This window comes from Arthrobacter sp. GW822-FHT05G07 (assembly GCF_058799755.1).
Genome location: NZ_JBXALT010000016.1, coordinates 57,312 through 99,441, shown reverse-complemented (window position 1 = coordinate 99,441; position 42,130 = coordinate 57,312). Strand labels below are relative to the sequence as shown.

38 protein-coding genes and 1 pseudogene are annotated in these 42,130 nt (G+C 61.7%); 9 read left to right on the top strand and 30 right to left on the bottom strand.

What is annotated here, in order from left to right; genetic code table 11:
• Together AC1RJY_RS22760 and AC1RJY_RS22755 are read left to right on the top strand one after the other, a co-directional pair.
• Window positions 1–198, top strand: a pseudogene (locus AC1RJY_RS22760) (lipoyl synthase); the annotation flags it as partial.
• Between the two features lie 95 nt (window positions 199–293).
• On the top strand, window positions 294–1,055 hold the full coding sequence (locus AC1RJY_RS22755; protein WP_014921379.1) for a DUF4191 domain-containing protein: 762 nt from the start codon (window positions 294–296) through the stop codon (window positions 1,053–1,055).
• Window positions 1,056–1,142: 87 nt separating this feature from the next.
• Here the strand turns inward: AC1RJY_RS22755 and AC1RJY_RS22750 are convergent, their stop codons facing one another.
• On the bottom strand, window positions 1,143–1,580 hold the full coding sequence (locus AC1RJY_RS22750; protein ID WP_011774449.1) for an RDD family protein: 438 nt from the start codon (window positions 1,578–1,580) through the stop codon (window positions 1,143–1,145).
• A gap of 312 nt (window positions 1,581–1,892) precedes the next feature.
• Here AC1RJY_RS22750 and glnA (AC1RJY_RS22745) point away from each other — a divergent pair, with 312 nt between their 5' ends.
• Entirely contained in the window at window positions 1,893–3,317 is a 1,425-nt protein-coding gene (gene glnA / locus AC1RJY_RS22745) for a type I glutamate--ammonia ligase (RefSeq protein WP_011774448.1), read from the top strand.
• A 70-nt stretch (window positions 3,318–3,387) separates the two neighbouring features.
• Here the strand turns inward: glnA (AC1RJY_RS22745) and AC1RJY_RS22740 are convergent, their stop codons facing one another.
• From AC1RJY_RS22740 to AC1RJY_RS22730, 3 genes are all read right to left on the bottom strand, one after another.
• On the bottom strand, window positions 3,388–3,738 hold the full coding sequence (locus AC1RJY_RS22740; protein ID WP_011774442.1) for a hypothetical protein: 351 nt from the start codon (window positions 3,736–3,738) through the stop codon (window positions 3,388–3,390).
• 101 nt (window positions 3,739–3,839) lie between these two features.
• On the bottom strand, window positions 3,840–4,055 hold the full coding sequence (locus AC1RJY_RS22735) for a hypothetical protein (protein ID WP_043806551.1): 216 nt from the start codon (window positions 4,053–4,055) through the stop codon (window positions 3,840–3,842).
• Between the two features lie 32 nt (window positions 4,056–4,087).
• The gene (locus AC1RJY_RS22730; RefSeq protein ID WP_498603596.1) at window positions 4,088–4,702 is read right to left on the bottom strand and encodes a GNAT family N-acetyltransferase; all 615 of its coding nucleotides are present in this window, start codon (window positions 4,700–4,702) and stop codon (window positions 4,088–4,090) included.
• Window positions 4,703–4,764: 62 nt separating this feature from the next.
• Here AC1RJY_RS22730 and AC1RJY_RS22725 point away from each other — a divergent pair, with 62 nt between their 5' ends.
• Window positions 4,765–6,255 carry an arylsulfatase gene (locus AC1RJY_RS22725; RefSeq protein ID WP_014921375.1) on the top strand — a complete coding sequence of 497 codons (1,491 nt, stop codon included), beginning with the start codon at window positions 4,765–4,767 and terminating at the stop codon, window positions 6,253–6,255.
• Here AC1RJY_RS22725 and AC1RJY_RS22720 read toward each other — a convergent pair.
• A complete protein-coding gene (locus AC1RJY_RS22720) occupies window positions 6,243–9,254 on the bottom strand; it encodes a bifunctional [glutamine synthetase] adenylyltransferase/[glutamine synthetase]-adenylyl-L-tyrosine phosphorylase (protein ID WP_498603595.1) in 3,012 nt (1,003 codons plus the stop codon). The two genes, AC1RJY_RS22725 and AC1RJY_RS22720, sit on opposite strands and share 13 nt — an antisense overlap.
• 9 nt (window positions 9,255–9,263) lie before the next feature.
• The gene (gene glnA / locus AC1RJY_RS22715) at window positions 9,264–10,604 is read right to left on the bottom strand and encodes a type I glutamate--ammonia ligase (protein WP_011774437.1); all 1,341 of its coding nucleotides are present in this window, start codon (window positions 10,602–10,604) and stop codon (window positions 9,264–9,266) included.
• A gap of 190 nt (window positions 10,605–10,794) precedes the next feature.
• Between glnA (AC1RJY_RS22715) and panB the strand changes: the two genes are divergently transcribed.
• Complete coding sequence (gene panB, locus AC1RJY_RS22710; RefSeq protein WP_498603594.1) at window positions 10,795–11,700, top strand: 3-methyl-2-oxobutanoate hydroxymethyltransferase; 906 nt, start codon at window positions 10,795–10,797, stop codon at window positions 11,698–11,700.
• 9 nt (window positions 11,701–11,709) lie between these two features.
• On the opposite strand, the gene AC1RJY_RS22705 is transcribed toward panB, so the two are convergent.
• Entirely contained in the window at window positions 11,710–11,874 is a 165-nt protein-coding gene (locus AC1RJY_RS22705; RefSeq protein ID WP_011774435.1) for an SPOR domain-containing protein, read from the bottom strand.
• 108 nt (window positions 11,875–11,982) lie between these two features.
• Here AC1RJY_RS22705 and map point away from each other — a divergent pair, with 108 nt between their 5' ends.
• The 3 genes from map (at window position 11,983) to AC1RJY_RS22690 (ending at window position 14,524) form a co-directional block, all read left to right on the top strand.
• Window positions 11,983–12,861 (top strand): type I methionyl aminopeptidase, encoded by an 879-nt coding sequence (gene map / locus AC1RJY_RS22700; RefSeq protein ID WP_014921373.1) that lies wholly within the window; start codon window positions 11,983–11,985, stop codon window positions 12,859–12,861.
• A gap of 72 nt (window positions 12,862–12,933) precedes the next feature.
• Window positions 12,934–13,737, top strand: a complete 804-nt coding sequence (ppgK, locus tag AC1RJY_RS22695; RefSeq protein ID WP_043470023.1) for a polyphosphate--glucose phosphotransferase — start codon at window positions 12,934–12,936, stop codon at window positions 13,735–13,737.
• A 7-nt stretch (window positions 13,738–13,744) separates the two neighbouring features.
• Complete coding sequence (locus AC1RJY_RS22690; protein ID WP_052295494.1) at window positions 13,745–14,524, top strand: SDR family oxidoreductase; 780 nt, start codon at window positions 13,745–13,747, stop codon at window positions 14,522–14,524.
• Window positions 14,525–14,585: 61 nt separating this feature from the next.
• Here the strand turns inward: AC1RJY_RS22690 and nrdR are convergent, their stop codons facing one another.
• The 3 genes from nrdR to AC1RJY_RS22675 form a co-directional block, all read right to left on the bottom strand.
• Window positions 14,586–15,086 (bottom strand): transcriptional regulator NrdR, encoded by a 501-nt coding sequence (gene nrdR, locus AC1RJY_RS22685; protein WP_011774431.1) that lies wholly within the window; start codon window positions 15,084–15,086, stop codon window positions 14,586–14,588.
• Window positions 15,087–15,260: 174 nt separating this feature from the next.
• Entirely contained in the window at window positions 15,261–16,625 is a 1,365-nt protein-coding gene (gene hisD, locus AC1RJY_RS22680; RefSeq protein WP_210064208.1) for a histidinol dehydrogenase, read from the bottom strand.
• 4 nt (window positions 16,626–16,629) lie between these two features.
• Entirely contained in the window at window positions 16,630–17,163 is a 534-nt protein-coding gene (locus tag AC1RJY_RS22675; protein ID WP_014921369.1) for a hypothetical protein, read from the bottom strand.
• Between the two features lie 113 nt (window positions 17,164–17,276).
• Here AC1RJY_RS22675 and AC1RJY_RS22670 point away from each other — a divergent pair, with 113 nt between their 5' ends.
• Entirely contained in the window at window positions 17,277–17,777 is a 501-nt protein-coding gene (locus tag AC1RJY_RS22670) for a flavin reductase family protein (RefSeq protein ID WP_011774428.1), read from the top strand.
• Window positions 17,778–17,792: 15 nt separating this feature from the next.
• On the opposite strand, the gene dnaE is transcribed toward AC1RJY_RS22670, so the two are convergent.
• The 20 genes from dnaE to rsmH form a co-directional block, all read right to left on the bottom strand.
• Complete coding sequence (gene dnaE, locus AC1RJY_RS22665) at window positions 17,793–21,350, bottom strand: DNA polymerase III subunit alpha (protein ID WP_043470021.1); 3,558 nt, start codon at window positions 21,348–21,350, stop codon at window positions 17,793–17,795.
• A gap of 57 nt (window positions 21,351–21,407) precedes the next feature.
• Entirely contained in the window at window positions 21,408–22,334 is a 927-nt protein-coding gene (locus AC1RJY_RS22660; protein ID WP_210064209.1) for an RluA family pseudouridine synthase, read from the bottom strand.
• Entirely contained in the window at window positions 22,327–22,935 is a 609-nt protein-coding gene (gene lspA, locus AC1RJY_RS22655) for a signal peptidase II (RefSeq protein ID WP_011774425.1), read from the bottom strand. The genes AC1RJY_RS22660 and lspA overlap by 8 nt, the downstream gene beginning before the upstream one ends.
• A 130-nt stretch (window positions 22,936–23,065) precedes the next feature.
• Window positions 23,066–23,764 carry a DivIVA domain-containing protein gene (locus AC1RJY_RS22650; protein WP_011774424.1) on the bottom strand — a complete coding sequence of 233 codons (699 nt, stop codon included), beginning with the start codon at window positions 23,762–23,764 and terminating at the stop codon, window positions 23,066–23,068.
• A gap of 156 nt (window positions 23,765–23,920) precedes the next feature.
• Window positions 23,921–24,208 carry a YggT family protein gene (locus AC1RJY_RS22645; RefSeq protein WP_011774423.1) on the bottom strand — a complete coding sequence of 96 codons (288 nt, stop codon included), beginning with the start codon at window positions 24,206–24,208 and terminating at the stop codon, window positions 23,921–23,923.
• A 107-nt stretch (window positions 24,209–24,315) separates the two neighbouring features.
• On the bottom strand, window positions 24,316–24,852 hold the full coding sequence (locus tag AC1RJY_RS22640) for a cell division protein SepF (protein ID WP_011774422.1): 537 nt from the start codon (window positions 24,850–24,852) through the stop codon (window positions 24,316–24,318).
• 86 nt (window positions 24,853–24,938) lie between these two features.
• Window positions 24,939–25,697 carry a YggS family pyridoxal phosphate-dependent enzyme gene (locus AC1RJY_RS22635; protein ID WP_498603590.1) on the bottom strand — a complete coding sequence of 253 codons (759 nt, stop codon included), beginning with the start codon at window positions 25,695–25,697 and terminating at the stop codon, window positions 24,939–24,941.
• The gene (locus tag AC1RJY_RS22630) at window positions 25,690–26,430 is read right to left on the bottom strand and encodes a purine nucleoside phosphorylase YfiH/LACC1 family protein (protein ID WP_014921367.1); all 741 of its coding nucleotides are present in this window, start codon (window positions 26,428–26,430) and stop codon (window positions 25,690–25,692) included. Before AC1RJY_RS22630 ends, AC1RJY_RS22635 begins: the two co-directional genes overlap by 8 nt.
• A gap of 25 nt (window positions 26,431–26,455) precedes the next feature.
• Window positions 26,456–27,676 (bottom strand): cell division protein FtsZ, encoded by a 1,221-nt coding sequence (gene ftsZ, locus AC1RJY_RS22625; RefSeq protein WP_011774419.1) that lies wholly within the window; start codon window positions 27,674–27,676, stop codon window positions 26,456–26,458.
• 216 nt (window positions 27,677–27,892) lie between these two features.
• Complete coding sequence (locus AC1RJY_RS22620) at window positions 27,893–28,813, bottom strand: cell division protein FtsQ/DivIB (RefSeq protein WP_011774418.1); 921 nt, start codon at window positions 28,811–28,813, stop codon at window positions 27,893–27,895.
• Window positions 28,806–30,176 carry a UDP-N-acetylmuramate--L-alanine ligase gene (gene murC / locus AC1RJY_RS22615; protein ID WP_498603588.1) on the bottom strand — a complete coding sequence of 457 codons (1,371 nt, stop codon included), beginning with the start codon at window positions 30,174–30,176 and terminating at the stop codon, window positions 28,806–28,808. Before murC ends, AC1RJY_RS22620 begins: the two co-directional genes overlap by 8 nt.
• Complete coding sequence (gene murG, locus AC1RJY_RS22610; protein ID WP_011774416.1) at window positions 30,173–31,291, bottom strand: undecaprenyldiphospho-muramoylpentapeptide beta-N-acetylglucosaminyltransferase; 1,119 nt, start codon at window positions 31,289–31,291, stop codon at window positions 30,173–30,175. The genes murC and murG overlap by 4 nt, the downstream gene beginning before the upstream one ends.
• A 6-nt stretch (window positions 31,292–31,297) precedes the next feature.
• Window positions 31,298–32,599 (bottom strand): putative lipid II flippase FtsW, encoded by a 1,302-nt coding sequence (gene ftsW, locus AC1RJY_RS22605; protein ID WP_011774415.1) that lies wholly within the window; start codon window positions 32,597–32,599, stop codon window positions 31,298–31,300.
• Between the two features lie 2 nt (window positions 32,600–32,601).
• Window positions 32,602–34,191 (bottom strand): UDP-N-acetylmuramoyl-L-alanine--D-glutamate ligase, encoded by a 1,590-nt coding sequence (murD, locus tag AC1RJY_RS22600; protein WP_498603585.1) that lies wholly within the window; start codon window positions 34,189–34,191, stop codon window positions 32,602–32,604.
• On the bottom strand, window positions 34,173–35,282 hold the full coding sequence (gene mraY, locus AC1RJY_RS22595; RefSeq protein ID WP_011774413.1) for a phospho-N-acetylmuramoyl-pentapeptide-transferase: 1,110 nt from the start codon (window positions 35,280–35,282) through the stop codon (window positions 34,173–34,175). The genes murD and mraY overlap by 19 nt, the downstream gene beginning before the upstream one ends.
• On the bottom strand, window positions 35,279–36,769 hold the full coding sequence (locus tag AC1RJY_RS22590; RefSeq protein ID WP_498603583.1) for a UDP-N-acetylmuramoyl-tripeptide--D-alanyl-D-alanine ligase: 1,491 nt from the start codon (window positions 36,767–36,769) through the stop codon (window positions 35,279–35,281). The genes mraY and AC1RJY_RS22590 overlap by 4 nt, the downstream gene beginning before the upstream one ends.
• Window positions 36,770–36,775: 6 nt before the next feature.
• A complete protein-coding gene (locus AC1RJY_RS22585; protein ID WP_498603581.1) occupies window positions 36,776–38,422 on the bottom strand; it encodes a UDP-N-acetylmuramoyl-L-alanyl-D-glutamate--2,6-diaminopimelate ligase in 1,647 nt (548 codons plus the stop codon).
• A 102-nt stretch (window positions 38,423–38,524) separates the two neighbouring features.
• Window positions 38,525–40,321 (bottom strand): peptidoglycan D,D-transpeptidase FtsI family protein, encoded by a 1,797-nt coding sequence (locus AC1RJY_RS22580; protein ID WP_210064213.1) that lies wholly within the window; start codon window positions 40,319–40,321, stop codon window positions 38,525–38,527.
• 42 nt (window positions 40,322–40,363) lie between these two features.
• Window positions 40,364–41,032, bottom strand: coding sequence for a cell division protein FtsL (gene ftsL / locus AC1RJY_RS22575; RefSeq protein WP_011774409.1), 669 nt, complete (start codon window positions 41,030–41,032; stop codon window positions 40,364–40,366).
• Complete coding sequence (gene rsmH, locus AC1RJY_RS22570; RefSeq protein WP_051024932.1) at window positions 41,029–42,027, bottom strand: 16S rRNA (cytosine(1402)-N(4))-methyltransferase RsmH; 999 nt, start codon at window positions 42,025–42,027, stop codon at window positions 41,029–41,031. Before rsmH ends, ftsL begins: the two co-directional genes overlap by 4 nt.
• Window positions 42,028–42,130 lie beyond the last annotated feature (103 nt).

Here is a 42,130-nt window from a genome sequence, read left to right as displayed (position 1 = left end):
CTCCAGCACGAGGCCGAAGAAATCGGGTTCCTCGGTGTCATGTCCGGGCCGTTGGTGCGGTCCTCGTACCGGGCCGGGCGCCTGTGGGCCACCGCGATGCGGAAGAAGGGCTGGGAAATCCCGGCCGCCCTGGCCCACATCGAGTCCTCCGGCACCACCCGCCAGGAAGCCTCCACCATCCTCGCCGCCCACGGCTAGCACTGAGCAGGACCGCAATCAGTACAGAAGGACCGGATGCCCGCTACGTAACGGCGTCCGGTCCTTCTGCGTACATCACGTAGAATTAAGGCACTATGGCGAACTCCCCTGATTCCAGCAATTCGACCCCCTCGGCCGACGCACCCAAGCGTGGGCTGTTCCAGCGCAAGCCCAAGGAAGCCAAGGCCAAGAAGCCGAGCCAGCTGAAGCAGATCGCTGAAGTCTTCAAGATGACCCGGCGAAATGATCCGCAGGTTGTCTGGATCATGGTGCTGGCATTCCTTGCAGTGGTTGCCGTGGCCTTCCTCATCGGCTTCCTGCTGGAGAACTGGGTCACCGGCCTGATCATTGGTATCCCGCTGGGTCTTCTTGCGGCCGTCTTCATTCTTTCCCGCCGGGCTGAGAAGGCTGCCTTTGCGCAGATTGAAAACCAGCCTGGCGCTTCCGGCGCGGCGCTGGGTACTCTTCGCCGCGGTTGGGTCACCCAGGATCAGCCTGTTGCCGTCAACCCCCGCACCCAAGACGCTGTGTTCATGGCCATTGGTCGCCCCGGCGTCGTCCTCGTCAGTGAAGGTCCCACCCACCGGGTCAAGCCCTTGGTAGACGCAGAGCGCAAGCGCCTCGCGCGTATTCTGCCCAATGTCACCATCCACGTCTTGGAATCCGGCCGCGGCGAAGGCCAGGTGCCACTGAACAAACTTGCCAAGACCATGGGCAAGCTAAAGAACGAACTCACCAAAGTAGAGGTCAACGCAGTTTCCAAGCGCATCAACTCCCTTGGTAACCGTCTGCCCATCCCCAAGGGCATTGACCCCTACAAGGCCCGTCCGGACCGCAAGGCCGCCCGCGGACGCTGATCCCACATCAAAAAACCGCCCCTGTCTTCTGATGTAGAGACAGGGGCGGTTTTTGTTTAAATCGCACTAAGAACAAGTCATGGGGTGCTACATCCTGATGAGGATGGTGTTCATCGCTTTGTCGTGCAGGCCTCGCTGATCGGGATCGAAGACCACTGCCGGGATGACCAGGCAGAGCAGGAGAGTCCGCACCACGGCGGCCAACGGTCCTGCGGGACCGCCACCCAATCGAACCACGTGGATGCCGGCCATCCTGTGACCGATGCTGTAACCCAACGTTCCGATCAGGAGGATCTGCTCCACGGCAAATATGGCCAACGTTGCCCACGGGTTTCCCCCGAAGGCAAAATTGCTGATCACCAGGGCGATCGTCCAGTCCACCATGATGCCCAGAATGCGCCGTCCGGCTCGCGCCATGGAACCCGGGCCGGATTCGGGCAACCCGAGCCGTTCACCAGGATATTTGGAGATTCCGGATGTGTCCGGGCCGCTCAGCCAGGAGCCTATGTCTTTTCGATCTACCACACTCCAAGCCTAACGGCTGGCATGCTTGGTGACCGACCGCGAGACCTCTGATGATGGACGCCTACCGCCCGGGTGTTCGCCCAGCGGACCGGCGTGGACCGGACACAGGAAAGCCGACTACCGTTTACACGACAGATGATTCTGTAACCTGCCGGAAACAATACTGACACCCCCGGGAAATCCCATCTCCCTAAGGTGGTATGAGTTGCCAGCCACCATGGCACGGGGAACTTTTTGTGTCTCCCGACCCTTGGTATGGGCTGCACCACGCGGCCTTCCGGGCCTGTTACTTGATATGCATAAGGAGCATAGATGTTCAAGACTGCGGACGAAGTCCTCAAGTTCATCAAAGACGAAGACGTCAAATTCGTCGATATCCGCTTCACCGACCTTCCTGGTGTCCAGCAGCACTTCAACGTGCCGGCCAAGAGTGTCGACCTCGATTTCTTCGTCCACGGCCAGCTCTTCGACGGATCTTCAATCCGCGGCTTCCAGGGCATCGCCGAGTCCGACATGCAGCTCATCCCGGATGTGACCTCGGCTTTCATCGACACCTTCCGCATTGAGAAGACGCTCGCACTGAACTTCTCCATCGTGAACCCCCGCACCGGTGACCCGTACCACCGCGATCCCCGCGGCGTGGCAGAGAAGGCTGAAGCGTACCTGGCATCCACAGGCATCGCCGACACCGCGTTCTTCGCTCCCGAAGCCGAATTCTTCGTCTTCGACAACATCCAGTACGAGTCCTCCCCGCAGGGCAGCTTCTACAAGATCGACTCTGAAGAAGCACACTGGAACACCGGGCGCAAGGAAGAGGGCGGAAACCTCGGCTACAAGACCCCCGTCAAGGGCGGTTACTTCCCGGTCTCCCCCACCGACAAGCAGGCCGACCTTCGCGACGCCATGTGCATCGAGCTGGACAAGGCCGGCCTTGAGGTCGAGCGCTCCCACCACGAAGTTGGATCCGCCGGCCAGGCTGAGATCAACTACAAGTTCACCACGCTGACCGCGGCTGCTGATGACCTGCAGAAGTTCAAGTACATCATCAAGAACACCGCAGATGCTTGGGGCAAGTCCGTCACGTTCATGCCGAAGCCCGTCTTCGGTGACAACGGCTCGGGCATGCACTGCCACCAGTCGCTGTGGAGCAACGGCGATCCGCTGTTCTATGACGAGAAGGGCTACGCGGGCCTTTCCGACACCGCTCGCTGGTACATCGGTGGCCTGCTGAAGCACTCTTCCGCAGTCCTGGCCTTCACCAACCCGACGGTTAACTCCTACCGCCGCCTGGTCAAGGGCTTCGAAGCTCCGGTGAACATGGTCTACTCGCAGGGCAACCGCTCCGCTGGTATCCGTATCCCGATCACGGGCACCAACCCGAAGGCCAAGCGCATTGAGTTCCGCGCGCCGGACCCCTCATCCAACCCGTACCTGGCGTTCGCTGCACAGCTGATGGCCGGCATCGACGGTATCCGCAACCGCATTGAGCCCCCGGCTCCCATCGACAAGGACCTCTACGAGCTCCCGGCCGAGGAAGCCAAGGACATCCCCAAGGCTCCGGGCACCCTGGAAGAAGCACTTGAGGCCCTGCGCGAGGACAACGAGTTCCTCCAGGCCGGCGGCGTCTTCACCCAGGACCTCATCGATACTTGGATTGACTACAAGTACGAGAATGAGATCCGCCCGCTGTCACTGCGCCCGAACCCCTACGAGTTCGAGCTCTACTACGGCGTCTAATACCACCACGTAACAAAGAGGCCAGCCTCAGTCTGTACGGACTGAGACTGGCCTTCTTTGTGGGTTCGGACTACTCGGACTTGCCTTGGTCGCGATCCCTGAGATTCTTGGTGATGTCGTCCAGCTTCTCCTTAACGAAACTGGCTGCTTCCGAAAGCCCCTTTTCCGCGCTGCCCAGCGGGTCCAACTGAAGATACACGTTCTTATCGATGGGCAGGTCGTATTCGTCTTTCAGATGAGTACCACCGGCAACTCCGTCGAGGGACAGGTACACAAGGGCTTCAGTCCTTGCGATGCCCGCGATCGTGCCGAAGACGACGGTGAAATCATTGGGCTGAAAGCTCACAGAATGGCCTACGTGACGCCGATCCAGCTCTCCGGCGGGAATGGCCTTCTCCGACGGATTTCCGTTGTATTCCATGTACTTCCCCTATGCGTTGAGAACAGATACACAAGAAGTCTATAAGGATACTTAGCGTGCGGGGGGCGATTGCGGCGGCGCACCCCTGAGCGAACGGCGCGTTACTGCTTTCCGTACTTTTTGTGCACTGCCTGCTTGCTCACCCCGAGGCAGAGCGCGATCGCTTCCCACGACAAGCCTGATTGCCGGGCGGCGCGCACCAGCGAAGCCTCGGCTCGGCCCACTTCCTTCTGCAACTCCGCAACGGCGTAAAGCGCCTCAGCCGGGCCCATGCCGTCCATTGATCCCACTAACGTTTTCATCCGGTCCACCTCCATGCCGTCAACCATAGTTGACGGTATAGTGAGCGTCAACTGTCATTGACGTCACTAGGTTCAGCGGGCGCTGAGACCTCCGGCAAGAAAGCCTTGTACATGGTCCGCTGTGGACCCGCGCTACCACCCAGGTAACGCCCCACGTCCTTGAATCCGGCTTTCGAGTACGCCACCAACCCTGCCGGATTACGCTCGTTGACAGAAAGCACGACGCCGGCCTGCCCGCCTCCCAGCCTGGCCGTCACCTTTCGCGCTTCCTCCACTGCGGCCCGCGCAGCCAGGGTGCCGAGGCCCCGCCCTTGGCTTCTTGTGTCGATCAGGAATCCCCTCAACAACCACACCGACTCGTCGTCAGGCCAGCCCGCGAGCGTGGCCGCGCCGGACTGGAGGGTCAGCACACCAACAGCAACTCCTCCTGACTCAATGACGTACGGGAGGCGAGACTCTTCTTCCAGGGAAATGAGCATCATACGCAGCGGATCCCCGACGAAGTCCCGCTGCTTTGCTTCCACAGCCAACTCCGCAACTGCCCCGAGCTGAATGGCGCGAGCGTCGTCGTCGAGCATTTTGAGGGGAATCAGCCAGACATCGCCTTGCCCACTGCGATCACTCTCGATCGAAAACGCGCCATCCGAGTCATATTCAAGCATTCGCAGAAGTTCTCCTATTAGGGTTGTCTCAACCGTTTCCGACGACCAAGGGACCACTTCCGATGAGCAAGCCCAACGTCATTCTCATTTGCGTCGATGAGTGGAGGGGCGACTGCTTGTCCTCGGACGGCCACCCCTATGTGGAGACACCGCACCTGGACGACCTTGCCCGAAACGGTGTCCGGTTCTCCAAGGGCTATTCTGCTACACCGTCATGCGTACCTGCCCGCGCGGCATTGTTTACCGGCCAATCACAGGAAAGGCATGGCCGCGTCGGGTACAACGACGGTGTACCTTTTCATGCCGTCCATCCAGTGACGCTGCAAGGCGAATTCAGGAAAGGCGGCTATCACACCCAGGCCATCGGAAAGATGCACGTGTGGCCGGAACGCTCCAGGCTCGACTTTGATGACGTTGTCCTGCACGACGGATACCTTCACCATGCCAGGCAGGAACACCATCAGAACTTCGCCATGTTTGATGACTACGTGCCGTGGCTCCGACGACAACCCGGGATGGGTCCGGACGCCGAGTATTTTGATCACGGCGTCAATTGCAATTCGATTGTCGCCCGTCCTTGGGACAAAGCGGAGAATCTGCATCCCACGCATTGGATCGGCACGCAGGCCATCGAATGGATGCACCGGCGCGATCCTGTAAAGCCCTTCTTCCTCTACCTTTCCTTCCACCGCCCGCACCCACCGTACGATCCGCCGTCGTGGGCCTTCGAACAGTACCTCAACATACCGGCGTATGAACCGGTGGAAGGTAACTGGGAACAGCACTGGGACGAGCATCGGCAGGACGGAAACTACCAAGCCAGCTACGGCAGGATCCCTGACCACGTTGTCCACAGAGCCAGGGCGGGCTACTACGGGCTGATGGCCCAGATCGACCTGCAGGTCAACCGGATCAAGGAGTCACTGGCCGACTTCGGCCTGCATGACAACACCGTGATCGCCTTCACCAGCGACCACGGCGAAATGATGGGTGATCACCATATGTTCCGCAAGGCGGTCCCTTACGAAGGATCCGCCCGGGTACCGTTCATCATCGCCAATTCCCCGTCCGCTCAGCAGGCCGCACGCGGAACGGTGGTGGACCACGTGGTGGAACTCAGGGACATCATGCCCACGCTGTTGGACCTCGCCGGGTTGCCCATCCCGGATTCCGTGGACGGAGAATCACTGGCAAGCATCGTCCGGGGCGAGAGCACCGGAGCCGTCAGGGATGTCCTTCACGGCGAACACGTGTACTGGGGCCAGAACCTGCACTGGTTGACCGATGGCCACCACAAATACATTTGGGGTTCCGGTGAAGGGACTGAAGAACTGTTCAATCTCGACGCCGATCCCCAGGAGAGGAAAAACCTCGCCCAAGCGCCTGCTTACCTCGGTGAACTGCTGTCATGGCGCCAACGAATGGTGGAGACACTTAAGGACCGCGAGGAGGGATACGTCATTGACGGCGCGTTGACGCCAGGAGCCGCGGTGGTCGCCATGCTGCGGCATGCCCGGGAAAAAGCCTCCGCCGCCACGCCTCAGTTGCCGTAGAACTCTTTCTCAAAAACGCCCCTGGCGCGACGACTAAGCCTCAGATAGTCCTCTTCGAAGTGGCCCGCGTTCCCGGGTTCGTATCCGCACCAGCGTGCCACGGCCTCGAGGTCCTTGCGCGATGATGGCAAAAGATCCGATGCCCGTCCCGTCACAATGACATTCGCGGAACGAATGCGGCTGGCGAGTCTCCACGCTTCCCGCAGGAGCTGGGCGTCGTCTTCAGCGATAAGTTCCAGCTTTTCCGCAGCAGCCAGGGCGTCCAGAGTGGACGAAGTCCGCAGCTCCGGGTGCTTGCCTGCATGCTGGAGTTGAAGCAACTGAACCAGCCATTCGACGTCGCTCAGGCCGCCTCGGCCAAGCTTGACGTGCCTGGCGGGATCGGCGCCACGAGGCAGACGCTCGGACTCCACCCTGGCCTTGATACGGCGGATCTCCCGGACGTCCTGCTCCGCGAGTTGCTCGGGGTACCGGATGGGATCGATGAGGCGTACGAAGTCGTCGGCAAGATCGTCCGAGCCTGCCATCGGGCGGGCCCGCAGCAGTGCCTGCGCCTCCCAAATCAGGGACCACCGTCGGTAGTACTCCGCATAGGAGTCCAGAGACCGCACCATGGCACCGTTCTTGCCCTCGGGCCGCAGGTCGGCATCCACCATGAGCACTCGTTCGGCCATGATCGCGGGCTTGAGCGGCTGGGTGAGGAAGCTGGAAAGCTTGGCGACGATCGCCGTCGCCTGTTCCTGGGCCTCAGCATCAGTGAACCCGGGACGGGCACGGTGCACGTAGATGACGTCCGCGTCCGAGCCGTAGCCGATCTCGCGGCCACCCTGCCGGCCCATCGCCACCACCAGGACATCGGTTTTCAAAGGATCAGTCGCCGCGATGACGGACTCCGCTACATGCAACGCCCCTAGAACGGCCGCCCGGTCCGTCTCGGCCAAGGCCAGTCCCACGGCATCCTGGTCCAGCAACCCGGCGCTATCCGCGACCGCGGTGCGCAGGATTTCGCGACGCCGGATCAACCGGATCAGCCTCATGGCACTCTCGGGATCCTCATGGCGGGAAAGCTTGGACCGGATTTCCTGCCACTGGGCTTCAAAAGGAATCGGTGCCAGTTCTTTGTCGCTGCCCAACCAGGCAACGGACTCCGGCGATACTTCCAACAGGTCCGAAATCAGGCGGGAATTAGCCAGCACCTGGCAGAGTCGCTCGGCTGCCGCTTGGGAATCCCGGAGCAGGCCCAAATACCAGTGGGTGGTTCCAAGGGCTTCGCTGACCCTACGGAAGGCGAGCAGTCCGGCGTCGGGATCAACGCCCTCGGCGAGCCACCCCAGGAGGATCGGCAGGAGCTGCCGCTGCAGTGCCGCACGCCGGCTGACGCCCGCGGTGAGTGCTTCGATGTGCCGCATGGCACCTTGGGGGTCCACGTAACCAAGCGCTGCAAGACGACCTTGGGCTGCCTCCGGGCTGAGCTTCGCGTCCTCGCTGCTCAGCTTTGCCGCGGTGTTGAGCAGCGGCCTGTAGAAGATCCGCTCGTGCAGTTCGCGGACGGCCTTCTTGGTTTTTTGCCAGGTGGCCATCAGCTGGTCGGGATGGGGTCGCTCCAGCGCAAACGGACCCAGGACGGCCTTTGCAAGGAAGCGCTGGGCATCCTCGGTGACAGGCATGAGGTGGGTTCGACGCAGTTGGAACAGCTGAATTCTGTGTTCCAGGAGACGCAAATAGCGGTAGGCATTGTCGAAGGCCGCTGCGTCAGTCCGGCCGATGTAACCACCGGCAGACAACGCCGCAATAGCAGACGTGGTGTCACGGCACCGAAGTGACTCGTCAGACTTTCCGTGTACCAATTGCAGCAACTGCACCGTGAATTCAACATCGCGGAGGCCACCGCGCCCCAGCTTGATTTGACGCTGTTCTTCGGCTGCCGGAATGTAGTCGGTCACCCTGCGGCGCATGGCCTGGACCGACTCCACAAAGCCCTCACGTCCTGCGGATGCCCAGACCAGCGGTTCCACGGCCTTCTCGTAGCGCTGACCGAGTTCCTGGTCGCCGGCAATGGTCCGCGCCTTCAGCAGTGCTTGGAACTCCCAACTTTCGGCCCACCGGGCGTAATAGCTCAAGTGCGAGGGAAGGGTGCGAACCAGCGGCCCGGACTTTCCTTCCGGACGAAGATTGGCGTCGACTTCCCACAGGCCTGGTTCCGGCGCAGAAGAGGAGATCGCCCTGGAGATACCGGACGCGAGGGCGGTGCCTATAGTGGACGCGCGTGCGTCGTCCACCTCCCCTGCCTCGATGACATAGATGACATCGACGTCGGAAATGTAGTTCAGCTCCCGGGCGCCGCACTTACCCATGCCAATGACGGCAAGCCCGATGTCTGCGATCTCGGCTGCGTCGAACTGGGCTGCAGCTTCCGCCCGGGATACCGCGAGGGCGGCCTCAATGGCAGCACCGGCGAGATCTGCCAACTCGGCACCAACTGCAGGCATGAAGTCCGTTGGTGATGCCGCGCAGATGTCCTTGATAGCAAGCTCCGTCAAACCGCGGCGGTACGCGCTCCGCAAGGCTGCGTATGCCGGCAGGCCGGTTATCCCGGCCACCGGGCGCTGGGCGCCGGGCTCGGCTTTCACGGAGCGCAGCAGCATCGCCCGGAGCTCTTCATAGGATGCTTGGAGCGGCTCCGGACTGACCCGGACATTGAAGACATCCAGATGCTCCGGCCGGCGCATGAGAAACTCCCCCAGCGCCTCCGAGGCACCCAGGAGCCGATACATAGGCTCGCTGGTGTCCTGATCAGCCGCAGCCAGCTTCTTTAGCCCCGGATTCTTCTCAATCAGCCTGACCAGGGACTGGAGAGCGGTATCCGGGCTGGCCGACAAGGACAGCCCGGCGAACAAGGCGTCCTCGTCGATCCCCTCAAGTTCCGGGGCAGCAAGAAACCGTTCGCCCTTTTCGAGGTCACTGAATCCGGCTGAGATGAGCCGACGCGCGAGGCTCATTGGCCCTGCCTAGAGAATGCCGAGGTTGCGCTGCAACTCGTACGGGGTGACCTGAAGGCGGTAGTCCTGCCATTCTGCACGCTTGTTGCGCAGGAAGTGCTCGAACACCTGCTCCCCCAGAATCTGGGCCACCAGTTCGGATTCCTCCATGGCGCGAATGGCATCGTGGAGGCTGGCCGGCAACGGCGCATGCCCCATGGCCCTGCGCTCCGCAGTGGTCAGCGACCAGACGTCGTCTTCGGCTGCAGCCGGAAGTTCATAGCCTTCCTCAATACCCTTCAAGCCGGCACCGAGAAGTACGGCGTAGGCCAGGTAGGGGTTGGTTGCGCTGTCGATGCCCCGGTATTCGATGCGTGCGGACTGGCCCTTGCCGGGCTTGTACAGCGGAACGCGCACCAATGCCGAGCGGTTGTTGTGGCCCCAGCTCAAGTAGCTCGGTGCCTCGCCGCCGCCCCAAAGGCGCTTGTAGGAATTCACGAACTGGTTGGTGACCGCCGTGAACTCCGGGGCGTGCTTCAGGATTCCGGCAATGAACTGGCGCGCCGTCTTGGACAGCTGGAACTCGGCTCCGGCTTCGAAGAACGCGTTGGTGTCGCCTTCGAAGAGCGAGAAGTGGGTGTGCATGCCGGAACCGGGGTGGTCCGTGAACGGCTTGGGCATGAAGGTGGCGTACGTGCCCTGCTGAAGGGCGACTTCCTTGATGACCGTGCGGAACGTCATGATGTTATCCGCGGTCTGGAGGGCATCCGCATAACGGAGGTCAATCTCGTTCTGGCCCGGACCGCCCTCGTGGTGGCTGAACTCCACGGAGATGCCCACGGACTCGAGCATGGTGACGGCGGTACGGCGGAAGTCCTGCGCTACGCCGCCCGGTACGTGGTCAAAGTAGCCGCCCTCGTCCACGGGAACAGGAGCACCGTCAGGGCCCAACTCCTTGGACTTCAACAGGTAGAACTCAATCTCGGGGTGGGTGTAGCAGGTGAAACCCATGTCGGCGGCCTTGGCAAGGGTCCTCTTGAGGACGTTGCGGGGGTCCGCCGCAGAGGGCTCACCGTCGGGAGTGAGGACGTCGCAAAACATCCGCGATGTCTGCTCGGTCTCGCCACGCCACGGCAGGATCTGGAAGGTGGAGGGGTCCGGCTGCGCGAGCATGTCCGACTCGAACACGCGGGCGAGGCCCTCAATGGCGGAACCGTCAAAGCCAAGGCCCTCTTCAAAGGCGCCCTCAACTTCGGCGGGCGCAAGCGCCACCGATTTAAGCGAACCCACGACGTCGGTGAACCACAAGCGTACGAAGCGCACGTCACGCTCTTCGATCGTCCGCAGAACGAACTCTTGCTGGCGGTCCATAGGGCCTCTTTTCCGGTTCAGTGTCCATGCCGCTGGTTTCAAGGGATAGAAGCCACGGCAGCTCAGCCTTCACTCTACTAAGAGTTCCGTGCTAATGCCGCAGCGGAAGCTCCGCGTAACACAGCGTTTACATAAGGTGACGCCCAGCACACTGGTGGCAGCCTCCGTCGGCACCGCTTAGGCTCTATCCATGGCCCCGAGCAACCTTCCTGAGTCCACCACGCCCTCCGAAGTTCCCGCACCCTACGGCACCGGTCCAGCAGCAGCGGCGCAAGCGGCATCAGCAGCCGGCAGGAAGCCGATCAGCAGGGTCCGGATTCACCACCTGCAGCAGGCCAAGGACAACGGCGAACACTTCGCCATGCTGACGGCATATGAGCAGTACACCGCTGAAATCTTTGACCAGGCGGGAATCGAAGTCCTCCTGGTGGGCGACTCGGCTTCCAACAACGTGTACGGCAACGAGACGAGCCTTCCCGTCACCGTGGACGAGCTCCTTCCCCTCACACGTGCCGTGAGCCGGTCGGCGAAGCGTGCGCTGATCGTGGCGGACCTGCCTTTCGGCAGCTACGAGGTTTCCCCCGGGCAGGCAGTGGCCACCGGAGTACGGTTCCTGAAAGAAGGACTGGCGCACGCGGTCAAGATTGAGGGAACCGCCTACTACGCGGACACTGTGAGGGCCATGGTCCAGGCAGGCATTCCCGTCATGGCTCACATCGGATTCACACCGCAAAGCGAGCACTCCCTTGGCGGCTACCGCGTCCAAGGCCGCGGCGATGACGCCCAGCGGCTCGTGGACGACGCCGTCGCGTTGCAGGACGCAGGCGCCTTCAGCGTCCTCATGGAAATGGTGCCTGCCGAGACAGCAGCCGCCGTCGACGCCGCACTGCGGGTGCCCACCGTCGGTATCGGCGCTGGCAAGACCACCACCGGCCAGGTTCTCGTATGGCAGGACATGGCAGGTTTGCGGGGCGGCAAAATGGCCAAGTTCGTCAAGCAGTACGCAGACCTTCGCACCACGCTGAGCGATGCCGCTGCCGCCTATGGTGAGGATGTCCGGTCCGGCCAGTTCCCCGGACCGGAGCATTCCTTCTAGGCATCCTGGCTAGTCGTCATCCTGGGCATCCCAGGCATCATTGCGTGCTTTGACCTTTTCCAAGGCGTGCTCGGCTTCTTCCCTGGTTTTATAAGGGCCAATCAGCTGGGTCCAATCGGACATCGCGTCCTCTTCGATCTCATGCGTCTTGACGTTGTACCAGTACTCCGTCACGTCTCCTCCTCGATCCTCGGGCCCTTCAACGCGTAACGTTGGCGGGGTCACAGGAACCCGGCCACACTTTGTTACTTACGTCTCTTGTGTGCCTTATATGATCAATCTATGCCTTCTCTTGCTTCGACTGCACCCATTGGCGCCCTCACCCCGGGAACCATCAGCCCTGAACGACCCGTACCGGCGTCGATTCCCAGGCCCGAGTACGTCGGCAAGAAAGCACCCGCCAAGTTCACAGGCTCCGAGGTGAAGTCTCCGGAGACCATCGAGAAGATCCGGATTGCCGGGAAGATCGCGGCACAAGCGATCGTGGAGGTAGGCAAGCACATTCAGCCCGGCGTCACCACGGACCACTTGGACAAAGTAGGGCACGAGTTCCTTCTGGACCACAACGCTTACCCGTCCACGCTCGGCTACAGGGGCTTCCCCAAGTCCCTGTGCTCCTCGCTCAACGAGGTCATCTGCCACGGAATCCCTGACTCAACCGTGGTGCAGGATGGCGACATCCTGAACATTGACATCACTGCCTTCATCAACGGCGTGCATGGGGACACTAATTACACTTTCCTTGTTGGCGACGTGGACGAAGAATCCCGTTTGCTGGTTGAGCGTACGCAGGAGTCGCTCAACCGGGCCATCAAGGCCGTGGCCCCTGGCCGCGAAATCAACGTAATCGGCCGTGCCATCCAGTCCTACGCCAAACGCTTCGGCTATGGCGTAGTACGGGATTTCACCGGCCACGGCGTGGGTGAGGCCTTCCACACCGGTCTCATCATTCCGCATTACGACGCAGCCCCGGCGTACAACACCGTGATCGAGGCAGGCATGGTGTTCACCATCGAACCCATGCTGACGCTCGGCACCATCGAATGGGATATGTGGGCCGACGACTGGACGGTCGTCACCAAGGACCACAAACGAACGGCCCAATTCGAACACACCCTGCTGGTCACCGAGACCGGCGCGGAAATCCTTACCCTTCCCTGAGCTCTCCGGAAGGTCCTCGCAGCCCGGGCGGCTGCGCCATGCCCATCCCCTCCTGCCATGATCGGAAATGCATTGTCCAAGAAGGATGAGAAGACCCATAAGAACGCCCCTTTGATCGGTATCGACATCGGCGGCACCGGCATCAAGGGAGGCATTGTCGACCTGAAGAAGGGCAAGCTGATTGGCGACCGCTTCCGCGTTCCCACTCCGCAGCCCGCCACTCCGGAGGCCGTGGCCGAGGTTGTCGCCCAAATCGTTGAGGAACTCTCCAGCCGCCCCGACGCTCCGGCAGCCGACTCACCCGTGGGTGTCACGTTCCCCGGCATCATCCAGCACGGCGTGGTCAACTCTGCGGCAAACGTGGACAAGACCTGGCTCGGCACCGACATCGATGCCGCGTTCACCAAGCGCCTCGGCCGCCCCGTAGAGGTCATCAATGATGCCGACGCGGCCGGCCTAGCTGAAGCCCGCTACGGAGCCGGCGAGGGCGTGGACGGCACTGTCCTGGTGATCACACTGGGTACCGGCATAGGATCGGCCTTCATCTTCAACGGACAGTTGGTCCCCAATGCCGAGCTCGGCCACCTTGAAGTGGACGGACACGACGCCGAGACCAAGGCATCCGCCGTGGCACGCGAACGCGATGGCCTCAGCTGGGACGAGTACGGGGTCCTTCTCAACCGCTACCTCCAGCACGTGGAGTTCCTGTTCTCCCCCGAACTCTTCATTGTGGGTGGCGGCATTTCGAAGCGCTCCGACGAGTACTTCCCGCACCTCGAACTGCGGACCAAGATCGTCACCGCCAAATTGAAGAATGACGCCGGCATCGTCGGTGCCGCTCTCGAGGTCGCATTGCACCACAAGCTCGCGAAGTAATCGCGGCATGACAGGCAGCAGGACCGGTAGCCGGAACGGCAAGCCCGACGTCGCGATCGTCACCGGCGCCAGCCGTGGGATCGGAGCCGCCGTGGCACAGGCCGCGGCGGCCGCCGGGTATCACGTCATGGTCAATTACTCGGCGGATGGCCAGGGCGCGGAGACGACGGTTAACGACATCCTGGCCCACGGAGGGAAGGCCCGTGCCATACAAGCCGATGTCAGCCAACCGGACGACGTCGTGCGTATGTTCGACGAAGCCGCTGGCTGGGGTCCTCTGACCGCCGTCATCAACAACGCCGCCATCACGGGGAACCTTATCGGCACGCTCGTGGAAGTTCCGGCGGAGACCGTGCAACGGGTTGTTGATGTCAACGTCGCGGGAATGATCTTCATGTGCCAAGAAGCAGTTCGGAGACTCTCCACGGACAATGGCGGCATCGGTGGATCCATCGTCAACATCTCCTCCACAGCCACCAAGGCCGGGTCCCCCGGAACTTGGGTCCACTACGCGGCCACCAAGGGCGCAGTAGATGTCTTGACGGTAGGTTTGGCAGCCGAAGTGGCCAAGCAAGGTATCCGGGTCAACGCCGTTGCCCCTGGAAGCACCAACACCGGCCTTCATGCAGCGGCCGGAATGCCGGACCGGGTGGAGAGGCTCAACCCAACCATACCGATGGGTCGCGGAGCCGAACCGGAAGAGGTGGCTGCGGCCGTGATGTGGCTGATGTCGGAGGACGCCGGCTACATTACCGGAGCAGTGCTTCCCGTGTCCGGTGGGCGCTAGACCCGATCCCGGATTGGTGCCGGTGGTGGCTGCGGCTTCCCCTCCGCTGCCGCCACCGGAGCTAGAGTTGGCTCTTTTCTGAACCTGTGGCTTTTTTGGCGCCTGCCTTGGCCGCTTCTGCCTCATGGCGAAGCAGCGAGATGGCCGATTCGAAGTCTTCCAAGGATTCGAACGCCTGATAGACACTGGCAAAACGAAGGTACGCCACTTCATCAAGCTTCCGGAGCGGTCCTAGAATGGCAAGGCCCACTTCATGGGCATCGATCTCCGCCGCGCCTGAGGAACGAATATTCTCCTCGACTTCCTGGGCCAGCATGGCAAGATCGTCCTCGGTGACAGGGCGTCCCTGGCATGCCTTGCGGACTCCGCTGATGACCTTGATCCGGCTGAACGGCTCGCCGACGCCCGACCTCTTGATCACGGACAAGCTGGTGGTCTCCACTGTGGTGAAGCGGCGTCCGCATTCCGGGCACTGGCGGCGGCGGCGAATGGAGGAGCCGTCGTCTGCCATGCGGCTATCGACGACGCGGGAGTCGGGATTCCGGCAGAACGGACAATACACGCTGGGCCTCCCCTGACAGCTCCGGCACGGAATCGATGCGGCAGGACGCCGGATACGCAAAAGGTGCCGGAAGTTTCACTTCCGGCACCAGTTTACGGTTCGCCACACCGTAATGACAAGCGTGTAATTACTACATGTAGTGGTGAGTGCCCATATATGTAGTGGTTTGCGCCCCTAAGCGAAGCGAATTCGGACAGCGTCACCGTGACCCGGCAGGTCTTCGGCGCCCGACAGGCTCACAATGTGTCCGCTGACTTGCTCCAATGCAGCGCGGTCATAGTTGATGACCTGGACTGCCCGGAGGAACGTGGTGACGTTGAGGCCCGAAGAGAATGCCGCGGTTCCGCTGGTGGGCAGCACGTGGTTGGAACCTGCGCAGTAGTCCCCCAGGCTCACCGGGCTGAAGTCGCCCACGAAGATCGCCCCCGCGTTGCGGATCCGCGATGCAACAGTGGGTGCGTTCGCCGTCATGATCTCCAGGTGTTCAGCGGCGTAGGCATTGCAAACCGCGATCCCCTGCTCAAGATCATCCACCAGAACCACACCGGACTGTGGTCCGGACAGCGCCTCAAGGACGCGGGCACTGTGCTTTGTTGCAGCGGCCTGCCGTGACAGTTCAAGCACGACGGCGTCAGCCAGTTCCGCGGAGTCCGTCACCAGGACGGAAGCTGCTTTGGGATCGTGCTCCGCCTGGCTGATGAGGTCGGCGGCCACCAAGGGGGCCTGCGCCGTGGAGTCGGCGAGGATGGCGATCTCAGTGGTTCCAGCCTCGGAGTCGATGCCCACCACACCCTTGACGAGTCGTTTGGCTGTGGCCACAAAAATGTTTCCGGGGCCTGTAACCACGTCAACAGGCTCAAGGGGCAGTTCATCGTCGGTTCCCGGGATTCCGTAGGCAAACGACACAATGGCCTGCGCACCACCGATGGCGTACACCTCGTCGATGCCCAAAAGCTTCGCTGCGGCCAGGATGGTGGGGTGAGGTAGGCCACCGAAGTCTTTCTGCGGAGGAGAGGCCAGTGCAATGGACTCAACGCCGGCGGCAACTGCGGGGACGACATTCATGATGACTGATGACGCCAAAGGGGCGAGTCCGCCGGGAACGTAGAGCCCAACGCGTCCCACTGGTATCCAGTTTTGGCTGACAACGGCGCCGTCGCCAAGTTGTACATCCACATTGGCGGGCCGCTGCTGGTCAGCAAACTGGCGGGCGCGCTTGATGGACTCCTCCAGGGCCGCACGGACCTTCGGATCGAGATCGGTCAGCGCTTGGGTGAGGGCCTCCGCCGGAACCCGGGGGTGGGACTGCACCACGCCGTCGAACTTCTTTGCCAGCTCACCCAAGGCGGCGAAGCCCCGGCTGCGGACATCGGCAATGATGTCCAAGACCTTTTGCTCCGCGTCCGCCATTGTCTGATGCTGCGCCCTTGGCACAGCTGCGCGAAGTTCCGCCAACGAAAGGTGGCGGCCCCGGAAGTCGATGCTTCGGAAGTTCAGGGCGTCAGTGGTGGGGGCGGAAGTATCCGAGGAAGTGGTCACCCCGCTATTTTACGGTCTTCTTTGACAGAACCCCGAACAGCGCCAGAACGAACGTGATAAACGCGATGGCAGCAGGCCATAGAACCAGTACAGCGTAGGAGCGGAGCGTAAAGCCAAACCCTGGGCCAAGTGCCGGATCCGGCGCTGGCCCCAGCAACTGGGCGGCGAGCAGCCCGACCAACCACGCGATGAGAGCGCCCAAAGCACCTCCGATGAGGGCGAAAGCCAGACGCCTGCCGGCTCCGTCACCCTGCAGCTTTCCGTCCAGCATGACGCCGGTGAGGCACCCTGCAAGGAGCATCAGAGCTCCGAGGACCAAGTCGCGCGGTAGCCAGGAATCAGGATTTGCCGCATTCGCCAGATCCGGATTGCCCGAGACCAGATTCAGCCCACCCGGAGCCAGAAGCCACCAGAGCACGCCGGCAACCACACCCGAGGCCGCCGGAAGGACCAGCCAGAGGACGTCTTTCGAGCGCCACCGCTTGGAGTCGGACATCGGATCTGCAACGGCTGGGTCGTGCACGGTGGGCTCGGTCATGCAACTCACATTAACAAAGGTTCACGCCGACTCAACAAAAATGTGGGGCTCGCAGTTCGGGAGGAATACTCTGAAGGAGAGAAGTGCAGCCCCGATTCAGGAGAAAAACCGACGTGCCAAGCGAACCATCCGGCTTCGAGCAGACGTTCAGGGAGATGTTCCGTCGGCATGCCGCAGGAGTAGCCATCATCACGGCCAACCTCAACGGAAGCCCCTTTGGTTTCACCGCCACCTCCGTGGCTTCCCTGTCCGCCGAGCCTCCCCGCTTCACGTTCAACATGGCCAGGAGCTCCAGTTCCTGGCCGGCTGTGGCCAATGCGGAGTACATAGGAGTCCACATGCTGGGGCTGGAAAACCAAGCCCTCGCCAATCGCTTCGCACGGACCCGCGACCGCTTCGACGGCGACCACTGGGAACCAGGTCCCCACGACGTGCCCATTCTCAAGGACGTCAGCGGCTGGCTCGTGGGCAGGATTCAAATGCGCCTGTCTTTCGAGAACAACGCCGTTGTGGTGGTCGAAGTTGTCGACGGGCAAGTTGGCGATAACGGTACTCCCCTGCTTTACCACAGCGGCAGCTATAGCAAACCCACGCCGATCGACTATGAAATCTAGTCGAAGCAGCGAGATTTAGTTATCCAGGCAGGCAGGTCCCAGCAGGACCTTCAAGTCGCCAAAGAGTGATGGACTGGGATTCACTCGCATGTGAACCGGCAAGCCCATGACTTCCACCTTCGTATCACCCATCAATTTGAGCCGGACCTCTGAGTTTCCGCGGTGGGTGCGCAGCACATCACGCAGGTCCGTCACTACTGCCTCGGTAGCCTTGAACGTAGGAATGGTGATGACCACGGGACCGTTCACGCTTTCACTGAGGTCCGGGACGGAAAGCTCCATGCAGTTCAACGTGACCGCTCCGTCATCGCGGCGCTGGAGCCGGCCCTTGACCACAACGATCAAGTCTTCAGCCAGGACCGAAGCGATGGGCCCGTACACCTGGCCGAAGAACATGACTTCCATGGAAGCGCCAAGGTCTTCGATTTCTGCCCGGGCGTAGGCGTTTCCGCTGGCCTTGGCGATCCTGCGGCTCAGCGAGGTGATCATGCCCGCAATGGTGACTATAGCGCCGTCGTGCGGTCCGTCCTCGGCGATAATCGACGTAATGGACTGTTCCGCGTGCTGGCTGAGGACGCCCTCAAGTCCCTGCAGCGGATGGTCCGAAACGTAAAGTCCCAGCATGTCCCGTTCAAAGGACAGCTTGTCCTTCTTCTCCCACTCGGGCAGGTCCGGAATTTCCGTTGTCAGCGATGCCTCGGGCTCCTGGTCTTCAAAGCCTGCGAAGAGATCGAACTGGCCAATGGCCTCGTTGCGCTTGAGCGTGATCACGGAATCGATGGCTTCTTCATGGATCATCGCCAAAGCACGCCGGTGATGGCCGAGTGAGTCGAACGCTCCGGCTTTGATCAAGGATTCGATGGTGCGCTTGTTGCACACCACGGCAGGCACCTTCAGGAGGAAGTCTTTGAAGGACGTGTATTTGCCCTCGGATTTTCGGGCGGCCACCATGGCATCCACCACGTTGACACCCACATTGCGGATGGCGCCCATGCCGAAGCGGATATCCGTTCCCACTGGGGTGAAGTTCAACGATGATTCGTTGACATCCGGCGGGAGGACCGTGATGCCCATTCGACGGCACTCGTTGAGGTAAATGGCGGACTTGTCCTTATCGTCACCCACGGACGTCAGCAGGGCGGCCATGTACTCCGGCGCGTAGTGCGCCTTCAAATAGGCCGTCCAGTAGGAGATGACTCCATAAGCTGCCGAGTGGGCCTTGTTGAAGGCGTAGTCGGAGAACGGGAGCAAAATGTCCCACAGCGTCTTAACGGCGGCCATGGAGTAGCCGTTATCCTGCATGCCTTGGGAGAAGCCGGCAAACTGCTTGTCCAGCTCGGACTTCTTCTTCTTACCCATGGCGCGGCGGAGGATGTCGGCTTGGCCGAGCGAGTAACCCGCCAGCTTCTGGGCCACAGCCATAACCTGCTCCTGATACACGATCAGGCCGAAGGTGCCGCCAAGGATTTCCTTGAGCGGTTCTTCCAACTCCGGGTGAATGGGAATGACTTCCTGGATCCCGTTCTTGCGCAGGGCGTAGTCGGTGTGGGCGTTGGCGCCCATGGGCCCGGGACGGTAAAGCGCAAGAACCGCGGAGATGTCTTCGAAGTTGTCAGGCTTCATGAGCTTGAGCAGGGACCGCATGGGGCCGCCGTCCAGCTGGAACACACCCAAGGTGTCACCGCGCGCCAGGAGCTCATAGGACGCAGCGTCGTCGAGTTCCAGGTTTTCCAGGTCCAGGTCAACGCCGCGGTTCATCTTGATGTTTTCCAGGGCATCCGAAATGATCGTCAGGTTTCGGAGGCCCAGGAAGTCCATCTTGATCAGGCCAAGGCCTTCGGACGTCGGATAGTCGAACTGGGTGATGACCTGGCCGTCTTGGAAGCGGCGCATGATGGGAATGACATCGATGATGGGGTCCGAGGACATGATGACGCCGGCGGCGTGAACACCCCACTGGCGCTTCAGGCCCTCGATGCCGAGCGCGGTCTCGAACACCTTGGCGGCTTCTGGATCGGTAGCGATCAGCTGGCGGAAATCCCCGGCTTCGCTGTAACGCTTGGATTCCGGGTTCTGGATGTCCGCCAAGGGAATGTCTTTGGCCATGACGGCAGGCGGAAGGGCTTTGGTCAGTTGCTCCCCCATGCTGAACGGATATCCCAGCACACGTGAGGAATCCTTGAGCGCCTGTTTGGTCTTGATGGTTCCGTAGGTGACGATCATTGCCACGCGCTCGTCGCCGTACTTCTTGGTGACGTAGTCAATCACCTCGGAGCGGCGGCGATCATCGAAGTCGACGTCGAAGTCGGGCATGGAAACGCGGTCCGGGTTGAGGAAGCGTTCAAAGATGAGGCCGTGCTGCAGGGGGTCGAGGTCGGTGATGCGCATGGCATAGGCCACCATGGAGCCTGCACCGGATCCACGGCCGGGACCCACGCGGATTCCGTTGTTCTTCGCCCAGTTGATGAAGTCGGCAACCACCAGGAAGTACCCGGGGAATCCCATGGAGGTGATGACGCCGAGCTCATAGTCCGCCTGCTTGCGGACCTTGTCCGGAATACCCTGCGGATAGCGGTACTTCAGGCCGGTATCTACTTCCTTGACCAGCCAGGAGGTCTCGTCTTCCCCGGGAGGACAAGGGAAGCGTGGCATGTAGTTGGCGCCGGTGTTGAACGAAACTTCGCAGCGCTCGGCGATGAGCAGCGTGTTATCGCAGGCCTCCGGGTGATCACGGAACAGCTCCCTCATCTCCTGCGGAGACTTCAGGTAGTAGCCGCTGCCGGAGAACGCGAAGCGGGAACCCCCGTTGTCATACGTCGGTTCCAGGAGCGTGGAACCGGACTGGATAGCCAACAAGGCCTCGTGGGCCTTGGCGTCGTGTTCGTGCGTGTAGTGAAGGTCATTGGTGGCCACCAGCGGAAGGTTGAGTTCCTTGGCCAGGCGCAGGAGATCGCCGGTAACGCGCCGCTCAATGTCCAGCCCGTGGTCCATCAATTCACAGAAGTAGTTTTCTGCTCCGAAAATGTCACGGAACTCCGCTGCGGCTTCGACGGCCTCGCGGTATTGGCCGAGCCGCAGCTTGGTCTGAACTTCTCCGGAAGGGCACCCGGTGGTGGCTATCAAGCCCTCGGAGTAGGTGTTGAGCAGTTCCCTGTCCAGCCGGGGCCACTTACCAAAGACAGAGTCCAAGGAGGCAATGGATGACGCCCTGAACAGGTTGCGCATGCCTACGTTGTTATAGCTCAGAAGCGTCATGTGGGTGTACGAGCCACCACCCGAGACATCGTCCTTGCGCTGGCTTTCGTCGCCCCAGCGCACGCGTTCTTTGTCCCCGCGGGCGGTACCAGGGGTTACGTAGGCTTCGACGCCGATGATCGGTTTGATGCCCTTGTCCGTGGCCTTGCGCCAAAAGTCGAATGCGCCGAACAAATACCCGTGGTCCGTGGTGGCCAGCGCCGGCATGCCCAAGCGTTCGGTCTCATCGAACAACTCACCGAGCCGGGCGGCTCCATCCAGCATGGAATATTCGGTGTGGGTGTGCAGGTGGACGAACGAATCATTGCTGGAAGTCACCACGACAGTCTACCGTCCCGCCTCAGACAGAAGTCGGACCCGGGCAGTGAATCCTGTCTATGCGGAACCTGTAGCCAGCAGATCCAAGGCGTACTGGAGGTCGGCCGGGTATTCGCTGCTGACTTCAACCCAATCGCCCGTGCGGGGGTGGGTGAATCCAAGTTGACGGGCGTGCAGCCATTGTCGGGTCAGCCCCAGGTTCGCAGCCAGCCGCGGGTCCGCACCGTAGGTGAGATCTCCGGCACACGGATGCCGCAACGCGGAGAAGTGCACGCGGATCTGATGGGTGCGGCCGGTTTCCAGATGCACTTCCACCAGGGTTGCCTTACCGAAGGCCTCCAGGACCTCGTAGTGGGTCACTGAGGGTCGACCGTCCTCGATGACGGCGAAACGCCAGTCATGGCCCGGGTGACGTCCGATCGGCGCATCAATGGTGCCCTCGAGCGGATCAGGCAGCCCTTGAACCACTGCGTGATAGACCTTCTCCACGGTGCGTTCCTTGAAGGCCCTCTTCAGCACGGTGTAGGCATGCTCGGTTTTGGCCACCACCATGACACCCGACGTGCCCACATCCAGCCTGTGTACGATACCCGCCCGCTCCGGAGCCCCTGACGTCGAAATCCTGTACCCGGCGCCGGCGAGGCCTCCCACCACTGTGGGACCTACCCAGCCGGGAGAGGGGTGGGCAGCAACCCCCACAGGCTTGTCGATGACAACGAAATCCTCGTCGTCCAACAGGATCTTCAGGCCTTCCACAACTTCCTCCACGACTTCCAAGGGATCCGGCCGCTCGGGAACCGTGACATCAAGCACTGCGCCGGCAACGAGCTTTGCCGATTTACCCAGGGGAACTCCGCCGCTGGTGACGTTTCCCTCGGAAATCAGCAGCGCCGCCGCGGACCGGGAGATGTCCAGAAGCCGGGCAAGGCCGGCGTCAACGCGGGCCCCGGCCAGCTCTTCGGGGACCACCACGGATTTACTCACCAGCAGGCTCCCCGGTAGTGCCGCCGGCAGGCTTGGCATCCTTGGCCGGCTTGGGCGCGGCCACATGGCGCGTCCCGTCCATGCCCACGCCTCGCAGCGTCAGGAGACAGATAATGACGACGCCGGACACCACGGCCGAGTCTGCGATGTTGAAGATGGCGAAGTTTGGCAATTGGATGAAGTCCACCACGTGGCCCATGGCAAAGGACGGCTCCCGGAAAAGGCGGTCGGTCAGGTTGCCGAGGGCACCTCCCAGCAGCAGTCCCAGCGACAGCGCCCACCAGGCAGAGCCCAACTTTCGCAACTGAAAGAGGATGGCCACGGAAACGGCTGCCATGACGATGGTGAAGATCCACGTCACGTTCTCGCCGATGGAAAACGCCGCCCCGGAGTTACGGATGTAGTACCAGTGCAGCAGCGGCGGCAGCACTGGAATGCGCTCACCCTCCGTCATGGTGCTGGTCACCCAGAGTTTGGTGAGCTGGTCAAAAACGTAGGCGAACACGGCGAAGCCGGCAAAAAGCCAAAGCATGGCAGGACGCCACTTGCGGCGCCCGGCAGGCGTCGGCTGTGTGGATTCAGCGGTGAAGTCGTCGGTCATAGTGCTTTCATTCGGGAAGCGTGGTGGGCTGCTGTCAATTTCCAGCTGCCTTCAGTTTTAGCTGATGTCAGCTTTAACAGCGAAAGCCGGCGGCCGAGGAGTCCTCAGCCACCGGCTTTCAGAATACTTGCTAAACGTCGGCGGTTGCTTCGCCAACCTCAGGGGCAGCGACGGAACCACGGGCGTCGAGGTCGCGGAGCTGACCTTCGATGTAGGCCTTCAGGCGTGAACGGTAGTCGCGCTCGAAGCCACGGAGCTGCTCAACCTTGCGCTCGAGAACGGAGCGCTGCTGCTCAAGGGCACCAAGGATCTTGCGGGACTTCTCCTGGGCGTCGTTGACGAGGCTGGAAGCCTCGATCTGAGCCTCGGCAATGATCTTTTCCTTCTGCTGCGCACCGTCGGAAACGTGCTTGTCGTGCATCTGCTGTGCCATCGCAAGCAGTCCTGCAGCGGACTCAGCGGAAGGGGTGACGCCGTTGCTTGCAGCGGGTGCCTTGGGAGCTGCAGCGGCAGCTGCAGCCTGCTCGGCTTCCTTCTTCTTGGCAGCTTCGGCGGCCTTGGCTTCGGCTTCAGCCTTCGCCTCGGCTTCCTTGTCAACCTTGACCGGGGCCGGAACCTTCTCGACAACAGGGGCCGCAGCCGTTGCTGCGGGAACAGCCGATCCGGCTTCGCCGAGCTTCTTGCGAAGTTCGTCGTTCTCCTGGTTCAAGCGGCGAAGTTCAACAACGATCTCGTCGAGGAAGTCATCAACCTCATCCTGGTCGTAGCCTTCGCGGAACTTGGTCGGCTGAAAGCGCTTGTTGACAACGTCTTCTGGCGTCAAAGCCATCTGGTCACCTCGTTGGTCTAGTTAGTCAGTAGGCCTTCCGGCCGTTCAAAACTACGGTACCTAAATATCATCTTGTTCCTCCAATTCAACACCATCGTGTTGATTTGGAGAATTTGCGGCCTATGGACCATCGGTGGCCCGGGTTCCGCGGAGCAGCTACGCCAAGCTGTTGGTTACTGCCATGGCAATGCTGACGGCAATAATCAGGATCAGGAAGCCCAGATCCAAGGATATTCCGCCCAGTTGGAGGGGTGGTATCAGTCTACGGAGCCGGCTGAGCGGAGGATCCGTTACGGAGTAGACCACATGAGCTGTAACCAACGCCACACCCCTGGGACGCCACTGGCGGGCGAACATCTGGACCCATTCGAAGATGAGCCGGATGATCAGGGCAATGAAGAACAGCAACAACACAATATAGATAAGGCCGAAAACAATGCCCACGAGTTAGCTCAGATCTCCCACTTGTTCCGGAATGCGGATCGGTCCCTACTATTGCAACACAGATGCCAGGCAGGTTGACCCGCCTGGCATCCGCGAAAAGACTGTTGTCAGCTCTGGTTGAAGAAACTGGCCTGCGTTTCGCTGGCCTTCTTGTCATCACCGATGACCTCAACATACGACGGCGACAGCAGGAAGACTTTGTTGGTCACCCTTTCGATGCTGCCGTGCAGGCCAAAAACAAGGCCGGCTGAGAAGTCCACGAGGCGCTTGGCATCAGCTTCACCCATATCGGTGACGTTCATGATGACTGGAATGCCATCCCTGAAGCTCTCACCGATGACCTTTGCATCATTGTATGAACGCGGGTGAACGGTGGTGATCTGCCTCAGGCCCGAGGCATCTTCGCGGCTGGACGCCGCACGCTTGATGGGTGTCACGGGTGCGCGGTATTCCTCTTCGGCATCAACAGTGGGCATTTCACGGACAACTTCCCGGACGGGAGCAGGCGCACGGCGCTCTTCCCGTTCCTGTGCCTGGGGGCGTTCTTCGTCGTGGTGCGTGGCGACGGACTGCTCAGATTCGTAGTGTTCATCGCCGTCGGCGAGCCCAAGATAGATCATTGTCTTGCGCAGAGCGCCAGCCATGGTGCACTCCTATCAGTTCTGCAGTAGGCGGGCCGCCATGACTTGACATTATTGGAACCCCGGCCCGTCATTCCAATACTTTGACGCTACCCCACGGCCGGACGGGAACCGAGAATATCGGAGCCAATTCTCAGGTGTGTCGCCCCGAACGTCACCGCAGCTTCCAAGTCCTGGCTCATCCCGGCAGAAATACCGGTTGCGGCGGGATGAACGGCACGCAGCGCCTCGGAAATTCCGGCAAGTTTCTCAAACGCCGCATTCGGATCAGCCCCCAGCGGAGCCACGGCCATCAGCCCGGACAACCGGAGCCCGTCTGCTGACTCAATTTTTTCTGCAAGTACCTCAACATCTGACGGGTCTGCACCGCCGCGGTGCGCCCCGGCGTCGTCGTCCAAACTGACTTGGATGAAACAGTCCAAATCGCTTCGCCCCGTGGCACCCTTTTCCCGCGCTATGGCTTTGACCAAAGCGTCAACAACCTGGGGGCGGTCTATCGACTGGACAGAGTGGGCATACTTGACAACGGACTTTGCCTTGTTGCTCTGTAGCTGGCCGATGAAGTGCCATCGGACGTCAACGTCGGCGAGCTCAACGCTCTTGGAAGCGGCTTCCTGGTCGCGGTTCTCGCCGACGTCCGTAACGCCGAGGGCAGCGAGGCGGCGGACATCGGCCGCCGGGTGGAACTTGGTGACCACAATCAGCTTTGGCGGATCAGTTCGTCCTGCAGCGTGAACGGCTGCCTCTATCCGCCGGCGGACTAGTCCGAGCCGATCAGCAAGCTCGGCGCTACGGGCGTCGCCACCCGAATCCTGCCGCTGGTCATTGTCGTATCCAAGGCTAGTCATGCGTCCACACCAAACCTGCAAATCGACCGGTTCGGGAGTCCCGCCGGTATGAGAAAAGGGAGTCATTCTCCAGGGTGCACTCCCCCGAATACTCCACCGTGACATCCAGCGCGGCCATCTGGGCACGAACACCCGCGGGCAAGTCCAGGGCCGGCGTCCCCCACGACGTGGAGGACCATGTTTCGGGAACTTTGGCTGCGACGTCAGAACGTAGCTCTTCCGGTACCTCGTAACAGGATCCACAGATGGACGGCCCGAGCCAGGCACTGATATCCACAGCACCCCGGCGCCGCATTTCCGCCACGGTGGCTGGCACAACGGCCGAAGCAACACCGGGACGTCCGGCGTGGGCAACCGCTATGACCGGACTGTTATGAGCGCTTGTTCCAACGAGCACAACGGGGACACAATCAGCCACCATGACAGCCAGGGCTTGTGCGTTACGTCGGTTGGCTGAGGGCGATACCTCGGCAGCCGAGACCATGGCGTCGGCAGTGGGGCCGGGACCATGAGAAGCGATGAACTCAACATGGTTGCCGTGGACCTGATCCATATATTGGAATTGCCCTGGATCAGCACGCTCGGAGTTCATCTCAATGGCATGTTCCAACCGGGCACGACGCGCCATCACATCCACGGGGTCATCCCCCACATGGAGAGCCAGGTTCCCGGCGCCTGCATCCGTGAAGGCTACAGAAACGCCGGGCCGTACTTCATTTCGCCACCAAAACACCTGGTACTGACTCTCCGAACGTGGCTTACTTCAGGAAGTCGGGAACGTCGAGGTCATCGGAGCGGCTGCCCGACAGATCGGGTTCAACCACTGCGGGGAGGTCGACGTCGAAGCCTGAGTCAGCGGGCAAGGCGGACGGACGCTGCTGGCCCCAGTTGCTCAAGCCTGCAGCACCGATACCGGCCGTAGCGTGCTGCGGTGCAGCAGCGCTGGACGGGGCACTGCTCGGTGCGGCAGGGCGGTCCGAAGGTACGGGGTTCTGCGCCGGACGGGACTGGTCCATTGACGGCGAGGTTGCCTTGACATCGTCAAAGCCTGCAGCGATGACGGTCACGCGGGCTTCATCACCCAAGGCGTCGTCGATAACGGCACCGAAGATGATGTTTGCCTCGGGGTGGGCCACTTCCTGCACAAGGCGGGCAGCCTCATTGATCTCGAACAATCCAAGATCCGAACCGCCCTGGATGGAAAGCAGGACACCATGGGCACCGTCGATCGAAGCCTCCAGGAGCGGTGAAGCGATGGCCAGTTCCGCAGCCTTGACCGCGCGGTCTTCACCGCGGGCGGAACCGATGCCCATGAGCGCCGATCCTGCGCCCTGCATGACTGACTTCACGTCAGCGAAGTCCAAGTTGATCAGGCCCGGAGTGGTGATGAGGTCGGTAATGCCCTGGACACCGGAAAGGAGCACCTGGTCCGCAGAACGGAAAGCGTCCAGGACAGAGACGTTGCGATCACTAATGGACAGGAGGCGATCGTTGGGGATCACGATCAGGGTGTCGACTTCGTCGCGGAGAGCGTCAATGCCAGCCTCGGCAGAGCCTGCACGGCGTCGGCCTTCGAAGGTGAACGGACGGGTCACGACGCCAATGGTCAGCGCACCGAGGGAGCGGGCGATGCGCGCGACCACGGGCGCGCCACCGGTTCCGGTGCCACCGCCCTCGCCTGCCGTAACGAAGACCATGTCAGCGCCGCGGAGAACTTCTTCGATCTCATCGGCGTGGTCCTCTGCGGCCTGCTTGCCGACCTCGGGGTTCGCCCCGGCGCCGAGGCCGCGGGTGAGCTCACGTCCGACGTCGAGCTTGACGTCGGCGTCGCTCATCAGCAGCGCCTGCGCGTCGGTGTTGATGGCGATGAACTCGACGCCCCGAAGGCCGACCTCGATCATGCGGTTGACTGCGTTCACGCCACCGCCGCCGATGCCGACGACCTTGATGACGGCCAAGTAATTCTGCGGTGCTGCCACGTTTCGTGCCCCTTGCTTGTGTCCTATAGCGAAACTGATCGAGTCCAACTTGAATCCTTGGACCTTAACCCTCTAGTTGAAGGTTATAGTTATGTCAAGTAACTCTACTGCGACGGTATTTCCTCTGGTTCCCACATGCAATCTCCGCTTGCGCGTGTCGTGTGATTGTCGTGAAATAAGGCCACCGCCGGCCGCAGGTTACGTTCTCAATGCTGCTTATTTTGTGAATGGATGCCGGGGAACACTGACATCGTAGACACTGACGGGAACCTTGGGGTCCACCGGCATCCTCAGGAGCGCTTCAAGTGCCTTCGCCTTCATTTCCCTGTCCTCGGCATTGCCCCACACTACCGTCTTTCCGTCCACCAGTTTCAGTTCAACTGCATCCGCGGATGCTGCGGATGCAGTGGACATCCTGGCCAGGATATCCGCGGGCAAGGTGTCCAACACAGCAGCAATCGCCTTGAACAACTCCGTGTTGGTTGTGCCGACGCCGGCGTCGATCAACGGCAGCGCTACGGCGGTCAAGTCCTTGGTCGCACCGAGCTGCACGCCGTCCACATCCACCATCACGTACGAGTCCCCCTGTTTCAGCAGGGCCACCGGGACGCGCTCATCCACGTGCACCAGCAACTCCGACGGCGGCCGTGCTTCCATGGTGGCCGAACGGACCTGGACCAATGGTTTCAGGAGCTCGTTGATTTCTTGCTCGCCAACCTGTGGCAACGGCTTGCCTTCGAGGCCGGACAGAGCCTTCTGCACCGCATCAGGCGTCAGCAAGGAAGTGCCGTCCACCGTGATGGTCCGGACTGCGAGCACAGGCGAGAAGACCGCCCCTGCAATCAGTACACCCACCACAACGGCCACAATCGAGAGCGTCCACAGCACGAGTCGTCGCTGACGGCGTTTCTTCGGCTCAGGAAAAGCAATGACGTTATCCGGCGACAATTCCTTGCCGGTCTTGGAGGCACCGCCTGTGCGCTTGCCATTGGCTGCCGCTTTCTCAGAGGTCTTGGCTTCAGGCTCAACGGAACGCTGTGCACTGATGACCTCCGGGGAGTCACCCCCGGGACGGGCGTCTTTGCTTTGCCGCGGCTCCGTTCCCGCTTTGAAGGTGGGCTTGCGGGTGCTAGCCACCCAACGCCTCCACGATCACTGGACCGTAGGCAGTGACGTCTCCTGCACCGACCGTCAGGACGACGTCGCCTTCGCTTGCGACGGCTGCCACGGCATCAACGGCCTCGTCTGCCGAAACCAGCCGTCCGTTCACCAAATGGTCGGTAATCAACGTGCTTGTCACACCCGGAATGGGGTCCTCGCGGGCGGGATAGATGTCCAGGACCAATGCGGTGTCCGCCAAGTCCAGTGCGGCGGCAAACTCCTGGGAGAACTCACGGGTGCGCGAAAACAGATGCGGCTGGAAGAGGACGTGCACCTTGTTGTCCCCGGCCACAGAACGGGCCGCGGACAAAGCTGCACGGACCTCCGTGGGATGGTGTGCGTAGTCATCGTAGACCCGCACTCCCCTGCCCCGGCCTTTGAGCTCGAATCGCCGCGACGCACCGGTGAAGTGGCCCAGTGCTGCTGCTGCAGCGCCGGGTTCCACACCGAGTTCGACGGCGACGGCGAACGCAGCTGCCGCGTTCAAGGCGTTGTGCCGCCCAGGTACCTGCAGTTCGAGTTTGTGGACGTCACCGTCAAGGGCAACCGAAACGTCGCCCGGGCCGCCGTCGTGAAGCCGGATGTCCGCGTCGTCGGACGTTCCGTACGTCAGCACGCGTGTGGTCCCCTTGGACGCTGTACGATCCGCCAAGGCCCGGGCGCCGGCGTCGTCGGCACACGCCAGCAGAACACCCTGGGCGGGCAAGAGCGCCGCAAAGTCATCGAAGGACGCGAACACGGCCTCCGGCGTCCCGTAGTGATCCAAGTGGTCGGCCTCGACATTGGTGACCACGGCAATCAATGGCCGGTAGTTGAGGAACGAACCATCCGATTCATCGGCCTCTGCCACGAAAATGTCGGAGGACCCGTGTGCTGCATTGACGCCGAGTGCCGGAACATTCGCGCCGATCGCGAAGGAGGGATCCAAGCCGGCTTCCTTGAGGAGCACCGCAACCATCGACGTGGTAGTGGATTTGCCATGGGTACCCGCCACGGTGACCACCCGGTGCCCGGCCATAGTGGCGGCCAGAGCTTCCGAACGGTGAAGTACGGGCAACCCGGCCTCGCGAGCCGCCACCAGCTCCGGGTTATCCGCGCGGATGGCTGAGCCGGCAACGATCGTCTGGGCGTCCCCCAGGTTTCCTGCGTCGTAGCCCACGGCAATGCGTGCGCCTGCCGAGGAAAGGTCACGCATGACCGGCAAATCCTTGACGTCCGACCCGCTGACCGGAACACCCCGCGACACCATGATGCGTGCGACCGCGGACATGCCCACTCCGCCGATTCCGATGAAGTGAACGCGCCCGAGGGACTCGAGTCCGGCGATGCTGGTGGTCATGCGGATACCGCTTCCAAGACAAGATCAGCCATGCGCTGATCGGCGTTTCTGATTCCAAGGGCCTCGGATTTCCGGGCCATTTCGTTGAGCCTGCTGCGGTCAGTCAGAAGCGGAATCAATTCGCTCCTAAGCCATTCCGGACTGAGGTCTTTGTCATCCACCATCACGGCGCCACCGGCCGCAACCAAGGGAGCGGCGTTCAGTGCCTGCTCTCCGTTGCCGATGGGCAAGGGCACGAACACTGCGGGGACTCCCACCGCCGCTACCTCGCTGACGGTGCCGGCACCGGCACGGGCGAGGAGGACATCGGCAGCTGCGTAAACGTTCTCCATGCCATCCACGTACTCAACCTGCCGATAGCCGTCAGCGGTGAGAAGGCCGCCGTCGTCATCCTTGACGGCCTTGCCGTTGCCCGTGATGTGCAGCGTCTGCACGCCGGCCGCCGCCAACGCGGGGAGGGCTGCAGTGATGGCACGGTTGATGCTTAATGCTCCCGAGGATCCGCCGGTGACGATCAGGGCAGGGCGCTGTGCGTCCAAGCCGAGCGCAGCCCTAGCCGCAGGCGCAGCGACCGCCCGGTCCAGTCCCGAGATGGCCCGGCGCATGGGCATGCCGACATGGCGTGCACCCCGCAACCGGGTACCGGCAAATGCCACGGCAACATGGTTACTGAACCGGGCGCCAACGCGATTGGCCAGGCCGGCTTTCATGTTGGCCTCATGGATGACGATGGGAATCCGGAGTTTCCGGGCAGCAAGGTACATCGGCGTACAGACGTAACCACCCACCCCCACCAGGACGTCCGCGCGGGCTTCCTCCAGGATGCGCCGCGCCTGCCGGACCGCGCCGCTCAGACGGGCCGGCAACTTAACGAGATCCGCTGAAGGCCTCCGCGGAAACGGAACACGGTCAATGGTGGCGAGCTCGTACCCGGCTGCGGGGACCAGCCGGGTTTCCATGCCCGACGGCGTACCAACAGCAAGGATGGCAGCCTCCGGACGCTTTTCCCTGATGGCATCGGCAATGGCCAGCAGAGGGCTGACGTGGCCGGCAGTTCCGCCGCCGGCAAGGACGACGGACAAAGGCTTGGATGCGTTGGCGGAATCAAAAGTCATGAAGTGCTAGGTACGCTTTCGTGCGGTCTTGGATATGAGGCGCGGCAGGAATCCTGAACGTTGCTGCGCTGGCAATTGGCCGCGGGCCAAAGACAACACTACGCCCACGCCGCAGAGTGACATGATCAGCGCGGAGCCACCATAGGAGATGAAAGGCAGCGGCACCCCCACCACGGGAAGGAGCTGAGTCACCACGGCCATATTCATACTGGCCTGGCCCAGCAACCACACCATGATTCCGCCCGCAAGAGTGCGCTGGAAAGGATCAGTCTGCCGGACCACTACACGGAAAATGGCAATGCCCAGAATCGCGAACAGGACCAGCACCACGATGGTTCCCACGAGGCCGAGCTCCTCGCCGATAATGGCGAAAATGAAGTCGTTGTGTGCTTCCGGCAGCCAGTTGTATTTCTGTCGGCTTTGACCAAGGCCCAGTCCCGTCCAGCTTCCTTGGGCGAGACCGTACATGCCGTTGGTGGATTGGAAATCGAAGTCGAACTGCTCGGTGCACTGCTGCGAGGCGGTACCCAACCAGGACGTGATGCGACAGATCCGGTTTTGGCTGCTGATGGTGCCCAGGACAGCGCCGAGGGCACCCACAGCGCCGGCGATGGCCAGCATCCGGCCCGGTACGCCGGCGAAATAGAGCCCGGCTGCGGTGATCGCCGCGATGACTATGACTGTTCCGAGGTCGTTGCCCAACATCACCAACGCGATAACCAGGCCAGCGCCGGGAACCACGGGAATGATGACGTGCATCCACCGGTGAAGGAGTTTCTGCTTCCGCGCCAGGACGGCGGCGATCCAGACGCAGAGGATCAGCTTGGCCATCTCTGACGGCTGAAGGGTGATTCCACCGATGTCGATCCAGTTCTTGTTGCCGTTCACCGTGTTGCCCATGATCTGCACCAAGGCAAGAAGGGCAATCACGGCTCCCAGCGCCCACCAAGACAATCTCTTCATCCAGTTCACGTTGGTCCGCGAGATGACATACATCGCAATGAGCCCAACGACGCCGAAGACCGCCTGCTTGAGGGCGTCAGCATAAGGCGACTTACCCTCGGAGATGGCTTCAACGCTGGAGGCGGACAACACCATCATGATGCCGATGGCTGTCAACGCCAGGGCACAGCCGAGGATCAGGTAATACGTGGAGCTGTTGGGGGCTTTGCCTTTGCCTTCGAGGCTCTCCCAGAAGCTGCGCAGGTGCCCGCGGAGCCCTTTGGGCCGGCTGCCGTCATCGGACGCGGCCTTGGGTTTCCCGTCCCGGGGTTCTTTGCCGCGGGTGCGGGTGGGCGTGCTGACCATTGTTACTCCTCGGTGGTCGTTGCCTGCCCTTCCACAAGCTCGCGAACTGCCAGGACGAAAGCGTCGCCACGGTGAGCGTAGGAAGAGAACTGATCCATGGATGCAGCCGCCGGTGCCATCAGCACAGTGTCGCCGGGCGTTGCCACGGCGGCCGCCGATGCCACGGCCTGAGCCATGACGGTCTCACCATAGATTGGCGAAGCGGCGTCTCCGGCTGCGGTCTGCACTCCTTCAGTGTCGCCCTTGGGGGGCGCTATCACCGGGACATCCGGAGCGTGTCGCTGGAGGGAGCCCTCCAGGGCTTCGGTGTCGGTGCCAATGAGCACAACGGCTTTCAGCCTTGGGGCGTGCTCCTTGACCAGGTCGTCGTAATTGACGCCCTTGGAGAGTCCGCCGGCGATCCACACAACCTTCTGAAAAGCCGAGAGTGCAGCGGAGGCCGCGTGCGGGTTGGTGGCCTTGGAGTCGTTGATCCACAGGACATCGTTATGGTTGGCCACCAGCTGGATCCGGTGGGCGCCTGGCAAGTAGTTGACCAGGCCCTGTTTTACCGCCGCCGGCTCGATTCCATAGGCGCGGACCAAGGCTGCCGCCGCAAGGGCATTGGCTACCATATGGCGGGGCGCAACCGGCCCTAGATCCGTCATCGCGGCAAGTTCTGCCGCAGAGTCCTTGCGCTCGGCAATGAACGCCCGGTCAACGAGCAGACCGTCCACCACGCCCAGCATGCTGACGGCCGGAGTGTTGGTGGTAAATCCGATGGCCCGGCACCCCTCCACGACGTCGGCGTTCTCCACCATTCGTTCAGTTTCGATTTGCTCGGCGTTGTAGATCGCGGCCTTTTGGGTGTTCTCGTACACCTTGGCCTTGTCCGCGAGGTACGAGGCATAGGAGCCGTGCCAGTCGACGTGGTCCTCGGCAACATTCAGGCACACACTTGCCACGGGAGACAACGAGTGGCTCCAGTGCAGCTGGAAGCTGGAGAGCTCAACTGCAAAGGCGTCATAGTCCACGGGATCCCGTAGGGCGTCGAGAATAGGGGTGCCGACGTTTCCCACTGCGATCGCTTTGAGCCCGGCAGCCTGAAGCATGGATTCAGCCATACCCACTGTTGTGGTCTTGCCGTTGGTGCCGGTGATCGTCAGCCAATCGGCGGTCTTGCGCCCTGCGCGCTCCCTGAGTCGCCATGCGAGCTCCACGTCTCCCCAGACGGCGATGTGCTTCCGCTTCGCAGCGGCAAGCAGTGCTTGGTCGGGGCGCCACCCAGGCGACGTCACCACAAGCTCGGGCAAGGAACCGTCGATCAAAGGAAGTGTCTTCACGGCTTCTTCACCCAACAGCACATCCACGGCACCCACGATTTTCAGGGTGTCGGCCTGGGCTTCGGCCTTTGCAGTGGTGGCGGCGTCAACCACCACCACCTTTGCGCCGAGTTCGATGAGCGTGTCCGCAGCTGAGAAGCCGGACACACCGATGCCGGTCACTACGACGCGCAGACCCGTCCAGTCAGCATCCCAGCTGGTGAGTTCGTTAAGCCTGTCGGCGTTCGACGGCGTCGATTCCGGGCTTTCGTTCACAGCAGCACCACCCATTCAGCATAGAAAATTCCCAGTCCGGCGGCCACGAAGAGCCCTGCGAGTATCCAGAACCGGACCACTACAGTGACTTCGTCCCAGCCCTTTAGTTCAAAGTGGTGTTGCAAGGGAGCCATTTTGAAAACACGTTTGCCGCCGCTGAGCTTGAAGAAGCCCACTTGGATGATGACGGACAGGGTGATCAGCACAAAGAGGCCACCAATGAAGGCAAGCAGGAGTTCGGTGCGCGACAGGATGGCGAAAGCGGCAACGGCTCCACCAATGGCCAACGATCCCGTGTCCCCCATGAAGATCTTGGCGGGGGACGTATTCCACCACAGGAAGCCCACCAGGGCGGCACTGAGAATCGCCGCAAGCAGGGCAAGGTCCATGGGGTCGCGCACTTGGTAGCAACCGCTGCCGGCTTCCCGTGGTGATCCGCAGGCCTGGTTGTTCTGCCAGATCCCCATGATGGTGTACGCGCCGAAGACCATAATGGATGCTCCTGCTGCCAACCCGTCCAGGCCATCGGTCAGATTAACGCCGTTGGTGGCGGCGGTGATGATCAAGTTGGACCACAGAACAAACAGGATGGCGCCCACCACGGTCCCGCCGAAGGCGAGGTCCAACCAGGGAATATCGCGCACCAGGGAAATCTGGGTAGAGGCAGGACGCAGACCATCCTCGTTGGGGAACTGGAGGACCAGGACCGCAAAGATGATGCCAACGGCTGCCTGGAGGATCAGCTTGGCGCGTGCATTGAGGCCGAGGCTTCGCTTGTTGGAGATCTTGATGAAGTCATCGAGGAAGCCTACAAATCCCATGCCAACCATGAGGAACAGCAACAGCAGCCCGGATGCCGAGGGACCGGCTGAGTCCGGGTTCATCATCCACATGATCAGGTGCGTTACGAAGTAGCTGATGAGCACGGCGGCCACCACCACGGTTCCGCCCATGGTGGGAGTGCCCCGCTTGGTGTGGTGGGACGTCGGTCCGTCGTCCCGGATGAATTGTCCGTAGCTCTTGGCCACGAGGAACCTGATGAACAGGGGCGTCCCTATCAGGGCCACCAGAAGGGCGACGCCGGCGCCGATCAAAAGTGCAATCACAGCAGCTCGTTCCCTTCGCTTGCGGCAGCTTCAGCCGCGTTTTCTCCGGTGGGCTCGGCCCGTGGAGGTAATGCTATCCGATCACCCAAATGCCTTAGTCCCACACCGTTGGAGGACTTGAAGAGCACCAGGTCACCGGGTTCAAGCTCACGTTGAAGCAGCTCGTAGGCTTCTTCCACGGTCTCCGTGAACGAACATTCGTCACCCCAGGAACCTTCCTGGATGGCGGAGATGTAGAGGGCACGGGCTTCGCGCCCCACCACTACCAGCCTGGAAATGTTCAGCCGCACCACTTGCGTTCCTACCGCGGTGTGCTCGCGGATGGAGTCCTCCCCCAGCTCGAGCATGGCTCCCAGAACGGCCCAGGTCCTTCTGCCTTGTCCAAGGTCAGCCAGCGAACGCAGGGCAGCCCGCATCGATTCCGGGTTGGCGTTGTAAGCGTCGTTGATGATGGTGACGCCGTCTGCACGTTCGGTCCGCTCCATCCGCCAGCGGCTGGCTGCCGATTGGGAGCTGAGCGAGGTTGCAATGTGGGCGGCCGGGATGCCGGCGGCGAACGCGGCGGCCGCTGCGGCCAGAAGATTAGTGACGTGGTGGCCGCCGATCAGGCGGCTTCGCACCTCAACGGCCGGGCCGCCGTCGGGCAGTACCAGATCGAAGTCAGGGAAGCCTTGCCCGTTGACTACAACGTTCCGCGCTTCCACTTCTTCGGTGGTGGCGGGCGAAGACGTGAAGCCCAGAACCTTGGCTTTGGTACGGGCGCGCATGGCAGCAACCCGGCCGTCGTCGAGGTTGATCACGGCTGTGCCGTGCTCGCTCAGGGCTTCCACCAACTCGCCCTTGGTCTTGGCGATGTTCTCCACGCCACCGAACTCGCCGGCGTGGGCCGTACCAACCACAAGGACTACGCCAATATCCGGCTTGACCATCTCTGCCAGGTACTTGATATGGCCCAGGCCGGTAGCGCCCATCTCGATCACCAGGAAGCGCGTGGTGGCGTCAGCGGCGAAGACCGTCAGCGGGACGCCCACCTCACCGTTGTAGGACCCCTGCGGGGCCACTGTGGCTCCGGCGGTGGACAGGACACCGGCAAGGAGGTCCTTGGTGGTGGTCTTGCCCGCTGATCCTGTGATGCCTATTACCGTAAAGTCCTCGCCACGGCTCGCACGCTCAGCACGAATGCGACGGACGGACTCTGCTGCCAGGGCACCCATGGCCAACACAGCATCCTCAACCACGACGGCGGGAAAGGGGCGGCCGTCGGCATCGGTCACTTCGCGTTCGCCGAGAACCAGGACGGCGCCGCGTTCGAAAGCGGCGTCGACGAAGTCGTGGCCGTCGGCGTGCTCGCCGGGCTTGGCCACATAGAGGGAACCGTGCGTCGATTCCCGCGAATCAGTGACGACGGAAGTGGGCACGATGTCCGGATCTCCGGTCAGGCGGCCATGGGTGATGTCGGCGATCTCCGCCGCAGTAAGTGCAATCATCTCGGTTTAGGACTCTATCCGCTGGTCCGCTGAAACGCTGAATCCCTTGGATGTCAAGGCGGCCCGCAACTCCACCCTGTCGTCCAGGGCCAGGTTCACTCCCTTGACCTCTTGCCACACCTCATGTCCACGCCCGGCGATCAGGATGGTGTCCTTGCCGGTTGCCATGTCGACGGCCAATTTAATGGCGGCATCCCTCGGGTAGGACTCGATGATTTCGCTGTTCAGATTCTCTGAATCCCTGGCCGCATGGGCGCCTTGGAGGACCTCAGCCCGGATTGCTGCAGCGTCTTCGTCGTGGGGATCGTCATCGCTGATGATCACGACGTCTGCGAGGCGGGCAGCGATGGCTCCCATGGTGGGGCGCTTGCCTTGGTCGCGTTGGCCTGTTGCCCCGAAGACCACGATGACGCGGGACCCCTCCCGGGGTGAGCGAACGGCTTCCAAGGCACGGGATAAGGCGTCAGGGTTGTGGGCAAAATCAACAACGGAGGCAGGCTCAGTAGAGATGAGCTGCATTCGTCCGGGCACTGACACTGTGAAGGGATCGTGCGCATCCAGGGCAGCCTGGAGCGTGTGTTCGTCCACACCGGATGCAAGGACCATCACTGTGGCCAGGGCCGCGTTGGCCACATTGAAGTCTCCCGGCAGGCCGGTGTGGACGCGCAGGGTTCGTCCGTCAGCGTGCTTGAGTTCGAATTCCGAGCCCAGTCCGCGCGCCGTGATGGACGCAACCTTCCAGTCGGTGCTGGAGCTGCTTCCATCGACAGGCTTGGTGGAGAGTGTGGTGACCGGAATATCGGCTGTCTCAGCCAGCTGGCGTCCCCAGTCGTCGTCCACCGTGACCACTGCGTGCCTGGCCCTTCCAGCTGTGAAGAGCTCAGCCTTGGTGCGGAAGTACTCGTCCATACTTCCGTGCAGGTCCAGATGATCCTGGGTGAGGTTGGTAAAACCGGCGACGTCGAACATCACTCCGTCCACGCGGTGGTAGGAGATGGCGTGGGACGAGACCTCCATGGATGCCGCGTCCAGGCCTCGTTCGCGCATCAAGGCCAGCAGTGCATGGACGTCGGTGGATTCCGGCGTGGTCAGGAGGCTGGGGATCGGCTCGCCTCCTGCAACGATTTCGATGGTTCCGATGAGGCCGGGCTTCTTCTCCAAGGCACGCAGCAAGGAGTTGATGAAGTAGGTGGTGGTGGTCTTGCCGTTGGTACCGGTGACGCCGTACAGCGTCGGGAAGCCACCATCCGCAGGCTGGCTGCGATAGATCAGTGCGGCAAGACGTCCGACGGCGGTTCGCGGCTCAGGGACGATAAGTACCGGCACAGGCTGCTCACCTGCAAGCGCAAGCTGGCGGGCCCCGGCGTCGTCCGTGACAACCGCAACCGCCCCGGCCTCGACTGCCTGGGGAACGAAGTCGGCACCATGACGGGAGGCTCCCGGCAAAGCCATGTAGAGGTCGCCCGTTTCGACGGCCCTGGAGTTCAGGGTAATCCCCGTCACTCCCCTGTCCTGGCTGGCGTCCGGAGCGGCAACACCGAGTGCGTCCGCGATGGTTGCCAACGGCACCGCGGCCACGGATGCGGGACGAAAGCCTGTTTGGCCGGCATCCGGCATCGTGGCGTTGATAGCTGCCTCATTGTGCTCTGACACGTGGTTCTCCGTTGGTGCTCGTGGAACGACCGGCTTGGGGCCAGCGGCGCCCGGGCCGTTAGTGGTTGATCGATTTTTGGCCGAAACAGACGCCCAAGAAGCTTACTTGACGAACTGGGGCAACCGCGCGGGCGTGCCGGTGGACGGCGCCACGTTGTAGGTCCGGAGGACCTGTGACATCACGGAACGGAACACGGGACCGTTCGTGACGCCGTAGATGTTTCCCTTGGGGCGCTGAAGGACTACTTCCACGATGAACCGGGGGTCATCCATGGGTGCCATGCCCACCATCGAGGCAGTGAAGCCGTCAAATCCAGGGAGCCCGTCCTCGCGGGGCGCCTGGGACGTTCCCGTCTTGGCTCCGACACGGTAGCCGTCAATGGCTGCGTCCTTGATCTGGCCCTCAGTCACGGCGCTTTCCAGGATGTCCCGGACCTGCTGGGCTGTTTCCTTGGATACCACTTGGCGGGAGTCCTTGGCCGGAACCTTTTGCTCCTCGCCCTCCGGAGTGATGTAGCTGTCAATCAGCCTGGGCTGGAGCATCACGCCATCGTTGGCAATGCTTTGGAAGGCGCGCACAGTCTGGAGTGTTGATTGCGAGACGCCTTGCCCGAACAGCACGGTGTACTGCTGGCGGTCGTCCCACTGCTCGGGCTTGGCCAGGATGCCCGTGGCTTCAGCCGGCAGGCCAATGTCCGTCTGCTCGCCGATGCCGAACTTCTTCAGCCAGTCGTACCGCTGTTCTTTGGTGAGTCGGCTGCCTGCCATCACGGTTCCGGTGTTCATGGACCACCCAAGGATGCCGGCAAGGGTGCGCTCTTCAGTGCCGTGCTCGAACGCGTCAGTGAACGTCTGCCCATCGATGGTGTAGGCCGCTGGGGTGGTGAAGTGATCCAAGGGGAACGATTTCCCCTCCTCGATCACGGCTGCGGCGGTAATCATCTTCTGCACGGAACCGGGTTCGTAGGCGGCTGTCACTGATCTGACGCCGCGATCCTTGGCATCCACTTTCCCGGGATCATTGGGGTCCGGGGCATTGGTGTCCGCCAGGGCGATGAGGTTGCCCGTCTTGGTGTCGATCACAATGATGGAACCCCACTCGGCGTTCATCTTGTTCACTTGGCTCTGGATGGCCTGCTGCGCAAAGTACTGGATGTCCGTGTTGATGGTCAGCTTGACGTCGCTGCCATCGACGGCCGGGGTGAGTTCATCTGTCGCCACCGGAATCCTGAGGCCGTCAGCACCGATCTCAAAGACGCGTTTACCTTCGACACCCCGAAGAATCTCGTCCTGGGTTTGCTCGATGCCGGCCTGTCCGTTGGTTCCGTCCTTGAGGAAACCAACCACCCCGCCGGCAACGCTGCCGTTGGGATAGACGCGCTTGCTGACACCTTCTGCGCTAAGGCCCGGGATATAGAGCTTGGAGATCCGGTCCTCCAGTTCCGGCTTAACGTCCTTTGCCACCATGAAGTACTGCTTATCTCCGGTCAGTGACTCACGGATAGTGCTTTCGTCCACCCCCAGAAGCCCGGCCAGGTCGGATATCCCTTGATCACGGGTTATCTCGTCCAGCTTTTCGGTCTTCTCATTGAAGCGGTGAAAAGTTTCCGTGCTCGTATTCACGGTTTGGTCCACCACGATGTTGTATCGGATCACGCTGCTGGCCAGCACCGTGCCGTTGGCATCGACGATCTGCCCCCGCTCGGCAGGGAGCACCTGCGGCGTGAGCCGGCTCGCCAAGGCAGCTTCAGCCATCCCGCCCATATCCAGGCCCTGGACCATGAACAGCTTGCCGCCCACCACCAGAAGCAAGGTCAGCATGATGCCGAGGCCAACGCGCAAACGTTTTCTTGCCGCCGGCGTCTTCGTTTTATTCGATGTGCCGGGGTTCTTTGCCACGTTGAATCCTTGCTGCTGGCCTTGCTTCGGTGGACGGACTGTCTACTGCCCTGGTGTCTTTTGTTGGGGAGCCGGTACCGTACCCCCGTGAAGCTCCACGGGCGGGGTCGCCGCCGGTGATGCGGGGGTAGCCGGCGGCGTGGACGGCGTTGCAGCCGGGGCCACCGGAGCTGCATCCGGTTTGCGGTTTTCCAGCGGTTCCTTGGTAGTCACCGACGGAACAACATCGATCAAGCCTTCAACGGCCGGAGCGGCAAGCAAGGCTCCGGGATTATCTCCCTTGACTGCCGGTGATGCCTTTCCGGTCACCGCCAGGGTGTTCAGGTCGATCTGCCCTTTAACGGTGGAAGGTACCATTCCCAATTCGGCGGCCTTCGCAGCGAGGTTCTGTGGAGCTTCGAAGTTCTGCTTCTTCTGTGTCAGGTCCTGGTTTTCCTTGTTCAAGGTGGCAGCCTGGGCTTTTAGCTGGACCAGCTGGTACTGCGCCGTGGACACAGAAATGTTCAACACCAGTACTGTCAGAAGCGCGGCGGCCATCGCCACGAAGCACAGGACCACGAATGGCGTCCTCCGCTTGCCCGGCACGCTGCGCACCAGTGACAGAGGAGTGCGCGCCTTGCGGGCGGTGTCGGGCCTTCCCGCAGGGACCGGAAGCGCACGGGCGGTGCTGCCCACCGTGGAGGGCATAGTCTTCGCTGCGGCGTTGCTCATGCGTCTCTCCTCTGTTTGATACGCTCCACTGCCCTCAACCGGGCAGACGCCGCGCGGGGATTTTCAGCGATTTCCGCTGCCGTGGGCACTTCCGTGCCCTTGGTGATGGTTTTCAATTCAGGTTTGTGTTCTTCAAGCTCAACGGGGAAGCCGAGCGGCGCCGAAGATTTGGAACCCGCCTGGAAAACGGACTTCACGATCTTGTCCTCAAGCGAGTGATAAGACATCACCACTATCCGACCACCCATGGCCGTCGCGGCCACCGCTGCCGGAACCGCGCGTTCCAGGACATCGAGTTCCTCGTTGACCTCAATCCGCAATGCCTGGAAGGTGCGCTTGGCGGGATGCCCGCCACTCTTCGCTGCTGCGGCAGGGACAACGCTGCGGATCTGCTCTACAAGTTCTCCCGTGGTTGCGAACGGCTTCTCCGCGCGGGCGTTGACGATCCTGTTGGCGATCCGCCCGGCGAACTTCTCTTCGCCCCATTTCCGGATGATGCGCACCAGTTCGTCTTCGCTGTAGTTGTTGACCACATCAGCTGCCGTTTGGCCACGGCTGGTGTCCATCCGCATATCCAAGGGGGCGTCGTAGGAGTAGGCGAAACCGCGCTCCCGCTCGTCGAGTTGCAGGGAAGAGACGCCAAGGTCCATAAGAATGCCATGAACCTCAGGAACGCCAAGGTCCAGCAGGACGTCCTCTATCTCGTCGTACACAGCATGAACAAGATCGGTGCGATCGGAAAAGGGCTCCAGCCGGGCGCCTGCCAAGGCCAGGGCTTCCTCGTCGCGATCGATGCCAACGAGGTGAAGGTCGGGGAAACGCTGCAACATAGCCTCGGAGTGGCCTCCCATGCCGAGGGTTGCATCAATGGCGACAGGTCTTTCCCCGCGTTTCCTGGCAGCCTCAAAGCCGGGAGCAAGCAGGTTGATGCAGCGGTCTTTCAGGACGGGCACGTGGCGCTCCGATGTGGGCTTTGCCGCGTCCTGCTCTTCCACGCTGCCTCCTCTTTCCTCAATCGCTTGCCTACTGATTCTTGAATCGGATCCCCATCCGCGCCTATCGTTCCGCCGGCCTGGCTCAGGGGAAGGTGAGTCAGGA

Bases quoted from the DNA above. Each gene is read 5' to 3' on its own strand.
- AC1RJY_RS22755 (WP_014921379.1), top strand. From the start codon at position 294: ATGGCGAACTCCCCTGATTCCAGCAATTCGACCCCCTCGGCCGACGCA.
- glnA (WP_011774448.1), top strand. From the start codon at position 1,893: ATGTTCAAGACTGCGGACGAAGTCCTCAAGTTCATCAAAGACGAAGAC.
- AC1RJY_RS22740 (WP_011774442.1), bottom strand. From the start codon at position 3,738: ATGGAATACAACGGAAATCCGTCGGAGAAGGCCATTCCCGCCGGAGAG.
- AC1RJY_RS22735 (WP_043806551.1), bottom strand. From the start codon at position 4,055: ATGGAGGTGGACCGGATGAAAACGTTAGTGGGATCAATGGACGGCATG.
- AC1RJY_RS22730 (WP_498603596.1), bottom strand. From the start codon at position 4,702: ATGCTTGAATATGACTCGGATGGCGCGTTTTCGATCGAGAGTGATCGC.
- AC1RJY_RS22725 (WP_014921375.1), top strand. From the start codon at position 4,765: ATGAGCAAGCCCAACGTCATTCTCATTTGCGTCGATGAGTGGAGGGGC.
- AC1RJY_RS22720 (WP_498603595.1), bottom strand. From the start codon at position 9,254: ATGAGCCTCGCGCGTCGGCTCATCTCAGCCGGATTCAGTGACCTCGAA.
- glnA (WP_011774437.1), bottom strand. From the start codon at position 10,604: ATGGACCGCCAGCAAGAGTTCGTTCTGCGGACGATCGAAGAGCGTGAC.
- panB (WP_498603594.1), top strand. From the start codon at position 10,795: ATGGCCCCGAGCAACCTTCCTGAGTCCACCACGCCCTCCGAAGTTCCC.
- map (WP_014921373.1), top strand. From the start codon at position 11,983: ATGCCTTCTCTTGCTTCGACTGCACCCATTGGCGCCCTCACCCCGGGA.
- AC1RJY_RS22690 (WP_052295494.1), top strand. From the start codon at position 13,745: ATGACAGGCAGCAGGACCGGTAGCCGGAACGGCAAGCCCGACGTCGCG.
- AC1RJY_RS22675 (WP_014921369.1), bottom strand. From the start codon at position 17,163: ATGACCGAGCCCACCGTGCACGACCCAGCCGTTGCAGATCCGATGTCC.
- lspA (WP_011774425.1), bottom strand. From the start codon at position 22,935: ATGACCGACGACTTCACCGCTGAATCCACACAGCCGACGCCTGCCGGG.
- AC1RJY_RS22650 (WP_011774424.1), bottom strand. From the start codon at position 23,764: ATGGCTTTGACGCCAGAAGACGTTGTCAACAAGCGCTTTCAGCCGACC.
- AC1RJY_RS22640 (WP_011774422.1), bottom strand. From the start codon at position 24,852: ATGGCTGGCGCTCTGCGCAAGACAATGATCTATCTTGGGCTCGCCGAC.
- AC1RJY_RS22635 (WP_498603590.1), bottom strand. From the start codon at position 25,697: ATGACTAGCCTTGGATACGACAATGACCAGCGGCAGGATTCGGGTGGC.
- murC (WP_498603588.1), bottom strand. From the start codon at position 30,176: ATGACCACCAGCATCGCCGGACTCGAGTCCCTCGGGCGCGTTCACTTC.
- murG (WP_011774416.1), bottom strand. From the start codon at position 31,291: ATGACTTTTGATTCCGCCAACGCATCCAAGCCTTTGTCCGTCGTCCTT.
- ftsW (WP_011774415.1), bottom strand. From the start codon at position 32,599: ATGGTCAGCACGCCCACCCGCACCCGCGGCAAAGAACCCCGGGACGGG.
- murD (WP_498603585.1), bottom strand. From the start codon at position 34,191: ATGGGTGGTGCTGCTGTGAACGAAAGCCCGGAATCGACGCCGTCGAAC.
- AC1RJY_RS22590 (WP_498603583.1), bottom strand. From the start codon at position 36,769: ATGATTGCACTTACTGCGGCGGAGATCGCCGACATCACCCATGGCCGC.
- ftsL (WP_011774409.1), bottom strand. From the start codon at position 41,032: ATGAGCAACGCCGCAGCGAAGACTATGCCCTCCACGGTGGGCAGCACC.